The sequence below is a fragment of the Duganella phyllosphaerae genome (genome assembly GCF_001758785.1).
GTDB lineage: Bacteria > Pseudomonadota > Gammaproteobacteria > Burkholderiales > Burkholderiaceae_D > Rugamonas > Rugamonas phyllosphaerae.
The window spans coordinates 281,734-323,203 of the sequence record NZ_LROM01000090.1; the positions used below are offsets into that span (position 1 = coordinate 281,734).

General features: G+C 64.2%; 34 protein-coding genes (1 of these 34 cut by a window edge). 12 read left to right on the top strand and 22 right to left on the bottom strand.

Annotated features, from left to right (window positions below):
* Together DUPY_RS15265 and DUPY_RS15270 are read left to right on the top strand one after the other, a co-directional pair.
* Positions 1-1,968: the 3' portion of an FUSC family protein gene (locus tag DUPY_RS15265; RefSeq protein ID WP_070249232.1), read on the top strand. The gene continues 177 nt to the left of window position 1, outside the view; 1,968 of the gene's 2,145 nt are visible here — the last part of the coding sequence; its start codon lies beyond the left edge, outside the window; its stop codon occupies positions 1,966-1,968.
* A gap of 188 nt (positions 1,969-2,156) precedes the next feature.
* Entirely contained in the window at positions 2,157-2,399 is a 243-nt protein-coding gene (locus DUPY_RS15270) for a hypothetical protein (protein ID WP_070249233.1), read from the top strand.
* Positions 2,400-2,709: 310 nt separating this feature from the next.
* Here the strand turns inward: DUPY_RS15270 and DUPY_RS15275 are convergent, their stop codons facing one another.
* Positions 2,710-4,188, bottom strand: coding sequence for an APC family permease (locus tag DUPY_RS15275; protein ID WP_070249234.1), 1,479 nt, complete (start codon positions 4,186-4,188; stop codon positions 2,710-2,712).
* Between the two features lie 276 nt (positions 4,189-4,464).
* Between DUPY_RS15275 and DUPY_RS28410 the strand changes: the two genes are divergently transcribed.
* From DUPY_RS28410 to DUPY_RS28650, 6 genes are all read left to right on the top strand, one after another.
* Positions 4,465-4,605, top strand: a complete 141-nt coding sequence (locus DUPY_RS28410; protein ID WP_167359070.1) for a hypothetical protein — start codon at positions 4,465-4,467, stop codon at positions 4,603-4,605.
* A 143-nt stretch (positions 4,606-4,748) separates the two neighbouring features.
* Positions 4,749-5,279, top strand: coding sequence for a sigma-70 family RNA polymerase sigma factor (locus DUPY_RS15280; RefSeq protein WP_070249235.1), 531 nt, complete (start codon positions 4,749-4,751; stop codon positions 5,277-5,279).
* Positions 5,280-5,348: 69 nt separating this feature from the next.
* Complete coding sequence (locus DUPY_RS15285) at positions 5,349-6,407, top strand: FecR family protein (protein ID WP_070249236.1); 1,059 nt, start codon at positions 5,349-5,351, stop codon at positions 6,405-6,407.
* A gap of 89 nt (positions 6,408-6,496) precedes the next feature.
* Positions 6,497-8,932: a TonB-dependent siderophore receptor gene (locus DUPY_RS15290; RefSeq protein ID WP_070249237.1), complete on the top strand. Its 2,436-nt coding sequence runs from the start codon at positions 6,497-6,499 to the stop codon at positions 8,930-8,932.
* A gap of 22 nt (positions 8,933-8,954) precedes the next feature.
* Complete coding sequence (locus DUPY_RS15295; protein ID WP_070249238.1) at positions 8,955-10,523, top strand: PepSY-associated TM helix domain-containing protein; 1,569 nt, start codon at positions 8,955-8,957, stop codon at positions 10,521-10,523.
* Positions 10,520-10,822 (top strand): DUF3649 domain-containing protein, encoded by a 303-nt coding sequence (locus DUPY_RS28650; RefSeq protein WP_070249239.1) that lies wholly within the window; start codon positions 10,520-10,522, stop codon positions 10,820-10,822. Before DUPY_RS15295 ends, DUPY_RS28650 begins: the two co-directional genes overlap by 4 nt.
* Before the next feature lie 9 nt (positions 10,823-10,831).
* On the opposite strand, the gene DUPY_RS15305 is transcribed toward DUPY_RS28650, so the two are convergent.
* From DUPY_RS15305 to DUPY_RS15340, 8 genes are all read right to left on the bottom strand, one after another.
* Positions 10,832-11,845 carry a succinylglutamate desuccinylase gene (locus tag DUPY_RS15305; RefSeq protein ID WP_070249240.1) on the bottom strand — a complete coding sequence of 338 codons (1,014 nt, stop codon included), beginning with the start codon at positions 11,843-11,845 and terminating at the stop codon, positions 10,832-10,834.
* Positions 11,846-11,849: 4 nt separating this feature from the next.
* Complete coding sequence (locus DUPY_RS15310) at positions 11,850-16,583, bottom strand: NAD-glutamate dehydrogenase domain-containing protein (RefSeq protein ID WP_070249241.1); 4,734 nt, start codon at positions 16,581-16,583, stop codon at positions 11,850-11,852.
* A gap of 161 nt (positions 16,584-16,744) precedes the next feature.
* Complete coding sequence (gene astB / locus DUPY_RS15315) at positions 16,745-18,085, bottom strand: N-succinylarginine dihydrolase (RefSeq protein ID WP_070249242.1); 1,341 nt, start codon at positions 18,083-18,085, stop codon at positions 16,745-16,747.
* A gap of 12 nt (positions 18,086-18,097) precedes the next feature.
* Positions 18,098-19,594, bottom strand: a complete 1,497-nt coding sequence (astD, locus tag DUPY_RS15320) for a succinylglutamate-semialdehyde dehydrogenase (protein WP_070249243.1) — start codon at positions 19,592-19,594, stop codon at positions 18,098-18,100.
* Positions 19,587-20,654, bottom strand: coding sequence for an arginine N-succinyltransferase (gene astA / locus DUPY_RS15325; RefSeq protein ID WP_070249244.1), 1,068 nt, complete (start codon positions 20,652-20,654; stop codon positions 19,587-19,589). Before astA ends, astD begins: the two co-directional genes overlap by 8 nt.
* Before the next feature lie 13 nt (positions 20,655-20,667).
* Positions 20,668-21,705 (bottom strand): arginine N-succinyltransferase, encoded by a 1,038-nt coding sequence (locus DUPY_RS15330; RefSeq protein WP_070249245.1) that lies wholly within the window; start codon positions 21,703-21,705, stop codon positions 20,668-20,670.
* 176 nt (positions 21,706-21,881) lie between these two features.
* Positions 21,882-23,120 (bottom strand): acetylornithine/succinylornithine family transaminase, encoded by a 1,239-nt coding sequence (gene astC, locus DUPY_RS15335; RefSeq protein WP_070249246.1) that lies wholly within the window; start codon positions 23,118-23,120, stop codon positions 21,882-21,884.
* A gap of 150 nt (positions 23,121-23,270) precedes the next feature.
* Entirely contained in the window at positions 23,271-24,209 is a 939-nt protein-coding gene (locus DUPY_RS15340) for a GlxA family transcriptional regulator (RefSeq protein WP_070249247.1), read from the bottom strand.
* Positions 24,210-24,289: 80 nt separating this feature from the next.
* Between DUPY_RS15340 and DUPY_RS15345 the strand changes: the two genes are divergently transcribed.
* Genes DUPY_RS15345 through DUPY_RS15355 form a run of 3 tightly spaced genes read left to right on the top strand, consistent with a single transcriptional unit; the run spans position 24,290 to position 25,926 of the window.
* Positions 24,290-24,763: a MarR family winged helix-turn-helix transcriptional regulator gene (locus tag DUPY_RS15345; protein ID WP_070249248.1), complete on the top strand. Its 474-nt coding sequence runs from the start codon at positions 24,290-24,292 to the stop codon at positions 24,761-24,763.
* Positions 24,760-25,038 carry a hypothetical protein gene (locus DUPY_RS15350; RefSeq protein WP_070249249.1) on the top strand — a complete coding sequence of 93 codons (279 nt, stop codon included), beginning with the start codon at positions 24,760-24,762 and terminating at the stop codon, positions 25,036-25,038. The genes DUPY_RS15345 and DUPY_RS15350 overlap by 4 nt, the downstream gene beginning before the upstream one ends.
* A gap of 51 nt (positions 25,039-25,089) precedes the next feature.
* Entirely contained in the window at positions 25,090-25,926 is an 837-nt protein-coding gene (locus DUPY_RS15355; protein WP_070249250.1) for an HDOD domain-containing protein, read from the top strand.
* A gap of 107 nt (positions 25,927-26,033) precedes the next feature.
* On the opposite strand, the gene DUPY_RS15360 is transcribed toward DUPY_RS15355, so the two are convergent.
* The 6 genes from DUPY_RS15360 to eat all read right to left on the bottom strand — a co-directional run bounded on the left by DUPY_RS15360 (position 26,034) and on the right by eat (position 31,937).
* A complete protein-coding gene (locus tag DUPY_RS15360) occupies positions 26,034-26,681 on the bottom strand; it encodes a glutathione S-transferase family protein (protein WP_070249251.1) in 648 nt (215 codons plus the stop codon).
* A 62-nt stretch (positions 26,682-26,743) separates the two neighbouring features.
* Entirely contained in the window at positions 26,744-27,439 is a 696-nt protein-coding gene (locus DUPY_RS15365) for a helix-turn-helix transcriptional regulator (protein ID WP_070249252.1), read from the bottom strand.
* A 9-nt stretch (positions 27,440-27,448) separates the two neighbouring features.
* Positions 27,449-28,288, bottom strand: coding sequence for an ethanolamine ammonia-lyase subunit EutC (eutC, locus tag DUPY_RS15370; RefSeq protein ID WP_070249253.1), 840 nt, complete (start codon positions 28,286-28,288; stop codon positions 27,449-27,451).
* 7 nt (positions 28,289-28,295) lie between these two features.
* On the bottom strand, positions 28,296-29,687 hold the full coding sequence (locus tag DUPY_RS15375) for an ethanolamine ammonia-lyase subunit EutB (protein ID WP_070249254.1): 1,392 nt from the start codon (positions 29,685-29,687) through the stop codon (positions 28,296-28,298).
* A 33-nt stretch (positions 29,688-29,720) separates the two neighbouring features.
* The gene (locus DUPY_RS15380; RefSeq protein ID WP_229255382.1) at positions 29,721-30,542 is read right to left on the bottom strand and encodes a TorF family putative porin; all 822 of its coding nucleotides are present in this window, start codon (positions 30,540-30,542) and stop codon (positions 29,721-29,723) included.
* The gene (eat, locus tag DUPY_RS15385; RefSeq protein ID WP_070249255.1) at positions 30,543-31,937 is read right to left on the bottom strand and encodes an ethanolamine permease; all 1,395 of its coding nucleotides are present in this window, start codon (positions 31,935-31,937) and stop codon (positions 30,543-30,545) included.
* A gap of 193 nt (positions 31,938-32,130) precedes the next feature.
* Here eat and DUPY_RS15390 point away from each other — a divergent pair, with 193 nt between their 5' ends.
* A complete protein-coding gene (locus DUPY_RS15390; RefSeq protein ID WP_070249256.1) occupies positions 32,131-33,108 on the top strand; it encodes a helix-turn-helix domain-containing protein in 978 nt (325 codons plus the stop codon).
* 2 nt (positions 33,109-33,110) lie between these two features.
* On the opposite strand, the gene DUPY_RS15395 is transcribed toward DUPY_RS15390, so the two are convergent.
* From DUPY_RS15395 to tgt, 7 genes are all read right to left on the bottom strand, one after another.
* Entirely contained in the window at positions 33,111-34,496 is a 1,386-nt protein-coding gene (locus DUPY_RS15395) for a cytochrome c (protein ID WP_070249257.1), read from the bottom strand.
* 8 nt (positions 34,497-34,504) lie between these two features.
* Complete coding sequence (locus tag DUPY_RS15400) at positions 34,505-36,283, bottom strand: GMC family oxidoreductase (protein WP_070249258.1); 1,779 nt, start codon at positions 36,281-36,283, stop codon at positions 34,505-34,507.
* Positions 36,284-36,292: 9 nt separating this feature from the next.
* Positions 36,293-36,997 carry a gluconate 2-dehydrogenase subunit 3 family protein gene (locus tag DUPY_RS15405; protein ID WP_070249259.1) on the bottom strand — a complete coding sequence of 235 codons (705 nt, stop codon included), beginning with the start codon at positions 36,995-36,997 and terminating at the stop codon, positions 36,293-36,295.
* Between the two features lie 194 nt (positions 36,998-37,191).
* Complete coding sequence (gene secF, locus DUPY_RS15410) at positions 37,192-38,214, bottom strand: protein translocase subunit SecF (RefSeq protein WP_070249260.1); 1,023 nt, start codon at positions 38,212-38,214, stop codon at positions 37,192-37,194.
* A 15-nt stretch (positions 38,215-38,229) separates the two neighbouring features.
* Positions 38,230-40,092, bottom strand: a complete 1,863-nt coding sequence (secD, locus tag DUPY_RS15415; RefSeq protein ID WP_070249261.1) for a protein translocase subunit SecD — start codon at positions 40,090-40,092, stop codon at positions 38,230-38,232.
* 82 nt (positions 40,093-40,174) lie between these two features.
* Positions 40,175-40,510 carry a preprotein translocase subunit YajC gene (gene yajC / locus DUPY_RS15420; protein ID WP_070249262.1) on the bottom strand — a complete coding sequence of 112 codons (336 nt, stop codon included), beginning with the start codon at positions 40,508-40,510 and terminating at the stop codon, positions 40,175-40,177.
* 109 nt (positions 40,511-40,619) lie between these two features.
* Positions 40,620-41,470, bottom strand: an 851-nt coding sequence (tgt, locus tag DUPY_RS15425) for a tRNA guanosine(34) transglycosylase Tgt (RefSeq protein ID WP_070249263.1), incomplete at its 5' end; no start/stop codon positions are given.

Sequence of the window (41,470 nt, forward strand, 5' to 3'; positions counted from 1 at the left end):
CCGCTGCGCCACAAGTTCAACGAGATGAGCGCGTCGGTACTGCTGTGCAGCTTCGTCACGCTGTTGATCAGCCTGTGCGCGCCGCTGCACTGGCTGTTAATGGTCATGCTGGTGCTGATCAGCTTTTTCGCCTGCATGATGGTGGTGTACGGCAAAAAGTCGATGCCGCTGCAACTGGCCACGCTATTCATCATGACCATGTCGATGGAACACTCGATGACGGCCAGCCAGTCCTTCATCCATACCGCCTGGTTCACCTCGGGCGCGGTGGCCTACCTGGCCTATGCGATGGGGGTATCCTGGATCTTGCGCCACCGTATCAAGCAGCAGGTGCTGGCCGAGGCGCTGTTCGAGCTGGCCCATTACATCGACATCAAGGCCGATTTCTACGACACCCGTTTCAATCTTAACGAGCAGTTCAACAAGCTGGTGCGCCAGCAAAGCGTGCTGGCCGACCGCCAGCAGGCCTCGCGCGACCTGATCCTGCGCGCCCACTTGAATGCCAAGGACGCCATCGTGGTGCAAACCCACGTGTGCATGCTCGACCTGTACGAACTGGTGCTGTCCACCCACACCGACTACGCCCAGCTGCGCCTGCACCTGGCCGACTCGCCGGTGATGACCACGCTGCACGACCTGGCCTGGAAGTGCGCGCGCGATATCGAATCGGTGGCCTACGATGTCACCCGCAAGAAAGCCTCGTACCCCGAGATTAGCTACGGCCCGGAGCTCGACGCCGTCGAAGCCGAACTGGCCGCGCTGCAGGCGCGCATTGCCGCCGGCAAACCCCAGCAGGAGGCGCTGGCCGTGCTGCGCGCGCAGCGCAACAAAATCCGCGCCATCATCAGGATGATCGGCGAGCTGCACCAGGCCAGCCAGAAGGCCTACGCGACCACGCCGTTCTGGGTCGATGCCGACATGGGTCCGTTCCTGTCGCAGCAGAAATATGAACTACGCATGATCCTGTCGCACCTGCGGCTCGACTCGCCGATCTTCCGCTTCTCGCTGCGGGTGGCGATGGCGATCTCCGTGGGCCTGGCGGTGGCGGCGCTGCTGCCCTACGCGGCGCACAGTTACTGGATCGTGCTCACCATCGTCATCATCCTCAAACCGAGCTTCAGCATGACCAAGCAGCGCCGCACCGACCGCATCATCGGCACCATCATCGGTTGCGTGATCACGGCGGTGGTGCTGCACGTGATCAGCAACATGGCGGTAATCCTGGCCATGCTGGTGCTGGCCACGGTGGCCACGCCCACCTTTATTTACCTGCGCTACCGGTACGCGGCAGTGGCGGTGTCGATCATGATCCTGTTGCAGATGCACCTGATCGCGCCCGGCAACAACGACCTGATCATGGAGCGGCTGGTCGATACCTTCATCGGTGCAGCCGTGGCCACCGCCTTCAGCTTCGTGCTGGCCAACTGGGAATACCAGAGCGTGCCGCGGCTGGTGCGCGGTGTGCTGGAAGTAAACCTGCGCTATATGCAGGCCAGCTTCGACCTGCTGCAAGGCAAGGGCAAGGACGACTTCGCCTACCGCATCGAGCGCAAGCGTTTGATGGACAGCCTGGCGGGGCTCAGCTCGGCGCTGGTGCGCATGCTGGACGAGCCGGCCAGCAAGCGGCGCGCGGTGGAAGATATCAATTTGTTCATCGTGCAAAACTACCTGCTGGTGGCGCACGTGGCGGCCCTGCGCGCCATCCTGCGCCGCCACGTGGTCGAATTGCCCACCGAACCGGTCAACGCCATGCTCGGCATCAGCCACGACCAGGTGGTGCGCACCTTGAGCCAGGCGCTCGATCCGCAAGCCGCGTACATCCACGTCGAAGCCTTGCCCGATGCGCCTGCCGCGGACGCGGTGCCGTGGTCGGGCTGGCCGCTGGTGCAGCGCCGCATCCGCCTGTTGCAGGCCGATGCCGTAAAAATCATCGGCTACAGCCAGGCTGTACTGCGCAATATTGCCTGATGAATAAATGAAAGCGAAAGTAGCAGCACCATCGCGCCAGTTATCACGATAGCGAATATCATACCGTGCGGCAACACGATAGTGTTATACGGTTTTTCTATCGCATGCATCACAAAATGAAAGTATATTTATTTCTCCGAGAGGCGCATACTGCACTGCATCAAACAGACATTCTCAAGGAGCTCCACATGACCACTACCGTTTTCAACTACCACACCAACGTTACCGACTTCGCCAGCGACGTTACCAACGCAGTGCGCAAGTTGTTCATCGCGGTATTCGTCAAGAAGCCCGTTGCCGTGGCCGAGCAGATCGCCGCTGAAGAGAGCGCCGAAGAAACCATCTGGTGGCTGAGCAGCACCGCCAACGAAGTGGCGTCGCACTCGCCGAGCCTGGCATCGGAACTGCGTTACGCCGCAGCCCGCGCTTAAGCCTGAACCCTGTTTGACTGACCGAATTCAAGGAGAAACACCATGCTGACCATCATCGAAAACCTGCCAGTTGCCGTTGCCCTGACCGCTGTTGCTCTGCGTCTTTACCTCGGCGCCAAGCCAGGCAGCGCAAAGTAAGAGCGCGTAACATAACCTCCAGGGCTTCGTTGCAGCTCCTCGCCGTACATTCGTACTGTCTTCGTCGCTGCGCCTTGCCCTGCAGGTTGTGTTAAGCGCTCTGGCGTCTTGATCAAATGGGCAAAAGCCCCGGTCCGCTTACGCGGCCGGGGCTTTTTAACGTCTGGCCGGCTTACTGCCTATTCAAACGGGAGTTGCGCATTCCATACAGAAAATAAGTGATGACGGCTGCCGACATCCAGATCGCAAAGATCGTGTAAGTCGTCAGTGACAGGCCGAACATCAAGTACAGGCAGGCGCTGATGCTCAGCCCCGGCACCAGGTAAGGACCGAACGGCACGCGGAAGCCGGCGGTCGGGTTGGCGCGCTGCTTGTAGCGCAACACCGGCACCGCCAGCGACACCACGATGAACGCCGTCAAGGTGCCCATGCTGACCATGTCCCACAGGAAGGTCGCATCGACAAAGCCGGCCACCAGGCCAACGACCAGGCTGACGATCAGGGTGTTTTGCACCGGCGAAGCCGTACGTGGATTAACCTTCTGGAAGGTCTTGGAAATCAGGCCGTCCTTGGAAATTGCGTACAGGATGCGGGTCTGGCCGTAAATCGTCACCAAGGTCACGCTGAACACTGAAATGACCGCGCCGGCCGCCAGCACCAGCGCCGGCCACTTGTGGCCGGTCACATTCTGCAAAATCACGGCCAGCCCGGCTTCCTGGCCGGCAAACATCGACGCCGGCTGCGCCCCCATGGCAGCGAACGCCACCAGCATATAAAACACGGTCACAATCGCCAGCGCCGACAAGATGCCGATCGGCACGTTGCGGGTGGGATTGCGCACTTCCTCGCCGGCGGTGGCTACGGTGTCGAGGCCAATGAACGAGAAGAACACGGTGGCCGCAGCAGCAGTCACGCCGGCCATGCCGGTGGTATGCACACCGCCGTCAGGGCTGAAGAACGGGTGGAAGTTGTTGATATCGAAACCCGAGAACGCGATCACGATGAAGAACACCAGGATCGCCAGCTTGATCAGCACCATGATGGCGTTGGTGGTGGCCGATTCCTTGGTGCCGCGTATGAGCAAGGTGCAGCACAAAATCACCAGCAGGATCGGCGGCAGGTTGACGTGGCCGGGACGCAGCTCGATGCCGTGGCTGGCCGTGGCCACGATCATGGGTGAGCGCAACATTTCCGGGATATGCCAGCCGAATGCGTTGTTGAGGAAGTTGTTCAGGTAGTCGGACCAGCCGATCGCCGTGGCACTGGCCGCCAGGCCATACTCGAGCAATAAACAGGCGGCCATGATGAAGGCCAGGAATTCCCCCACCGTGGCATACGCGAACGAATACGACGAGCCCGATGCCGGGATGCGGAACGACAGCTCGGCATAGCACAGCGCGGTCAGACCGGCGGTAATGGCCGCGATCAGGAACGACAGCACTACCGACGGGCCGGCCTTGGGCACAGCCTCGACCATGGTAAAGAAAATACCGGTGCCGATGGTGGCGCCAACGCCGATCATCGTCAGCGGAAACAATCCCATCGAGCGGTGCAGGCGGTTGCCGGAAGGCGCTTGATCGGCGCTGACCTGCTCAACGTGTGGAGCGACCGGCTTGGTACGGGTCAGCTTCTGGACCAGCGTTTGATTCACAGTGATTCCTTGTGGGAGATATGTTCGGGCAAAAAAAAACTAAGCGATTATAGGCCTTTACGCCTTCCACCAAGAAAGTTCTTGTGTGTGATCTATACAACTTAAATAAAGTGCTAACAATGCTATTGTCGTTACAGTTACTTACTTTTGATACAGCGAGAATGTAGATCGTGATCCATGTGCGCGCTACTCTCGGGTACAAGATTGATACTTGGCTTGATACTTGGTTTGATACTCAGTTTGACATTTACATAAGACCTCAGGGAGATTCGTGTTATGCCGGTTAAAAAAATCCAGTCCTATATTCCTACCGTTTCCCGCCGTGTCCATCCGGCCGTTACTGTTGCCGCCGCCCTGCTGGGCTTTGCCGCCACACTTGCCGCCGTCCTCATCGTACGCGGCCAGAACTCCAACTAGCATTTACTGCTGACCTCCTCCCTGCCAGCCTGTAAAATTGGCGCGGTCGGGATAAGAAGGGGTATCCCTGACACCCAGGGTCAGCCAGTGCAGTCCAAGCCAGCCTGTGACGGGAGCCGTCGTCCCCTTGGCTTTGGACCTATGTGGTAACACGCTACTACCGAGAACTGCTCAACTTCCTGTCGCGCGCGGTGAACAACCGCGAGGCTGCCGCCGACCTGGCGCAGGAAAGCTACGCGCGCGTGCTGGCCATGCAGCAGGACGGCGTGACCATCGCCGAACCGCGCGCTCTGCTCTACCGCACTGCGCGCAACCTGGTCATCGACCAGCACCGGCGCGACACGGTGCGCGGCGTCGGTGCTGACCACGATTACTATGACGTGCACGCCAGCGACGGCGACGCCAACTTCTCTGCGCTCGATACACTGGCCGCGCCGGCCGGCCTCGAACCCGAAACCGCCGCCATGTCCGCCCAGGGCGTGGCGGCGATGCTGGCCGTGATCGGCGAGCTGCCGCTGCGCTGCCGCGAAGCCTTCATCCTGCATAAATTCGACGGCCTGTCGCAGGCGGCGGTGGCGCAGCAGATGGGTATTTCGGTAACCATGGTCGAGCGCCATATCAAGCATGCCATGCAGGCGTGCCGCCGCTGCGCCGAAAGTCCACCGCATGAATGAATTATTCGCCGCCCGGGGTTGGGCTGGCGCCAGCTCGCGCGTCTACATCGATATCCCCATGACTTTGCCATGAGCCCAAGCCCGTCATCCCCTAATCCTTTGAGCGACGTCGATCAGCAGGCGCTGGACTGGTTCGCCCGTCGCCAGCGCGCCTTGACGGCTGCCGAAGAAGCCGCGTTCCACGCTTGGCTGCAAGCGGATCCGGCCCACCGCGCGGCGTTGGCGCGCTGGCACGGCGACTGGCGCCAGCTCGACGACCTGCCGGTCGATGGCATCGCGCAGCTGCGGCGCCAGTTGGCGGCGGACCTGGCAGCGGCGAAGGGCGCCAGTACCCCGGCATCGCGCGGCAGGCGTGACTGGCTGGCGGGTGTGGCCGCCATTGCCCCACGGGCGGCGCTGGCCACGGTCGCGCTATCGGCAGCCGGCGGCGGCTACCTGGCCTGGAACCGCTGGCAACAGCAACCGCTGTACGCGGGCGACTTTCGCACCCTGCGCGGCCAGCAGCAGGACATCACCCTGCCCGACGGCAGCACGCTGCGCCTCGATACCGACACCCGCGTCGCCGTGGCCCTGTACCGCGAGCGGCGCGAGGTGCGCCTGCTCGGTGGCCAGGCGGTGTTCCATGTCCAGGGCGACCAGGCGCGCCCGTTCGCGGTGCTGGCCGGCGCCGTGCGCGTGACGGTGGTGGGTACCCGCTTTTCGGTGCGCCACACGCCGGAGATTCCGGGCGCCGAAGAAATCCGGGTGCAGGTCGAGGAAGGCCGCGTGCGCGTGGCCGGCGGCGCCGGTTCGCCGGTGATGGAACTGCGCGGGGGCCAGCGCATCGCGGCAGACGCCAACGGCCGGTTGGGATTGATCGGCCAGGTGGCCGAAGCCGGCATCGCGCCTTGGCGCGACGGCCGCATCACCTTCGACAACACGCCGCTGGCCCAAGTGCTGGCGGAGTTCGGCCGTTACGGCAGCACCGGCCTGCTGGTGCGCGATGCCGATGTTGCGGCCCTGCGCGTGACCGGCACGTTCGACCCGCACCGGCTGGAGAACTTCCGCCGCGTGCTGCCGCGCGTGCTGCCGGTGGCGTTGCGGCGCGACGGTGCGGTCACCGAGATCGTTTCTACGCGCGCCCAATAATTTTTTCAATATTTTTGCAAACGGGGTTGGGGTTCTGCGTCACCATGCGTCTACATGAGAAGGATTCTTATTCAACCTCTGGAGAACGCATGTCCCGTTTCACTTTTCAGCCCGCGCCACTGGCGTTGGCCATCGCCCTCGCCTTTAGCACCTCCGGCGCCCACGCCCAGTCCGCGCCATCGCCATCGGCGGCGGTCGCCGTCGAGATTCGCATCGGCGCCCAGCCGCTGGCCCCTGCGCTCGACGCGCTGGCGCGCCAGACCCGCCTGGAACTGATGGTGCAGCCGGCGCTGGTGGCCGGTAAAACTGCGCCGGCGGTCAACGGCCGCATGACCGCGCGCGATGCGCTGCACATGCTGCTGACCGGCAGCGGCCTGGCCGCCGATATTGACGGCACCGTGATCACCATTCGTCCCCAGCGCCGCGAAGACGCCGCCGTGCAAACCCTGGCGACGGTCGCCGTCACGGCCCAGGCCAGCCCCACCACCGAAGGCACCGGTTCGTACACTACGCGCGCGGTCAGCATCGGCAAGGGCGAGCAGGCACTGAAGGACATCCCGCAATCGATCAGCGTGGTCACGCGCCAGCTGCTCGACGAGCAGGCCCTCACTACCGTGTACGACACCCTGGCCAGCACCACCGGCGTGACCATCCAGCAAAGCCCGCAGGGCGGCAAGTACATCTACTCGCGCGGGTTCGACCTGACCACGGTGCAGTACGACGGCGTGCCGCTCAATCGCGGCATGTACGGGCGCGCCAGCAATCTCAATGCCGGCACCGCCGTGTACGACCGGGTGGAAGTGCTGCGTGGCGCCGCCGGCCTGCTGCAGGGCGCGGGCAATCCGGGCGGCGCGGTGAACCTGGTGCGCAAGCGCCCATTGTCCACCGACGCCACCACCGTGGTGGCCAAGGCCGGCTCGTGGGACAATTACGGCCTGCAGCTCGACGCCAGCCGGGTGCTCAGCGACGACGGCAAGGTACGCGCCCGCGTGGTGGCCGACTACGAGGACAAGAAATCGTTCATCGACTACGCCGACCGCCGCAGCCCCACCTTGTTCGCCACGCTAGAAGCCGACCTCTCGCCGCAAACCACGGTGAACCTGGCGCTCAGTTCCGAAGAAGTGAAAGGCCGCCCGTTTCTCAACGGCCTGCCGCGCTACACCAATGGCCGCGACCTGGAACTGCCACGCTCGACGTTTCTGGGCGCGACCTGGAACCGCCAGGACAACAGCAACCGCGGCGCCTTTGCCGACCTGACCCATTACTTCAACGACGACTGGACCCTGAAGGTGAGCACCGCCTACATCGAGGAAAAGAACGACATGAAGTACGCCGGCTCCGGCGTGGCGATCAACCCGACCACCAATCGCGGCGCGCTGCGCGCCTCCAACACCATCGCCAAGAACAAGCTCTCGGGCGTGGACGCCAACATCACCGGCAAGTTCGACGCGCTGGGCCGCCGCCACGAAGTGGTGGCCGGCGTGACCTACTCCTACGCCGAGGCGAGCACCATCTACGGCGTGAGCAGCAACTACTACACCTACGACATCAACAGCTTCAACCCCGACTTTGCCGAACCTTCCGACGATTTCATCTACCAGACCACGCGCGAAGCGCGGCTGGGCAAGTCGCGTGAAATCGGCGCCTACACCGCCGTGCGGCTGCAACTGGCCGATCCGCTCAAGCTGGTCATCGGCGGCCGCGTGGGCTGGTCGCGCACCGTGTGGGACACCACCACCACCGGCCGCGCGCCGTCGGTATCGACCACCAACCAGGGCGAGCACGCCAAGCTGGCGCCTTACGCTGGCTTGATTTACGCGATCAGCCCGACCTGGAACGCCTACGCCAGCTATGCCGACATCTTCTCGCCGCAGTACGAGCAAAAGGAATCGGGCGAAGCCCTGAAACCGCTGGTGGGCGCCAACTACGAGGCCGGCGTGAAGGGTGAGCTGCTGGACGGGCGCCTGAATACGTCGCTGGCGCTGTTCCGCGTGGTGCAGAAAAACCGCGCGCAGGAAGACTTCAGCACCAGTCCCACCTGCCGCAGCGACTACTACTGCTACATCGACACCGGCAAGGTCCGCAGCCAGGGCGTGGATGCGGAAGTGAGCGGTGAACTGGCCAAGCGCTGGAACATCTTCGCCGGCTATACCTTCAACCGCACCAAGTACGTGGAAGACATCAACAGCGGCGGCCTGGCCTTCAACAGCTTCACGCCCAAGCACATGCTGCGCCTGTGGACCACGTACCAGCCTGACGGCGCACTGCGCGACTTCACCGTGGGCGGTGGCGTCAACACCCAAAGCATGAGCTACCGCACCATCGGCGCGCAGTCGGCGGTGGTCAGTGGCCGCGCGGTGTGGAATTCGATGATCAAGTACCAGATCAATCCGCGCTGGTCGGCCACGCTCAACTTCAACAATATGTTCGACAAGCGCTATTACAGCACCCTGTCGAGCTTTGTGAACGCCAATTACTACGGCGACCCGGCCAACGTGATGCTGACCCTGCGCGGCAGCTTCTGATCGTCCGGGAGTCCGGGTCGTGATGAAAGACGGTTTTCGTCAGCAGATGTCATGGCTGCACACCTGGTGCGGCCTGACAGCCGGCTGGGTGCTGTGCGCGATTTTCCTCACCGGGACGCTGGCGGTCTTCCGCCAGCCGATCACGCAGTGGATGGAAGCGCGGCCGGTTGTGCAGCAGGCCGCATCGGGCGACCGCGCAGCCGTGCTGCGCGCAGCCACCGCCCACCTGGCAGCCAACGCCGGCAAGGCGCGCTTCTGGCGCATCGAACTGCCGGGCGAGAACGGCGGCCCGGTGCTGCTGGTCTGGCAAGGCGGCGGCCCGGTCGCACTCGACCCGGCCAACGGCGCGCTGCTCACCGGTGAGCAGGCATCGAGCCGCAAGACCGAGGGCGGGCGCCACTTCATGTCGTTCCACTACATGCTGCAGGCCGACACGCCAGGTTACTGGCTGGTGGGCTGGGCGTCGATGTGCATGCTGGTGGCGCTGGTGACCGGCGTGGTGGTCCACAAGCGCATCTTCAAGGACTTCTTCACTTTCCGGCCCGGCAAGGGCCAGAGATCATGGCTCGACGCCCACAACGCCACGGCGGTGCTGGCGCTGCCGTTCCTGTTCATGATCGTCTATACCGGGCTGGCGTTCTTCTACACCAGCTACATGCCCTGGCCGCTGCAAGCGGTGTACGGGGACGACGGTTACCAGCGCTACCAGTCCGAGCTCGATGGCAAGGAACCTGCACGACGACCACGCGGCGGCGCACCGGCGACCATGCACGACCTGGCGCTGCTGGTGCCGCAGGCGGAAAACCTGATGGCCCGCCCCGCACGCCGCGTTCTGATCGAGCAGCCGGGTCGCACCGGCATGGTCGTGCGCGTGTTCGGCGCCGCCGACGACCACCGAGCAGAGACCATCGCCAGCACCCTGTCGAGCGTGGCGTTCGACGGCGTGACCGGCGCCGTCATCGACGTCAAGACACCACGCGTGGACCAGCCGACCACCAGCGCCGACGTCCACGAGGTATTAAAAGCGCTGCACCTGGTGCGCTTTGGCGGCTGGAGCATGAAGTGGTTGTACTTTGTCAGTGGCCTGCTCGGCACGGCCATGATGGCGACCGGCACCATCCTGTTTTGCGTCAAGCGCCGCAAGAAAAGTGAGCAGGAATTCGGCCGCGCCACAGCCGGCGTCTATCGCGTGATCGAAGCGCTCAACGTGGCGGCGATTGCCGGCATCGCGGTCGCGTGTATCGGCTACTTCTATGCCAACCGGCTGCTGCCCGCGCAGTGGCCAGCAGAGTGGCCGGACCGCGCGGTGTGGGAGATCCGCGCCTTCCTGTGGCTGTGGCTTGCCACCCTGCTGCATGCGCTGGCACGTCCCTTCATGCGCGCCTGGATCGAGCAACTGGCCGCCGGCGCGGTGCTGTGCTTCGCGCTGCCGCTGTTGAACTACGTGACGACTGGCCAGCACCTGTTGGGGTATGCAGCGGCCGGCGACTGGCAGCGGGCCGGCGTCGAACTGGTGGCGCTGGCGTTTGGCGTCATGCTGGCGGTGATGGCGCGGCATGTGCAACAGGCGCGGCGGAAGGAAAAGCGATGAGTACGAAAACGACGAGCGTGAGCGCCCGCTATCGCTGGGAAGTGGCCGGCAGGTTCGTGCTGGCCGGATTCGGTGGCTACGTGTTGACGGCGCTGCTGTCGACCGTGCTGGCTTTGGCGTTGCCGTGGCTTCCGGGCGTGTCGCGCGCGGAAGGCGTGCTGGCCGGCAGCCTGCTCAGCTTTACGTTCTACACGCTGTACGTAATGTGGGTATTTGCCACCCGCAGTGCATGGCGGGTGTGGCTGACGACAGTGCTTGCCTGCGCGCTGCTGTATGGCGCGCAGGCACTGCTCGATTAAACCTCGGGATCAGGCTACTCGCACCACCATCAAACCAGCGCGCAAACCCACCCGCACATCGGGATTGGGAAACACCACCAGTTCTTCCGGGTGCTGCACCGTGTACACGGTGTCGCCGTCGCGGGCGATTTCCTGACCCTGCTGCATGGCCGTGAAATTGTGGGTCTCCTTGCCGAACGCCATGCGGAACTGGTCACTCAGCTTGATGATCTGGCGCGCCGTGTTGAAGATGTGCGGCTGGCGGCCGGCGCCCGAGTTGGTCGCGCCGCGCAGCAGGTCGTCGAGCGCTTGCGACGCGTCGGCGAATTGCGCCAGGTCGTTCTGTCCCAGGGTGCCGATGCGGCCCAGCTCCACCGTGGTGCCGGCCGCACCGTGGTGCTCGGCCGAGTAGTAACTGTAGGTGCCCACCGACGCCGGATTCATGATCACGGCGCCGATGCCGGCCGCACCGAGCCAGGCTATCAGGGTGCGGCGCGGCTGCTCGGCGATGAGCTCCGGGACGATGGCAAAAGTCGGATAGACCGATGGCCGGATCGCCGTGTGCAGGTCCAGGTGCCAGCGCTCCGGCCCCGCGTCACCGAAGAAATCGGTGGTGGCGGCGATCAGCTGGTCGGCGCGGGTGGCTTCCGCCGTACCGGCCAGCGTGCCCCGCTCGGTGCGGAACATGCGATTCAAATCCGCGTCGATGAAACGCTTGCCGGCGCGGATGGCGCCGATATTACCGACGCATAGCATCAGGTTCACCGCCAGCTTGCCCGCCTCGCGCGACAGCGCGTCGAGCAGGTACGCGACCATTTCGATCGGTCCGGTCTCGTCGCCGTGCACGCCCACCGAAATCAGGAGCGCGGGCCGCTCGCCTGATCCCTTGATGGTCAGGACACCGTCGGCCGGCTGCGCGACTGCGAAGCCGGCCGCACTGAAGCGCTGCGCGACCGCGCCGAAGTCCGCTTGCGCCAGCGCGCGCACAGGCTCTGGCAACAGGGCAGGCAGCGCAGCCGACGCTGGAGTGCGGTCGCCAGCCATGCGCTTACGCCGCCAGCAGGGTGGCGCCTGCCGTATTGGCGGCGTTGACCGCCTCCGACAACGCCCACACATCGAGCATCGCCTGTTCCAGGTCGGCCGGCTGCGCGTAGCCCGACAGGCCCAGCGTGTTGGCGACCAGCTCCACCGCTTCGGTGGCCGAATGGCCGCCGGTCGCGTGTTGCAGCACCTTGGACAGCAGGCGTTGCTGGGTGCGGCGCAGGGCGTTTTGCGCGTAGTTGCGCAGCTGCTCCTGCGAGCGGTTCGCCGCCGGCAGTTTAAGGCCGCGTTCGAGCACGTCGATGCCCACTTGCGTGCGCAGCGCCAGGCCGATTTGCAGGAAGGCCGGCAAGTCCATGCCCGCCGGACGCTGCACCGACAGCGCGGCAAACACGAAGGCCGCCACCGCTTCGATGGCATCGACCGCGTTCCACGCCTGGACGAATTCAGGGTGCAGGCCGGTGGTCAGTTCGGCGTCGGACTGGCCGTCGGCCGGCGTCAGTTGCGTCAGCTGGGTCAGCGAATCGGGCTGGTCGAACAGGCGCGTGAGTTCTTCCACGCCGCCGCGCAGCTGATCGGCTGGCACGGTCAATGCACCTTCGATCACGGCGCGTTGCAGCACGCGGGTGCGGCCATCGACCTTGATCGAGACGGCGCGCGGGATCTTGAGCGCGTCGGCGTCGAGCACAGCAAAGACCGGGGCCAGGTTCAGCGCCGACCAGGCCTGGCCCCAGGCTTGAATCACGTCGGTTTCGTCAACCCCATGTTCGCCAGCCAGCTCGCGCAGCATCAGCGGACCGCAGCGGTTGACCGACTCGTTGGCCAGCACGGTGGCCAGGATGGCGTTGGCCAGCGGGTGCGCCAGCGCAGGACGGGTGGCGACCATCAGCTCGGGGAAGTACGGCTTGAGCATGGACTCGGCCCAGCTGTGTTCCGTCAGCGGCAGCGCCGACAGGATGCGCTTGTAGCGGTTTTTCACGTTGGCGATCACCACTGCCAGTTCCGGCGTGGTCAAGCCACGGCCATCGGCTTTGCGGCGCGCCAGTTCGGCCACCGTCGGCAGCTGCTCGAGGTCGCGCGACAGCGCGCCCTCTTCTTCCAGGAACGCGATCAGGTGGGCGTAGCCGTCCTGCACTGCCGGTTCGGTTTGCGCCTGCGCTTCGCGCACCAGCAAATGGGTTTGCAGCGTGTTGTCGCGCAGGACCAGGCGTTCGATATCGGCAGTCATCAGGTTGAGCGTGTGGTTGCGGTCCGCTTCGCTCAGCTGGCCGGCGTTCATTTCCACGTCCAGCCACATCTTGACGTTCACTTCATGGTCGGAGCAATCCACGCCGGCCGAGTTGTCGATCGCATCGGTGAAGATGCGGCCGCCGGCCAGCGCAAACTCGATCCGGCCCGCCTGCGTGGCGCCCAGGTTGCCGCCCTCGGTGACGACCTTGCAGCGCAGCTGGTTGCCATCGACGCGGATGTTGTCGTTGGCGCGGTCCTTGACTTGCGCGTGGGTTTCGGTCGATGCCTTGATGTAGGTGCCGATACCGCCGTTGTAGAACAGGTCCACCGGCGCTTTCAGGATGCGGTGCATCAGCTCTTCCGGTGGCAGCGAGGTCTCTTCGATGTCGAGCACTTCACGGATTTGCGGCGACAGTGCGATGGTGCGCGCGGTGCGTGGATACACGCCGCCGCCGGCCGAGATCAGTTCCTTGTTGTAGTCGTCCCACGAGGAACGCGGCAGCGCGAACATGCGCTCACGCTCGACGAACGACTGCTCCAGGTCCGGGTTAGGATCGAGGAAGATATGGCGATGGTCGAACGCTGCGACGATTTTCAGCTTGCGCGACAGCAGCGCGCCGTTGCCGAATACGTCGCCCGACATGTCGCCCACGCCGACCATGGAGGTTGGCGTGGTGTGGATGTCGTGGTCCATTTCGTAGAAGTGGCGCTGCACGGCTTCGAACGCGCCCTTGGCGGTGATGCCCATTTTCTTGTGGTCGTAACCGTTGGAGCCGCCCGAGGCAAAGGCGTCGCCGAGCCAGAAGCCGCGCTGCACGGCGATGCTGTTGGCGATGTCGGAGAAGGTTGCGGTGCCCTTGTCGGCAGCGACCACCAGGTACGGGTCGGCGCTGTCGTAGCAGACCGTGTCCGCTGGCGGCACGATGTTGCCCAGCACGCGGTTGTCGGTCACTTCCAGCAGGCTGGAAATGAACAGGCGGTAGACTGCTTCGCCTTCGGCAGCGATGGTTTCACGCACGGCGTCTTTCGGCATCTGCTTGCACACGAATCCGCCCTTGGCGCCGGCCGGCACGATCACGGCGTTCTTCACCATCTGGGCCTTGACCAGGCCGAGCACTTCGGTGCGGTAGTCTTCCATGCGGTCGGACCAGCGCAAGCCGCCGCGCGCGACCGGACCGCCGCGCAGGTGCAGGCCCTCGAAACGGCGCGAGAACACGTAGATCTCGCGGTATGGACGCGGTTCCGGCACCAGCGTGAGATTGCTGGTGTCGAACTTGAAGATGATCTTGTCGCCCTTCTGGTCGTTCTGGAAGTAGTTGGTGCGCAGGGTGGCGGCGATCAGGTTGGCCAGCGCGCCCAGTACCTCTTCGCTATCGGCGTGGTTGATCGATGGCAGGCGGGTCTTGATGTCGGCCAGCTTGTCCATCGCTTCGGTACGGGTGGCAACGGCCAGCGACGGATCGAACCGGCGCAGGAATACGTCCACCAGTTCTTTCACGAACGCCGGCTGCTTGCGCAGGGTTTCGGCGATGTAGCGCACCGAGAACTGGGTGCCGGTCTGGCGCCAGTAGCTCATGTAGGCGCGCACCAGCTGCACTTCGCGCACGCTCAAGCCGCCTTCGATGACCAGGCCATTCAGGCGGCCATCTTCGGCTTCGTTGTTGAACAGGGCCGAGAACAGGTCTTCGGCCACCACCACCACGCCCGGCTTGGACAGGCTGGCTGCGCTGGCCGAATCGACCGACAGGCTGGTGACGTAGCGGCGCTGGCCGTCGATGCGCAGCGAGTGCGATTGTTCGCGGTCGATGGTCACGCCGGCGTTATGCAGCGCCGGCAGGATGATCGACAGCGACGGCACCTGGTCCACCGAGTACAGGCGGATCGAGGTGCCGCCGTTGGAATTCTCCACGCGCACATCGACGCGCGACGGATCGGTGTTGTGCAGGATGGTTTGCAGATCCTGGAAGGCGGCCACCGGCGTGGTGGACGCCACGTAATCGACCGGCAGCGTGGCGCACATCTTGCGCAAGTGGGCGCGTACCGGCTCGTTCGGCACGGTGTCGGCCAGTTGCGAGAAGCTGTCGTGCCAGCCGTCGAGCACACCTGCCAGCGGCTGCTGGATGTCGGTTTCCAGGTCGAGCGGGTAGCGGGCGCCGTGGGCGATCAGGTACACGCGCGCCAGCGGGCCGTCGGCCACCAGCGTTTGCAGGCTGACGTGGTTGGCGCCGGACGTGGATTGCAGCGTGCGGGCCAGCGACGAGGCGACGCTGTTGCTGTAACGCTCGCGCGGCAGGTACACCAGCACGTTCAGGTGGCGCGCATACACGTCGCGGCGCGCAAACACCTTGGTGCGCGGCTGCTTGTACAGCGAGACCACGGCGCCGCATACCTCGGCCAGCCATTGCGGATCGGCTTCCAGCGCTTCGGTGCGCGGCAGCGATTCGAGGATCTCGATGAATTTCTCGGCGCGGAAACCTTCCTGGCGCACGCCGGCAATCGACAGCACCTTGGCCACGCGGCCACGCGCGAACGGCAGACGGTTCAGCGGCGTGGACGTGGCGGCGCGGGTGAACAAACCCACGAAGCAGTATTCGCCGAGGATCGCGCCCTGCGCGTCGGTGTGGCGGATGCCGATGAAGTCGAGCTGGGCGTCGCGGTGCAGCGTGCCTTCCACGTCGGCCTTGACGATGGACAGCGTATGGGCGCGCTTGGACAGCGTGTCGAAGTCGCCGGGGATGTTGGCCAGGCAGGTGCCATAGACCGGGTGCGCGGTATCTTGCAGCACGCCGATGCGGCTCGGGATGTCGCGTTCGAGTTCGCGCACGCCCGGCTTGACCTGGTAGTAGGCGTAGCCGAACGGCTCGAAGCCTTCGGTGCGCGCCCAGTCGAGGAAGGCGGCAACTTCCTTGCCTTCTTCGCCGATGGCGGCAGCTTCGGCGCCAATGCGGGCCAGGTGCGCCAGCATGGCGGCCTTGTCGCGGCGGACCACGGCGGCGTCGCGCGAGACCATCTGGATGCGTTCGACCAGCGCGCCCAGTTCGGCGGCAGGCAGGTCTTCGGCCAGCAGGCAAAGCACGTACGATTCGAGCTTGTCGCCGGCCTGGCCGACGCTGGTGACCACGCCGTCGGCGTTGCGCGCCACCGGCAGCACGGCGTTCATCACGCCGTTGGCGACGATGTGCAGCTTGCGCATGGCCATGACGATGGAGTCCACCAGGTATGGCATGTCGTCGTTGAGGACCAGCAGCGCGGTGGCTTTGCCGCCACGGCCGTCATCGTAAGGGAGCGTGACCACTTGCGCGCCGGCGCCGGTGCGGGTGGCCGCTTTGCTGAAACCTTCCATCAAGACCGGCGCCAGGCTGGCGGGCAGCGTGCCGGCCAGGTCTTCGTCGTCGAGGGCTGCAAGCCAGGCGCCGATCAGGGCCGGAACCTGGGCATTGGTGCTCGCAGATTGGCTGGCGTTGATCGATGCGAGCGTCTCGGCGCGCAGGTCTTGTGGTGTTTGTTTCATTGTTTGTTCTCCAATACGTAACGGGTATTTTAGGTATTTTGGGTAGTTCTCGCAGGCCCACGCCGAACCGCTTATGGCGGCGCGGCAGGTGCTCATGCCGGTGGTGATGCGGTATTAGACCAGCTTTTAAAACTTCGCGCCTGTACCAGAAGGATCGGGCGCTAACTGAGGTCGTACAGGTCCGGCAAATTCAGGATACGGCTCAAATCCTCCAGCGCCGTGCGCACCTCGATCGCCAGCTGCGGGTCGGCCAGGTCGTCGGGTGACAGGCTGTCGCGGTAGTGTTTTTCCACCCACGCCACCAGCGTGTGATACAGCGCTTCGGTCATCACCACGCCCTGGTGCATGGCTTGGCTTTCGGCCTCGGTGAGCGCCACGCGCAGGCGCAGGCACGCGGGGCCGCCGCCGTTACGCATCGACTGGCGCAGGTCGAACGTGATCAATTCGTCGATGGCGCCATTCTGCGCCAGCAGGCCTTCCAGGTAGCGCGCGACCGCGGCGTTTTCCTGGCATTCATGCGGCACCACCAGCGCCATCTTGCCACTGGCCTTGGTCAGCAACTGGCTGTTGAACAGGTAGCTGGCCACGGTATCGGCCACCGCCACCTGCGACGTCGCCACGCGGATCGGATTGAATTCTGCTCCTACCTCGCCCAGCGCGCGGCGTAGCCGTTCGATGGCGTCCGCTTCGTCGGCAAACGCCTGCTCGTGGTAGAACAGCACATTGCCGTTGCCGACCGCGATCACGTCGTTGTGGAACACGCCCTGGTCGATCACGTCGGGATTCTGCTGCACATACACGGTGCGCTCATGCGACAAGCCATGCAGGCGCGCGACCGCCTGCGAAGCCTCCAGGGTTTGCCGCGCCGGAAAGCGTTTCGGTGCCGGCGCCGAGGCGTCGAACTCGGTGCGGCCATACACGAACAGCTCCACGCCAGCGCTGCCATGATCTTTGGCAAAGCGCGTGTGGTTGGCCGCGCCCTCGTCGCCGAACGCCGGGGTGCCGGGCAGCGCGTCGTGTACGGCAAAGTGTTTCGGATCGGCGAAGATGGCGCGCAGGCTGCGTGCCGACTGCGTGTGCTCGAAGGCGCGGTGCAGCTTGTTATTCAGGTTGGCGGCGGTGAAGTGCGCGCGGCCGTCAAGACTGTCGGCCGACGGGCTCACCGTCGCGGCATTCGCGGTCCACATCGGCGAGGCCGAATAGGCGCTGGCCAGGATGACTGGCGCTTCCTTCGCGGCCTTGGCCAGCACTTCGGCCTCGGTGCCGATAAAACCCACGCTGCGCAGCAGGCGGAAGTTGGGACGCACCTGCGGCGGCATCACGGCCTGGCCGAAGCCGCGCGCAGCCAGTGCGCGCATCTTGGCCAGGCCCTGCAAGGCGGCCAGCTTGGGATTGGACGCGCTCTTGACGTTGTTGAACGAGGCGACGTTACCGAACGACAGGCCGGCGTAGTTGTGCGACGGCCCGACCAGGCCATCGAAGTTGAATTCGCGTGCGGGCATGATGGCGCTTCCTTAGAAGTGCATGCCGGGCGAGAGCTTGGCCGGCAGTTCCAGTGCAGGGTTTTCGATCGAGGCGACCGGGTACGCGCAGTAATCGGCCGCGTAGTAGGCGCTCGGACGATGGTTACCCGACTTGCCCACGCCGCCGAACGGCGCGGTGCTGGCCGCACCGGTGGTTGGGCGGTTCCAGTTGACGATGCCGGCACGCGCGCGCACCTGGAAAATCTTCCACAGGTTTTCGTCATTCGAGATCAGCGCCGAGGCCAGGCCGAATTCGGTGGCGTTGGCGGTGCGGATCGCGGTGTCGAAATCGGCCACGCGGATCACCTGCAACAGGGGACCGAACCACTCTTCGTCGGGGATATTCTCGGCATCGGTCACATCGACGATACCTGCCGTGACAAAGCCGGTGTTCTCGTCGAGGTGGCGCATGTTGAGCAGGCTGACGCCGCCTTTGGCCACCATGTCCTCCTGCGCCTGCACCAGCCGCCTGGCGATCGCCGCCGAGACCACGGGCCCCATGAACGGCGCCGGTTCCGCGTTCGAGGCGCCCACCGTCAGGCGGCTGGCCACATCGACCAGGCGCGCAAGCAGCGCATCGCCCGCAGGGCCTTGCTGGACAATCAGGCGGCGCGCGCAGGTGCAGCGCTGGCCGGCCGAAATGAACGCCGACGACACGGCCATGAACACGGCCGCATCGATATCTTTCGCATCCCAGATCACCAGCGGGTTGTTGCCGCCCATTTCCAGCGCCAGCATCTTGCCCGGCTGGCCGCCGAACTGCTTGTGCAGTGCGGTGCCGGTGGGGCAGCTGCCGGTAAACAGCACGCCGTCGAGCCTCGGATTCTGGCCCAGCGCGATGCCGGTTTCGCGGCCGCCGTTGACCAGGTTGATCACGCCGGCCGGCAAGCCGGCCTGCTCCCACAACTGCACGGTCTTGATGGCCGTGCGCGGCGCGTATTCGCTCGGTTTGAACACCACCGTGTTACCGGCGATGAGCGCGGGCACGATATGACCGTTGGGCAGGTGGCCGGGGAAGTTATATGGTCCGAACACGCCGAACACGCCGTGCGGACGGTGGCGCAGCACCGCTTCGCCATCGGCGACTTTGTTCTGCGTGTGGCCGGTGCGGGCGTGATAGGCCTGCACCGAGATGTCGATCTTGTTGGCCATGGTGGTCACTTCGGTGCGCGCTTCCCACAATGGTTTACCCACTTCTTCGGCGATCAGCGCCGCCAGTTCTTCCGCATCCTGCTTCAACAGGTCGCGGAAGCGCAGGCAGACGGCAATGCGCTCTTCCAGCGGCGTCAACGCCCAGGCTTCAAACGCGGCCTGGGCGGCGCTGCAGGCGGCATCGACATCCTGCGGCGTCGATTCGCGGCTGGCCCAGGTTTGCTGGCCGTTCGACGGATCGACGGTCACCAGTTCGGCGCCAGCGCCGACCGACCATCGTCCGCCAACGAAATTGCTCAGTACATTGCTCAGGGGGTTGTTCAGCGTATTAAACATGGGGATATTTCCTCGAGTTGAGCGACAGGGTGCGCACGGCGTCGCCGTCGGCGCAGCGCAGCGCATCCTGCTCCGCTGCCGACAGCGCCACGGCGCCATTCACTGGCGCGGTCTGCGACAGGATCATGCGGAAATCGTGGAGCGCGGTATTCGACACCAGCACCGGCTCCGGTCCCGGTTCCGGTTCAGGCAACGTGGCGCACGCGGCGTCCGGCACGGCAGCGGCGCCAACCTGCGCCAGCACGCTGTCGCGCATGGCGCGCAGCTCGGACACCCGCGCCTGCAGCACCGGGCCAGCATCGAAGATGTCGACGTAGCCCTCGAAATACAAGCCCTCCTGTTCGAGCAGGCGGCGCGCCGGCGCGGTGGACGTGTGGACCTTGCCGATCACCTCTTGTGCGTCGTCGGGCAGATAGGCCACGTACAACGGCTGGCGCGGCATCAGCTCGGCGATGAACGATTTTTTGCCGACCGCGGTCAGCGCATCGACGTGATCGAAATCCATCTTGAAGAAGTGGCGGCCCAGGCCCTCGTAGAACGGCGAGCGGCCGTTTTCTTCCTGGTAGCCGCGCATCTCGGCGATCAGTTTTTCGGTAAACAGGTGCGGGAACTGGGCGATGAACAGGAAGCGGCTTTTCGACAGCAGCTTGCCGTTGTTGCCGGTGCGGTAGTCGGGATGCAGGAACAGCGAACACAGTTCGGTGCTGCCGGTCAGATCGTTCGACAGGTACAGCGTTTCCATGCGGGTAAATACGTCGATCTCGCGGCTCGAGTGCACCAGGGTGCCGATGCGGTAGTTATAAAACGGTTCGTTCAGGCCCACCGCGCCCTTGATCGCGCACACGCCGGCCAGGCGGCCGGTGTCGGTGTCTTCCATCACGAACATGTAGTCGCGCTTTTCGGGAGCGATGGTTTCGGCAAACGAAGCGACCGCGATATCGAGCCGGTCGCCCATCATCTTCATGTCGGGCTTTAAGGTGGTCATGCCGCTGCCGACCTGCGTGGCCATCACGTACAGGGCGTCGAGGTCGTCGGCTTGGATGGCGCGTACTACTAGCATAGGTGGTCCAGTCTCAGAGTCGGACGCAGATGACGGTGTCGCCGTCCGCGATGTTCAGCGTGCCCAGCACCTCTGCCGGCAAGGCCACGGTCACTTGCGCTTCGAGCGCGGCGCAGTCGGCGATCACGGCGCGGAAATTGTGTTCGGTGCCGGACGAGATGGCGTAACGCACCGGCGGTTCGCGGCCGCGGTCGCGCGCGTCAAGCGCCACGGTGGCGCGGCGTTGCAGCGCGCCGGTAAAGGTGCGCAGCGAATTTTTATGGGCCTGCAAAATCGGGCCGCCATCGAAGATGTCGATGTAGTCATCCGCTTCGAAGCCTTCGGCGGTGAGCAAATTAAACGCCAGTTCGCCCGACGGATGGATCTGGCCCATGGCCGCCTGGGCGTCGCCCGGCAGCAGCGGCACGTACACCGGGTAGTGCGGCATCAGCTCCACGATCAGGGTGCGGTTGCGGGCGCCGCCGATCACGCGTTCGGCATCGAGAAAATCCATCTGGAAGAACTTGCGGCCCAGCGCATCCCAGAACGGCGAGCCGCTGTTGGTGTCGGTAACGCCGGCCAGCGGCACGAAGAAACGGTCGGAAAAGCGGTGCGGCGCCAGCACGGCAAACATCAGCCGTGCGCGCGAGAGCAGCGCCGCTTCGGCCGAACCCTGTTCGCGCTCGCCCACGTAAAAGCTCGACAGCTGCGAGTAGCCGGTCAGCTCCGAACACAGCGTGAGCGCGTGCACGCTGTGGCTGATATTGAGATCGCGCGAGACTTGCTGGATGACGTCGTTACGGAACGAAAAATAAGTGCCGTTGGAGCCGGCTGCAGCGAAGATGGCGGCGGTGCCGGCGATGCTGTGGTCGGTGAGGTTTTCAAGCACCAGCAAATACGATTCCTCGCTGGCGATATCGACCTGGGCGGCAAAGGAAGCGATCGAACCCTCGATCATGGCGAGGATTTTCTCGCGCGTCTTGGGCAGGGTATGCACTCCCGGCATGGGCACTGCGGCCAGCGCCTCGAGGGCGTCGATATCCGCTAGTTCGACCGGACGGACTACATACATATTTACTCCTTGGGTGATGCACATGATGCACAGCACAGGCCAGGGTAGAAACCCGGGACCGAAAAGCCGTCATCCCCGCGAAAGCGGGGATCCATGGAACGTTTGCACCACTCACGCGCTCTATGGATCCCCGCGTGCGCGAGGATGACGGATCTGAGGGTGACGATTATTCCCGCTTACGCCTTCAGCAAACCATCAATCGACACGCGCAGAATGCGGTCCGCTTCGGCGATCTGTTCGTCGCTGACGATCAGGGCCGGCGCCAGGCGCAGCACGTCCATGCCGGCGATCAGCACCATCAGGCCATTGACTTCGGCAGCCTTCTGGATATCTTTCGAGCGGCCTTTCCAGGCGTCGGTCACGACCATGCCCAGCAGCAGGCCGGCGCCGCGTACCAGCGTGAACACCTGCGGGTAGTCGGCGATCAGCTTTTCCATGGTGCCGCGCAGCTTGTCGCCGGCCTGCTTGACGCGCGCCAGGAACTCGGGCTGGTTGATGGTTTCCAGCACGGTCAGGGCCACGGTGGCGGCCAGCGGGTTGCCGCCGTAGGTGGTGCCGTGGCTGCCCACGCCCAGGGTGGCGGCCAGCTCGTGGGTGGTCAGCATGGCGGCGACCGGATAGCCGTTGCCCAGCGCCTTGGCGGAAGTGAGCACGTCAGGCGTGATGCCGTAGGTCATGTAGTGGAACAGGTCGCCGGTACGGCCCATGCCGCACTGCACCTCGTCGAAAATCAACACCGCGCCGGTCTGGTCGCACAGGTCGCGCAGCGCTTGCAGGTAGGCTTTGTCGCCCGGTACCACGCCACCCTCGCCTTGCAGCGGCTCGACGATCACGGCGCAGACGTCATCGGTAATCGATGCGCGCGCCGCTTCGATGTCGTTGTAGGCAATGTGGTCGATCGACGGTGGCAGCGGCTCGAAGCCTTCGGTGTACTTCGACTGGCCGCCGACCGAAACGGTAAACAGCGTGCGGCCGTGGAACGACTGCAGGCACGAGACAATGCGCGACTTGTGCGGACCGAACTTGGCGTGCGCGTATTTACGGGCCAGTTTGAGCGCCGCTTCGTTGGCTTCGGCGCCGGAGTTGCAGAAGAAGGCGCGGTCGGCGAAAGTGGCTTCGGTCAGGGCCAGGCCCAGGCGCAGCACCGGCTCGTTGGTGTAGCCGTTACCGAGGTGCCACAGGGTGTTGGCCTGGCGCGTCAGTGCCTCGACCACGATCGGATTGCAGTGGCCGAGCGAGTTGACGGCGATGCCGGACGTGAAGTCCAGGTAGTGCTTGCCATTCTGGTCCCACAGGTCCAGGCCAGATCCTCGGACCGGAACCATCGCTGCCGGTGCATAGGTCGGCACCAGGACTTCGTCAAAAGTCTGACGAGTCACAGGACGGGTCGTTACGGTCGTATCTTTGGCGTTCATGGCATTCCCTATCAAAATAGTGTTGCGGGTGGGTGCGCGCGGCAACGTGCCGCAGGGCCCATTATAAAAAACGGCATGCTAAAACTCTTTTCTAATGGCGACAAGGTTTTTCACTTTTGGCCATAGGGAAAGCTTAGCAAGAAATTATGGTCAATTAGCCAGCTTGCGCTGGCGTTCTTCGCGCGGTGTATTGCCAAACAAAGCCCCGAACGCCGTGGAAAAATGCGACCCCGACGAGAAGCCGCACATCAGCCCCACCTGCACGATCGAGTGGTTGGTCTCGAGCAGCAGCTGGCGCGCGCGTTGCAGGCGCAGTTCCAGGTAGTAGCGCGACGGCAGGCTGTCGAGGTATTGCTTGAACAGGCGCTCCAGTTGGCGCCGCGACAGGCCCACCAGGTTGGCGATGTCGTCCGTCGACAGCGGTTCCTCGATATTGGTCTCCATCAGCGTCACCGCCTCGGACAAGCGCGGCTGCAACGCGCCGAAACGCGCTTGCAGGGCGATGCGCTGGCGCTCGTCGTGGCTGCGCACGCGCTCGATGCACAGGTTTTCCTTGATCGACGCCTGCACGGTGGCGCCGCACAGGTGCTCGACCAGCGTCAGCGCAAAATCGATGCTGGCGGCGCCGCCGCAACAGCTCAGGTGGCGGCCGTCGAGCTCGAACAGGTGCTGGGTCAGGATGGCGCGGTCGGTGATGCTCTCGGTGTCGCCGTACAGCGCCCACGGCAGCGCCACCCGCACCCCGGCCATTACGCCGGCCAGCGCCAGCCACAGCACGCCGGCGCCCACGCCGCCCCAGTATTCGGCGCTGCGGATGCGCTCGATCACGGCGCGGGCCAGCTCCGGCGCCATGGTGCGGTCGGCATCGTCGGCGACCAATAAGGCGATCTGCCAGCCGGGCTGGGCCAGCACCACTTGCGCCGGGGTCATGGTTTCAAGCTGGAAGGCATCACGGCCCAGCATGGCGGCGGCCATGCGCAGCGGCTGCACCAGGCCGGCCCAGGTGAGCGCATCGGCCTCGCCCGCGTTGACCAGCAGCACGCGCAGCGGCCGTTGGCGGGCCAGGCCGGACAGGTTAGCAAAGGACATCGGCGCGCAGGGGCATGAATGAAAGTCCCGTATAGTACCCGCCCCGGCTGCAAATTGCGAACCAGCTATAATCACGGCCCATGGGCGAACGATATTTGAAAAGTGTCCGGCTGCTGGCCGAGTGCATGCAGAGCTTCGAGCGCAGGTCGGCGGAACACGCGCGCGCCTGCGGCCTCACCCATGCGCAGTTCGACATCATCGCCACGCTGGGCAATACGCCGGGCATGTCGTACAAGGAGCTGGGCGAGAAAACCCTGATCACCAAGGGCACCATGACCGGCGTGATCGAGCGGCTGGAACAAAAAGGCCTGGTCGAGCGTACCCGCAGCGACTGCGACAAGCGCTCGTTTTTCGTGCGGCTGACCGACGCCGGCGAGGCTGCGTTTCACACCGCGTTTCCGGCGATGGTGTCGATGGGGCGGCAAATGTTTGCCGATTACAGCGACGACGATTACGCGGCCCTTGAAAAAAATCTCGCCAGGCTTAAGAATGCCGTCATGGCCGGCGCCGACACTTGCGCGCCCAACACCGACCCAACCAAGGAAATCATTTGAAAACTGCTCTGATCGACGGCGTCACGCCGGCAAAATTCGACAAACACATCATCGGCAACCTGTTGCTCAATGTCGCCCACGAGGACGAAGTGCGCCTGGAAAAGCTGCTGATCGGCGTGCGCAATGAAGAAGGCGAAATCTTCCGCCTGATCGGCGCGACCAAGCCCAACAGCTACATGAACGCGGTGGAAGAGCTGGAAGACCTGGGGCTGGTGGACGAGCTCAAAGGCATGGACAATACCGATGGCTACGACGCGATTTTCAGCGAAGAATAAAATTCTGACACAAAAGTTCTACGTAGCAATATTGCGCGTATAATTTTTGCGATGGACAGACTCGACGCATTCAAGGCCATCGCTGAACAAGCTGGCCGCGGGGAATTGACTTTCCCCGCCAATGTCAACGCCACACTGCGGTTGCAGCAGGCGTTGAACGACCCCGACTGCCACGCCGACGCGGCAGCCAGGCTCATCCAGGCAAACCCGTTGCTGGCCGCCCGCAGCGTGGCGATTGCCAACTCGGCTGCTTACAACCGCTCGGGTACCGAGATCACCAGCGTCAAAAACGCCGTGCAGCGCCTCGGCGTGCGCACGCTGCAATCGCTGGTGGCAGCCCTGATCGTGCGCCAGATCGGCAGCGAAGTCACCAACCCCGCCCTCAAGCAGCAAATCAACCAGTTGTGGGAACACACGGCGCACGTGGCCGCGCTCTCGCAGGTGATTGCGCGCCGCGTCACCCGCCTCGATCCTGAAACCGCGCTGTTCGCCGGCATCATGCACGAGGTGGCAGGCTTCTACATGCTCTCGTGCGCCGGCGATTACCCGGAGATCATGGACGGCGAACCGGAAGACTGGGTAGACCATGGCGAGATCGAGATCGGCCGTGGCGTGCTGACGCGCCTGGGCGTGCCCGACGGCGTGCTGCAGGGCATCGAGGCGATGTGGACGGGATTGCGCGCGATTCCGCCGGAAACACTGGGCGACACGCTGCTGCTGGCCAACGACCTGGCGCCGGTACCGTCGCCGCTGTACCAGCCGCGCGCCAACATCAGCGAACAGGGCGCGCGCACCATCGATTTCCTGATCGGCGACGGTTCGCTGCACACCATCATGCTCGAATCGGCCGAGGAGGTACGCTCGCTGTATTCGGTGCTGATGATGTAGGCAAAAAAAAGCCCGCTGGGTAGCGGGCGAAGTCCAAAACTAGGGATCTCCTCCAGAGGAGATGACTGAACTATAGCAGCGCTGGGTGGCGCGTTCCGTGCGCCACTTCACACAAGCGCACCACTCGTTTCCATTTCCCAATCTTTTTCGGTCTGGCGCCATGCCGGCAATTGGCGGATGCGCGCGTGCCAGGCCGCGAGATGGATGTAGCCGTCCAGCGGCAGGCGGGCCGGCCCGGTGTACATGAGCGGCGCGGCCAGCGCGAAATCGGCCAGGCTCAGCGCATCGCCGGCAACCCAGGCATGGGCCCGAAGGTGCCGGTCCAGCACGGCCGCATGACGGGTCAGGTCGACGGTGCCGCGCGCCACTTCGAGCGGATCGCGGGCGCCACCACCGGTCATGCCCTTCCAGATATTTTCCCAGGCCAGCACGCTGACGGCCGGCGCGAAGTGCTGGCACGCCCACAACATCCAGCGGTTGACGTCGGCGCGCTGCGCCGCGTCGCGCGGGTACAAGGCCTCGCCGCCCGCCGTGGTGTCGGCCAGGTATTGCATGATGGCGCACGATTCCCACAGGATGAATTCGCCGTCATGCAGCACCGGCAGCATGCCGTTCGGATTGAGCGCGGCCAGGCGGTGGCGGTCGCCCGCGTCCATCAGGTTGATTTCGGTCAGATCGAGCTGCACGTCCAGGTGGATGGCGGCCATCATCACGCGGCGGGCATTGGACGAGATCGGGTGGTGGTACAAGCGCATGCGGGGCTCCGGTGGGTGTCAAGAAGAGCCACGATGGTAGCGGCGCGGCGCGCCAGTTTCTGTCAGGATTCGGGGGCTATATTGTGCTCGCGGCGCCAGGTGGTCAGCAGCTCGTAGCGCCGGGTCGGATAGCGCTCACGCGTGGTCTCGACCGTGGCAATGCGGTCGATGCGGAAATGGCGGAAACCGGCGCGCAGCTCGCACCACGCAGCCAGCAGGCGCTTGCCCTCGAAAAACGCCAGCGCGAACGGCCAGACCATGCGCTCCGACGGCTGGCCGTGCTCGTCGCAATACCCGATCCGCAGCCGGTGCTGGTAGCGGATCGCCTCGCGCACCGGCCCGACGTGGCGGTCGTCGACCTGTGGCCGCTCCATGCCCAGTGGTACCCATAAACTGGTTTCTGCCATGTCATCGCGCAAGTCCCTGGGCGTGGCGGCGGCGATCCTGGCCAGCGCGGTGTGAGCGGCGGCTGCCAGCGCGGCGTCGCCCTGGCCGCGCACCCAGCGTGCGCCCAGCACCAGCGCTTCGAGCTCGTCGATGCTGAACATCAGTGGTGGCAGAAAGAAGCCGGGCTTGAGGCAATAGCCCACCCCGGCCGCGCCTTCGAGCGGCGCGCCCAGGCTGCACAAGGTCTGGATGTCGCGGTAGATGGTGCGCTCGGATACGCCCAGCTGTTCGGCCAGGCGGGCGGCGGTGACGGCACGGCGATAGCCGCGCAGCGCGTCCATCAGCTGGAAAAGTCGGGTGGTGCGACTCATTGAAGTTGGCTATTCGAGCAGGAAGTTGCGGGGCGATGCGGACAGCGCTGAGTCGCTGCCTGCGGTTTCATCCTTGAGCGCCACCCCGGACAACTGGCGCCGGCGCGCTTCGGACAGCAGGTAGTGTAACTTGAACGCGGCCGCCTCGTAACCGAGGCCCGCCGGGCGCACGTTCGAGATGCAGTTGCGGCTGGCGTCGGTCAGGCCCACGCGCGGCGCCCAGGTCAGGTACAAGCCCATGCTGTCGGGCGAACTGAGGCCCGGGCGTTCGCCCACCAGCACCAGCACCGCCCGCGCGCCGAGCAACTGCCCCACCTCGTCGCCCACCGCCACCCGGCCCTGCAAGACCACCGCCGGCGGCGCCAGGGTCCACGACTCGGGCGCCAGGCGCGCCGCCAGGCAGGCCAGGAACGGCAGCACATTTTGTTCGATCGCCAGCGCCGACAGGCCGTCGGCCACCACCACCGCCAGGTCGAACCCGTCGTCCGCCCTGGCTTGCTGCTGTAATGTCTCGCGCGAGGCATCGTCGAGCCGCCGCCCCAGGTCGGGCCGTTGCAAATAGATGTCGCGGCTCGCTGCCGCGCTGTGCAGCGACAGCGCCGGTTGGCCACACAGCTTGGCGAGGCCGGCCAGCAGCGGCGCCACGTCCAGCGCCTGGTGCACGGCGTCGCGCGCCTGCGCATGGGCCAGCTGGAACGCCAGCTGCGGTGCGGTAGGCTGGCTCACGCCGGTGCGCCCGAGCGCAATGCGCGCAGCCGTGAAGCGGCGCAGCGCGGCCCAGGGATTGTCCACCACCAGGCCCTGCTCCTGGACCTGGTCGGCGCCATCGTGGGGTTCGAGCTCGCTCATGTCGCCCTCAGGTCAGTTGCGCCAGCGCGCGCTGGAACGATGGCGGCATGGCCCGGCCCAGCGTGGTGCGCTCGTCATCGGTGAAAATTTGCATGTGCTTCAGCCAGGCGTCGAACTCCGGCGCTGGTTTGAGACCCAGCGCTCGGCGCGCATACAGCGCATCGTGGAACGAGGTGGTCTGATAGTTGAGCATGATGTCGTCGGAACCGGGAATGCCCATCACGAAGGTGCAGCCGGCCGCGCCCAGCATGGTGAGCAGGATGTCCATGTCGTCCTGGTCGGCCTCGGCGTGGTTGGTGTAGCAGACGTCGCAGCCCATGGGCAGGCCGAGCAGCTTGGCGCAGAAATGGTCTTCCAGCCCGGCGCGCACGATCTGCTTGCCGTCGTACAGGTACTCGGGACCGATAAAGCCGACCACCGAGTTGACCAGCAGCGGCTTGAACTTGCGCGCCACCGCGTAGGCACGCGCCTCGCAGGTCTGCTGGTCGACGCCGTGGTGGGCATTGGCCGACAATGCGCTGCCCTGCCCCGTCTCGAAGTACATGACGTTGTCGCCGACAGTGCCGCGCCCCAGCGACAACGCTGCCTGGCGCGCTTCGTCGAGCAAGGCCAGGTTGAGGCCGAAGCTGGTGTTGGCCGCCTCGGTGCCGGCGATCGACTGGAACACCAGGTCCACCGGCGCGCCGCGCTCAATGGCGGCAATGGTGTTGGTGACGTGGGTAAGCACGCACGACTGGGTGGGAATGGCATAGCGGTCGATGATTTCGTCGAGCATGGTGACGATCTTGATCACCTGCGGCACGTTGTCGGTGGCCGGGTTGATGCCGATGACGGCGTCGCCGCTGCCGTACAGCAGGCCGTCGAGCAGGCTGGCGGCGATGCCGGTGGCGTCGTCGGTGGGGTGGTTCGGCTGCAGCCGGGTGGCCATGCGGCCTTCGAGCCCGATAGTGTTGCGAAAGCGCGTGACCACGCGGCATTTGCGCGCCACCAGCACCAGGTCCTGGATGCGCATGATTTTTGAAACGGCCGCCGCCATCTCGGGCGTGATGCCGGCGGCGACGGCGGTCAGCGCGGCGGTATCGGCAGCGTCGCCGAGCAGCCAGTTGCGAAAGTCGCCCACTGTCAGGTGGGCAATGCGCGCAAAGGCGGCGGCGTCGTGGTCGTCGATGATCAGGCGCGTGACTTCGTCGTCCTCGTACGGCACCACCAGGTCGTTGAGGAACAGCCGCAGCGGCAGGTCGGCCAGCGCCATTTGCGCAGCCACCCGCTCTTCGGCGCTGGCGGCGGCCAGGCCGGCCAGCGCGTCGCCGGAACGCAGGGGCGTGGCCTTGGCCATCAAGTCCTTCAGGTCGCGGAACTGGTAGGTTCTGCTGCCTGCCGTGTGCGAAAAACTGCCCATTGCCCCTCCGGATGACGTTACTGAAATGCCTGTTTAAAAACTGCGGGTGGCAGTCACCAGCAAGCGCTTTTGCACCACGTTCTTGCTGCTGCCGTCGGCGTTGAAGAAGGTCCACAGCGGCGCGCCGTTCTTGCTGGCGTCGCCACTGTTATACACCCCTGCCGCCGCGAACGCCCAGTTGCCGACGGTCTTGGTCACACCGACCTTGGCGTCGTAGAAGTTGAAGTCGTCCATGTGCCGCACCTGCTGACGGCCTGCGTGCAAATTCAATACCAGCCCCGGCGCCAGTTCCGGATTCCAGTTCAGTTCGCCGTACACGGTGCCGCGCGTATCGACCAGGTCACCACTGCCCGGTTGCACCGTGAAGCCGAACCAGTAACGGCTCAGCGACACCCAGGCGTAAGCGTTGAAGCTGCCGATGTTGACGCCGAGCTTGGCCTCCTGCGTATGGTACTTGATGTCCTTGCCGCCTGTCGCATAGTGCGCGCCGGGGAACCAGTAGGTGACCAGGCCGGCATCGATGGTGGTGTCGGCATTGACGGCGTGGCGGTAACCGCCATAGACGTCGAGCTCGGAACCGGCGCCGTTGTTATAGGCCGCGTGCGAGACGCCCGAGCCGAACAGGCCCAGGTACACGCCGCTGCTGTGGGTAAAGTCGAGCGTGGCCTGGGCAGTGGGCTTGGCCTGGGTTTGCGAAATGCCGCGGAACAGGTAGTCCGATACCGCCGTGACGTTGCCGGTCTCGGTCCAGGCCGAAGGTACGGGGGCCGGCTCTGCGGCAAAGGCGGTCGTGGCCAGTGTGAGCAGGCCGCCGGCCACCGCCAGGCGCTGCATCATGCGGGAAAAGATCAACATTCAAACTCCTTCGATGGGGGTGGTGGTCGGGGCGGCGTGCAGTGCGCGGCTGTCCTTGGTCGCCAGGAAGTACACATAACCGGCAGCAAGGAAGGCGGCGAACAGGCAGAACACCAGCGGGTTGTAGTAAATCATCGTCACCAGGCAGACCACGGCGCCGGCCAGGGCAATCGCCGGGAACACCGGGTAGAACGGCGCGCGGAACGGCCGCACCATGTCGGGCTCGGCGCGGCGCAGCTTGAACAGGCTCAGCATGCTGAGGATGTACATGGTGATGGCGCCGAACACCGACATGGTGACGATATTGGCGGTCAGGGTCTGGCCGCCGATCTTGATCAGCTCGTCGCTGAAGATGGCGGCGATACCGACCGCGCCGCCGGCCAGGATGGCGCGGTGCGGGGTCTTGAAGCGCGGGTGGATCTTGGCCAGCGCTGGCGGCAGATACGCTTCGCGGGCCAGCGCATAGATCTGGCGCGAGTAGCCGAGGATGATGCCGTGGAACGAGGCGATCAGTCCGAACAGTCCGAGCCACACCAACATGTGCAGCCAGCCGCTGTGCTCGCCGACGATCATTTTCATGGCCTGCGGCAGCGGGTCGTTGATGTTGGCAAGCTTGGTCCAGTCACCGGCGCCGCCGGCAAACGCCATCACGCCGATCGCCAGCAATACCAGGGTGATGATGCCGGTGATGTAGGCAATCGGGATCGAGCGCCTGGGGTCCTTGGCTTCTTCGGCCGCCATGGCCACGCCTTCGATGGCCAGGAAGAACCAGATGGCGAATGGAATCGCGGCAAACATGCCCGGTATCGCAGCGGTAGTGAACACGTCCTGGCCCGACCAGCCGCCCTTGGTAAAGTTGGTGATGGAAAAGCCCGGCGCCACCACGCCCATGAATACCAGCAGCTCGAAGATTGCCAGCAAGGCCATCAACAGCTCGAAGGTGGCCGCCACCTGCACGCCGACGATGTTGAGCGTCATGAACACCGCGTAAGCGCCCACTGCCGCCAGCTTGGGGTTGATCTCGGGGAACTGTACATTCAGGTAGGCGCCGATTGCCAGCGCAATGGCCGGCGGCGCGAACACGAACTCGATCAGGGTGGCGGCGCCGGCCAGGTAGCCGCCGGTGGGGCCGAACGCGCGCTTGCTGTAGGCAAACGGACCGCCCGCGTGCGGGATCGACGTGGTCAGCTCGGTAAAGCTGAAAATAAAGGTGGTGTACATGGCCGCGATGAACAACGCGGTAATGGTGAAGCCCAAGGTGCCTGCCGAGGCCCAGCCGTAACTCCAGCCGAAATACTCCCCGGATATCACCAGGCCGACGGCGATGCCCCAGAGCTGGAACGTGCTCAGCGTCTGTTGCAGGGCCGGCTGACCGGCCGCCTGTTTTGCGTTCATGTGGTTCTCCTTAGGTAATACGTTACCGGCGCCCCTGCCCGTGTGGGGCGGGTATGAAAGTTGCTCGATGTGTTGAGGCGGATTTCAGTATAGGAGCGCTGTTGGCACTGGCGTTATCGCAAATTGGCAAACCTGCGGCGGGCCCGCCGCGTGACTGCAACACCACGACAGAGACAACCTCAGCGGAGCAAATATGCACCAGACTGCGACACCATCATCGCCCCATGCACCGTTATTACGCACGGTGATGGCGCACGACGCCGACGAACTGGCCAGCAAGCTGACCAACTGGCAGCAGCGCTACGACCAGGTCAGCGCCGGCCGTTTTTCCGGCGCGCTGACCGAGCGGCAGTTGCCGCAGCTTCAAGTATTCCGGGAAAGCCTGAGCCAGGCGGTGCGGCAATCGTGCCGGGTGTGGCCGGACGCAATCTGGTTCGGCCTGCCCGACCACGATGCAACCACGCGCATCAACGGCCGCCAGGCGGGCGACAACACGCTGATGGTGCGTCCGGGCGACGTCGAGTTCGAACTGGTGACGCCGAGCGCCTACAGCATCTACGGCATCGTTGCCAGCCGGCAGTTGCTGGAGGATGCCGCCGAGCGCCAAGGCTGCCAGATCGACTGGCAGCGGGTGCAGGCGGCCGAGGTGTTACAGGTCGATGGCGCGGCGCGCGCGGCGTGCTTGGGTATCCTGTCGGCGGCGCTGCCGTGCGAGGCGGTGGGCAATGGCACCGAAGCCTGGCAGGACACGGTGCTGGCGTCGCTGCTGGAGCTGCTCGACCATCGCTGCGGCGAACCGGTCGCCAGCCCCAGCCTGCAACGCCGGCGCCGCGTGGTCGAACACGTGCGCGCCTACATCGACGCGCACCTGGCCGACCAGGCCGCGCTGACGGTGCCGCAGCTGTGCGAGCAGGTGCACGTCAGCCGCCGCACCTTGCAGTATTGTTTCGAGGATGTCTTGGGGATGAGTCCGCTGCTGTACATGCGGATGATGCGCCTGAACGGCGCACGCCGCGCATTGCTCGACCAGGGCGCTGGCCCGGTGCGCGCCGCCATCGGCGACGTCGCCGACGCCTGGGGCATGAGCAACTTCAGCCAGTTTTCCAGCGATTACCGCAAGCTGTTCGGCGAGTGTCCGTCGGCCGCGATGCGGGCGCGACGGACACAATAGACTTACTTGGCGTCGAGTTTGTCCACGCTGCTCGGCCTGGAGACAGGCTGCGGCACCGTCCCTTCACGCCCGGCGGCAAACGCAGCAGCCGTCAACGGCTTGACCGGCACCGAGACCTTGCGCACCTTGGCCACGTCCCTGGCCACCACCGTACCGCCCTGGTTGCCCCAGCTGGTCTGGATGAAGTTGACCACGTCGGCCACCTGCTGGTCGTTGAGCTCTTTCGCATACGGCGCCATGGTCAGCGCCGACGGCGCCGTGTGGGTCGATGGCACCGCGCCGCCGGACAGGATGATGTTGATCGCCGAGGTCGCATCCTTGCCCTGCAACACGGCGTTGCCAGCCAGCGCCGGGAACGCGGTACCGTAACCCTTGCCATCCGAGCGGTGGCAGCCGGCGCACTTGTTCAGGTAGGTCAGCGCACCGGCCGTGGCGGGCTGGCCGTTGAACAGTTGCGTGGCCACCTTGGCGTCGGCCACGAATGGCGCGGACTTGTTATTGGCCGGCAAGGACTTGAGATACACGGCCATGCTGGTCAGGTCGTCGTTGCTCAGGTATTGGGTCGAATGCGCCACCACGTCATTCATGGCGCCGAACGAGGCGGTGTGGCCGTTGCGGCCGGTCTTGAGGAAGTCGACGATGTCGGCCGTGCTCCAGCGCGCCAGTCCGCCGCCATGCTCGTTGCGCAGCGACGGCACGGTCCAGCCATCGATGACCTGGCCGCCGGCCAGGAAGTCGGTGTTGCCGTTGCTGGTGTACGCCTTTTCCTGCATGGTCACGCTGCGCGCCGTGTGGCAGGCGCCGCAGTGGCCCAGGCCTTCGACCAGGTAGGCGCCGCGCAAAATTTGCGCATTGGCGGTATTGGTCATATTGGTCGCTGGCGGCTGGTATGGCTCGGGCTTGGGTGCGAACACCCAGCGCCAGATCGCCAGCGGGAAGCGCATCGACAGTGGCCAGACGATGTCGGAATCGCGGCTCGGGGTCGGGTCGGGTTTGACGCCGTGCATGAAGTACGCGTACAACGCCTGCATGTCGGCCTGGCTCAGGCGCGAGTACGACGGGTACGGCATGGCCGGATACACGGTGTAGCCGGCCTTGGTCACGCCGGTACGCATCAGCTTGTCGAAGTCCTCGAAACTCCAGGTGCCGATGCCGGCCTTTTTGTCAGGCGTGATGTTGGACGAATAGATCTTGCCGATCGGCGTTTCCATGCCGAGACCGCCAGCGAACGGCTTGCCGCCGGTTACGCTGTGGCAGGCAAAGCAGTCGCCGGCACGGGCCAGGTATTCGCCCTGCTTGATCAGCCTGGCGTCGGGTGCGGCCCAGCTGGCCGACATCGCCAGCGACAGGCCCAGCAGGGCCAGTGATTTGGTGAGGTAATGGGTCATGGGCAGTCTCATACGGCAACAAGGGGACGGGGATCTTTGAGGTACTGCTCGCGGATCGCCTTGGCCGACCAGTACGTCAGTGCGGCAGCCAGGCCGGTCGGGTTGTAGCCGATCCCGATCGGGAACACGCTTGAACCCACCGCGAACACGTTGTACACGTCCCAGCTTTGCAGATAGCGGTTCAGTACGCTGATCCTGGGATCGGTGCCCATCGCAGTGCCGCCGGCCCAGTGCGTGGTCTGGTAATTGCGCAGGTCCAGGTGGTCGCCGAAGTTTTTTACCGACACGTGGATCGACTTCGGATTCATCGCCTTGGCGACATCGAGCATCTTGTCGGTCACGTAGCGGCTCATCCTGATGTCGTTGTCGTGCCAGTCGAAGGTGAAGCGCAGCAGCTTCTGGCCGAACTGGTCGGTGTAGGTCGGATCGAGATCGACGTAGCAGTCGCGGTACACCATGTTGGCGCCGTGCACGTCGAACGACACGGTGTTGGTGTAGTTGTCCTTGACCGCCCGTTTCCAGTCCGCGCCCCAGGCCGGGGTGCCGTCCGGCACCGGGATGCCGGCAATCGGCTTGACGCCGGCCGGGTTACACCAGGCCGGCGAACCGCCGACAAAGCCGAGCGGGCCGTGGTCGAAATGGTCGCCGTTGTAATCATCGACCGCCACGCCGTTGCCGCCGGAGCCGATGAACGGGTTGGTGTTCTTGTTCGGATCGAAAAACATCTGCACGGTGGACATGGTTTGATAGGCGATATTGCGCCCGACCACGCCTTCATTTTTCACCGGGTCGTACGGCTGGCCCACGCCCGACACCAGGAACAGGTGGGCATTGTTGTAGGCAAAGGTGCTGGCGATCACCAGGTCGGCCGGTTGTTCGACGGTCTTGCCGTCCTTGTTGACGTAGGTGACGCCGGTGGCCTTTTTCTTGCTGCTGTCGAGGTTGATGCGCAGCACATTGCAGTGCGGGCGCAGCTCGAAATTGGCGGCCTTGCGCAGCGCCGGCATGATGTTGACCTGCGGCGATGCCTTGGAGTAGTTGTAGCAGGCAAAGCCCGAGCAGAAGCCGCAGAAGTTACATGGCCCCATCTGGCATCCGTAAGGATTCACATACTGCTGCGACGCATTCGACGATGGTGCGACAAACGGGTGCAGGCCCACTTCGGCCGCAGCCTTGTGGAACAGGTGCGCCGTGTACGGCACTTTTTGCGGCGGCAGCGCGTAGTGGTTGGACCGGCTCGGTTCGAAGAAGTTACCCTCGCCCACCACCTTGCCATCGACGCGGTAGGCCACGCCCGAGGTGCCAAAGACTTTTTCAACGAAATCGAAATGTGGCTCCAGCTCCTCGAAGGTGACGCCGAAGTCCTGGGTGGTCATGCCTTCCGGGATGAATTTCTTGCCGTAGCGCTCGTTGTAGTGCGAGCGCAGTCTGAGCTCCTCCGGCAATACGCGCCAGTGCTGGCCCGACCAGTGCAAACCGGCGCCACCGACGCCGGTGCCCGGCTTGAAGGCGCCGATCTGGCGGTACGGCACGGCGGTGCCAGCGACGTCGTGGCGGAACGTAAACGAGCCTTTCGACAAATCCTGGAACAGCTTGGAGCGCTGGATGTAGGTGAGCTCGTCGAGGGTTTTCGGGTACGCGCCGTCCGGGTACGTGTCCTGGAACGCGCCGCGCTCGAGCGCCAGCACTTCCATGCCCGCTTCGGTCAGTTCCTTGGCCATGATGGCGCCGGTCCAGCCGAAGCCGACGATGACGACTTCGACTTTTTTGAGTGTAATATCTGCCATCTTGATTCCTTAAGCGATCGAGGCGGGCGGCAGCGGATAGTGCTTGCCGTACTGCTCGACCCAGTCCATGTAGTCGCCACGGGCGCCGGGGAAGTTGATCATCTTCCAGGCCGCCATGTCCTTGTTGCCGCCGTGGGCAGGGTCGCTGAAATAACCCTCGCGCGTGTTTTGCAGCAGTTGGCCGAAGAAGGTTTTCGGCGGCACCGCGCCGATGGCCAGCGTGCCCTTTTCCAGTTCGCCGATCACGGCGTCTTTCTGGGATGCGTCCAGCGCAGTAAAGGCCTTGCCCAGCTTGGCCTGGACCGCATGTTCGAGACCGGCCAGGGCGCTGCGGTACAGGTCACGCGGCGCCATGTGGAACTGGTAGCCGAACTCGGGCGGTGACTCGGGCACGAACGGCGCCTGCATGAACCACAGCTTGCCGTACGCATACGGCGTATTCATCTGCAGGTCGATGAATTCATGCACGCCGGCTTCCAGCGCACCGGGGCCGTCGCTGTTGGCGGGGATCAGGCGATCGACCAGCGCTTGCAGCGTGGCCCACTCGGCCGGGTTGAAATAGACGGGACGATAGCTGCCTTGCGCAGCGGTGCCAGCAGTGGTGGTGGCCACTGCGCCCACGCCGGCAGCGGCCACCAGCGCCACGGCCGGCGCAGCGGTAACCGCCTTGCGCAGGAAGCTGCGGCGGTGCGGAGAGATACCAATGGTTTTCATGAGAACCCTTTTATTCGACTTGTAGTGGCAAAATTTCACAAATAAACTAAATAGCGAATTGGCATCCTACGCCTACATCAGTCCGGCTTGCGCACGATACGGTTTTTTCTACGCGTTGTTACTTACACCGGCTATGGATGAAAAAAAAGCCGCCTCCCGAGGGAAGCGGCTTTTCGCCAACAGGACAGCGGGATTTACACCACCGCGCCGTCGGTCTCGTCTTTTTCCTTGACCGGCTTAATCAGGTCTTCACGCTTGACGCCGAGCCACATGGCAATCGCCGCCGCCACGAACACCGACGAATAGATACCGAAGCAGATGCCGATGGTCAGCGCCATGGCAAAGTAATGCAGGGTCGGACCGCCGAAGAACAGCATCGCCAGCACCATCATCTGGGTGCTGCCGTGGGTGATGATGGTGCGCGAGATGGTGGACGTGATGGCGTTGTCGATCACTTCGTGCACGGTGGCCTTGCGGTACTTGCGGAAGTTTTCGCGGATCCGGTCGAAAATCACGACCGATTCGTTGACCGAGTAACCGAGCACGGCGAGGATACCGGCCAGCACCGTCAGCGAGAATTCCCACTGGAAGAAAGCGAAGAAGCCGAGGATGATCACCACGTCGTGCAGGTTGGCGATAATTGCCGACACCGCGTATTTCCATTCGAAGCGGATGGCCAGGTACAGCATCACGCCCACAACCACCATCACCAGTGCGTTCAGGCCGTTCTGGGTCAGTTCTTCACCCACCTGCGGACCGACGAACTCCACCTTGCGCAGTTCGACCGCTTCGGCGCCGGCAGCGGTCATGCAAGCCTGCTTGACCACGTGCTCGCCCTTGGCGTTGACGTTGTCGATCTGGGTCAGCGCACCTTTTTCAGCCTTGCACAGGGTATCGAAGACCAGTTGCGAGGCATCCTTGCCGCTGATGCTTCTGATCACCGGCAGGCGCAGCATCACGTCGTGCGCGGTGCCGAAGCCGGCCGCTTCCGGGTAGTCGTAGCCGATGCCGCGCAGCGACGCCCGGATGCCCTCGAGATTGGCTGGTTGCTGGTACTTCAGCTCCATCACGGTGCCGCCGGTGAATTCCACCGACAGGTGCAGGCCACGGTGGAACAGGAAGAACACGGCTGCCACGAAGGTCAACGCCGAGATGACGTTGAACACCAGTGCATGCCGCATGAACGGTATGTCTTTCTTGATGCGGAAAAATTCCATGTGCTATACCTCGAATTATTTGGTGTCCGGACGCCAGATGGTGCCGATGGCGATCGATTGCAGCTTCTTCTTGCGGCCGTACCAGAGGTTGACCACGCCGCGCATGATGAACACTGCGGAGAACATCGACGTCAGGATGCCCAGCGTGTGCACCACGGCAAAGCCGCGGATCGGACCGGAACCGAAGACCAGCAGCGCCAGGCCGACGATCAGGGTGGTGACGTTGGAGTCGATAATCGTGGCCCAGGCGCGATCGAAGCCGGCCGTGATGGCCGCCTGCGGCGACGCCCCACCGCGCAGTTCCTCGCGCACCCGTTCGTTGATCAGCACGTTGGAGTCGATCGCCATACCGAGCGCCAGCGCAATGGCGGCCATGCCCGGCAGGGTCAGGGTAATTCCCAGCAGCGACAGCAAGGCCACCAGCAACAGCAGGTTGCACGCCAGCGCAAACACGCTGAACAGGCCAAACATCATGTAATAGGCAACCATGAAGATGGCCACGGCAGCGAAGCCGTACATGGTCGAGTGCATACCCTTGGCGACGTTTTCGGCGCCCAGCTGCGGGCCGATGGTGCGTTCTTCGATCACTTCCATTGGGGCAGCCAGTGCGCCAGAGCGCAGCAGCAGCGCCAGTTCGGCCGAGTTCTCGGCGTTGCCCATGCCGGTGATCTGGAATTTGCTGCCCAGTTCACTCTGGATGGTGGCGACCGACAAGACTTCCGGCTTGCCCTTTTCGAACAGCACGATGGCCATTTTCTTGCCCACGCGGGTGCTGGTGGCGTCGCGCATGCGGCGGCCGCCATCGCCGTTCAAGTCGATGCCGACGGCCGGTTGCTGGTTCTGGTCGAAGCTGGCGGTGGCGCTGGAGATGTAGTCACCGGTCAGCACCACGTCCTTGGTCAACACGACCGGTACGCCTTTACCGACGGTAAACAGTTCCGAGTTCAGCGGAACGGCGGAAGTGAGTTCGGTGCCCGGGGTGATCGATTCGTCGACCATGCGGATTTCCAGGGTGGCGGTGCGGCCGATCACGGAACGGGCACGGGCCACGTCCTGCACGCCTGGCAGTTGCACGATGATGCGGTCCGGACCTTGCTGCTGGATGATCGGTTCGGCCACGCCCAGTTCGTTGACGCGCTTGGACAGCGTGGAGATGTTCTGCTTGACCGCCTCGTCCGTGGTTTGCTTGACTGCGGCAGGCTTCAGGCTGATCACGGTTTTCAGGTCGGTGTCGCTGCCGGAATCGGCAAACGTCACGTCCGGCATCTGGTCAGCCAGCACGGCCTTGGCTTTCTGGCGCGTGTCGTTGTCGCGGAAGTTGATGACGATGGTGTCGCCCGAGCGCTCGATGCCGGCGTGGCGCACGTTCTTGTCGCGCAGCTGGCTGCGGGCGGCGGCCTGCATGCCTTGCAGGCGCTTGGCCAGTACGGCCTTGGTATCGACTTGCATCAGGAAGTGGACGCCGCCGCGCAGGTCGAGACCGAGGTACATCGGCGCCGCGTGCAGCTTTTGCATCCATTTCGGGGTGTCCGGTTGCAGGTTGAGCGCCACCAGGTACGATGGATCTTCCGGATCGGCGTTCAGGCCTTTTTCCAGCACGGCCTTGGCGCGGAACTGGGTATCGGGATCGGGGAAGCGCACGCGTACCGAGGCGTAGGTGCCGGTGCCATCGAAGGTCAGTTCGCTGTGCGGGACTTTCTCGCGCGTGAGCACTTCATCGACCTTGGCGACCATGTCGGACGTCAGCTTCAGGGTTGATTTGCCGCTCGTGACCTGCACTGCCGGCGATTCGCCGAAGTAGTTGGGTGCCGAGTACAGCGCGCCCAGCAGGATGGCGACAGCAATCAGTATGTATTTCCAGACGGGATAGCGATTCATAGTGTTCAGCGTTCAGGGTTAGGCGTCGGATGCAAGACGGCCCGCCCGTCGTGCGACAGGGCGGGCCGGGGGCCTGGGCCGGTTACAGCGCCTTGAGCGTGCCTTTCGGCAGGACCATGGTCACCGCGCTTTTTTGCACGGTCATTTCCACGCCGTTCGATACCTCGATGGTCAGGTACAGGTCCGATATTTTCGAGATACGGCCCAGAACGCCACCAGCGGTCACGACTTCATCGCCCTTGGCCAGCGCTTCCATCATGTTCTTTTGTTCCTTGGCGCGCTTCATCTGGGGACGAATCATCAGGAAGTACATTGCCACGAACATCAGGATCAGGAAGCCATACTGGCCCAGGAAGCCGCCGGCGCCGCCGAGCGACTCGAGGGGGTTGGATTGGGCGTAAGCGTTGGATATAAACACAGTGACTCCGATAATAGTTTGAAAAAACAGCGCTGTATTCTAGCACTGGCCGGAACGTGCAACGACTTCCCGGCAAATGGGGGGTGTTATTTCTTTTTAAAGCCGATTTTTAAACGCCCCGCGCACGGTCGGCGTGGAATTGCAGGGTCCACGCGTGGAAGCGGTCCTCGTCCAGCGCCTCGCGCATCTGGCGCATGATGTCGAGGTAGTAGTGCAGGTTGTGGATGGTATTGAGGCGCGCGCCGAGGATTTCCTGGGTGCGGTTCAGGTGGTGCAGGTAGGCGCGCGAGAAATTGCGGCAGGCGTAGCACGAGCAGGTCGAGTCGAGCGGCTCCTTGTCTTCCTTGTAGCGCGCATTCTTGATCTTGATGTCGCCGAAACGGGTAAACAGCCAGCCGTTGCGGGCATTACGGGTAGGCATCACGCAATCGAACATGTCGACGCCGTGCGACACGCCGGCCACCAGGTCTTCCGGCGTGCCGACGCCCATCAGGTAGTGCGGCTTGTTGGCTGGCAGCTTGGGACCGACGTGCTTGAGGATGCGCATCATGTCCTCTTTCGGCTCGCCCACCGACAGGCCGCCAATGGCCAGGCCCGGGAAGTCGATCGCTTCCAGGCCGGCCAGCGACTCGTCGCGCAAATGTTCGAACATGCCGCCCTGGACGATGCCAAACAGCGCATTCGGGTTTTCGCCACGGTGGAATTCGTCGTTGGAGCGCTGGGCCCAGCGCAGCGACATGCGCATTGACTTGGCCGCTTCCTCGATGGTGGCCGGGCGGTTGTCGATCTCGTACGGCGTGCATTCGTCGAACTGCATGACGATGTCGGAGTTCAGCACGCGCTGGATCTGCATCGACACTTCCGGCGAGAGGAACAGCTTGTCGCCGTTGATCGGCGAATTGAAGTGCACGCCCTCTTCCGTGATCTTGCGCATGGCGCCCAGCGAAAACACCTGGAAGC

What these genes read in the sequence shown, in the direction of transcription:
- astD (WP_070249243.1), bottom strand. Translation starts at nt 19,594, where the DNA reads ATGTTTAATACGCTGAACAACCCCCTGAGCAATGTACTGAGCAATTTC.
- DUPY_RS15375 (WP_070249254.1), bottom strand. Translation starts at nt 29,687, where the DNA reads ATGGGCAGTTTTTCGCACACGGCAGGCAGCAGAACCTACCAGTTCCGC.
- DUPY_RS15305 (WP_070249240.1), bottom strand. Translation starts at nt 11,845, where the DNA reads ATGGCTGGCGACCGCACTCCAGCGTCGGCTGCGCTGCCTGCCCTGTTG.
- DUPY_RS15340 (WP_070249247.1), bottom strand. Translation starts at nt 24,209, where the DNA reads ATGTCCTTTGCTAACCTGTCCGGCCTGGCCCGCCAACGGCCGCTGCGC.
- DUPY_RS15390 (WP_070249256.1), top strand. Translation starts at nt 32,131, where the DNA reads ATGCACCAGACTGCGACACCATCATCGCCCCATGCACCGTTATTACGC.
- DUPY_RS15400 (WP_070249258.1), bottom strand. Translation starts at nt 36,283, where the DNA reads ATGGCAGATATTACACTCAAAAAAGTCGAAGTCGTCATCGTCGGCTTC.
- DUPY_RS15365 (WP_070249252.1), bottom strand. Translation starts at nt 27,439, where the DNA reads ATGAGTCGCACCACCCGACTTTTCCAGCTGATGGACGCGCTGCGCGGC.
- secD (WP_070249261.1), bottom strand. Translation starts at nt 40,092, where the DNA reads ATGAATCGCTATCCCGTCTGGAAATACATACTGATTGCTGTCGCCATC.
- DUPY_RS15290 (WP_070249237.1), top strand. Translation starts at nt 6,497, where the DNA reads ATGTCCCGTTTCACTTTTCAGCCCGCGCCACTGGCGTTGGCCATCGCC.
- secF (WP_070249260.1), bottom strand. Translation starts at nt 38,214, where the DNA reads ATGGAATTTTTCCGCATCAAGAAAGACATACCGTTCATGCGGCATGCA.
- DUPY_RS15310 (WP_070249241.1), bottom strand. Translation starts at nt 16,583, where the DNA reads ATGAAACAAACACCACAAGACCTGCGCGCCGAGACGCTCGCATCGATC.
- DUPY_RS15295 (WP_070249238.1), top strand. Translation starts at nt 8,955, where the DNA reads ATGAAAGACGGTTTTCGTCAGCAGATGTCATGGCTGCACACCTGGTGC.
- astA (WP_070249244.1), bottom strand. Translation starts at nt 20,654, where the DNA reads ATGCTAGTAGTACGCGCCATCCAAGCCGACGACCTCGACGCCCTGTAC.
- DUPY_RS15330 (WP_070249245.1), bottom strand. Translation starts at nt 21,705, where the DNA reads ATGTATGTAGTCCGTCCGGTCGAACTAGCGGATATCGACGCCCTCGAG.
- DUPY_RS28410 (WP_167359070.1), top strand. Translation starts at nt 4,465, where the DNA reads ATGCCGGTTAAAAAAATCCAGTCCTATATTCCTACCGTTTCCCGCCGT.
- DUPY_RS15270 (WP_070249233.1), top strand. Translation starts at nt 2,157, where the DNA reads ATGACCACTACCGTTTTCAACTACCACACCAACGTTACCGACTTCGCC.
- DUPY_RS15345 (WP_070249248.1), top strand. Translation starts at nt 24,290, where the DNA reads ATGGGCGAACGATATTTGAAAAGTGTCCGGCTGCTGGCCGAGTGCATG.
- eutC (WP_070249253.1), bottom strand. Translation starts at nt 28,288, where the DNA reads ATGAGCGAGCTCGAACCCCACGATGGCGCCGACCAGGTCCAGGAGCAG.
- DUPY_RS15360 (WP_070249251.1), bottom strand. Translation starts at nt 26,681, where the DNA reads ATGCGCTTGTACCACCACCCGATCTCGTCCAATGCCCGCCGCGTGATG.
- DUPY_RS15380 (WP_229255382.1), bottom strand. Translation starts at nt 30,542, where the DNA reads ATGTTGATCTTTTCCCGCATGATGCAGCGCCTGGCGGTGGCCGGCGGC.
- DUPY_RS15285 (WP_070249236.1), top strand. Translation starts at nt 5,349, where the DNA reads ATGAGCCCAAGCCCGTCATCCCCTAATCCTTTGAGCGACGTCGATCAG.
- DUPY_RS15355 (WP_070249250.1), top strand. Translation starts at nt 25,090, where the DNA reads ATGGACAGACTCGACGCATTCAAGGCCATCGCTGAACAAGCTGGCCGC.
- DUPY_RS28650 (WP_070249239.1), top strand. Translation starts at nt 10,520, where the DNA reads ATGAGTACGAAAACGACGAGCGTGAGCGCCCGCTATCGCTGGGAAGTG.
- astC (WP_070249246.1), bottom strand. Translation starts at nt 23,120, where the DNA reads ATGAACGCCAAAGATACGACCGTAACGACCCGTCCTGTGACTCGTCAG.
- astB (WP_070249242.1), bottom strand. Translation starts at nt 18,085, where the DNA reads ATGCCCGCACGCGAATTCAACTTCGATGGCCTGGTCGGGCCGTCGCAC.
- DUPY_RS15395 (WP_070249257.1), bottom strand. Translation starts at nt 34,496, where the DNA reads ATGACCCATTACCTCACCAAATCACTGGCCCTGCTGGGCCTGTCGCTG.
- eat (WP_070249255.1), bottom strand. Translation starts at nt 31,937, where the DNA reads ATGAACGCAAAACAGGCGGCCGGTCAGCCGGCCCTGCAACAGACGCTG.
- DUPY_RS15405 (WP_070249259.1), bottom strand. Translation starts at nt 36,997, where the DNA reads ATGAAAACCATTGGTATCTCTCCGCACCGCCGCAGCTTCCTGCGCAAG.